This window comes from Vibrio sp. 10N.247.310.24, assembly GCF_041467175.1.
Taxonomy (GTDB): domain Bacteria; phylum Pseudomonadota; class Gammaproteobacteria; order Enterobacterales; family Vibrionaceae; genus Vibrio; species Vibrio tasmaniensis_A.
Genome location: NZ_JBFSUD010000036.1, coordinates 1 through 50,552, shown reverse-complemented (window position 1 = coordinate 50,552; position 50,552 = coordinate 1). Strand labels below are relative to the sequence as shown.

Sequence of the window (50,552 nt, the reverse complement as noted above, 5' to 3'; positions counted from 1 at the left end):
ATGTTTGTTGAGCGCTGTTTGCACTGTTTAGGTAACGTTGTGCTGTCATTGCTGAAACGTTGGTATTTACATTCACTGCCATGGTGATTTCTCCAATTGATTTTCCGGTATAGCGGTTTCCGACGTCTCGGAAAACCAAGTAGTTATCTCTAAGTTACTTTTAATAACGGCTCAAAATTCAGAAGCTTTAGAAAAACTTTCAAAAAACCACAAATTAAATATTAAAATCAAATTTATCAGACACTTAAAATCTCACATTTTTTATAACAGTGGCAGCCTTCAATTGAGAATGCATTTAAAAGTGTTCAAAAAACACACTAATCACTATTTGAGTTATCCTATATAGAGAAATGAATAGTCGCCAAAGAGCTCAGATTGGTATGCTTCTTATACAAAGAGTTGAGTTGTTTGTCGTGAAACAGATAAGTGAGATCGAGGTTTTGCGGATTTGAAAGGTAAACTAGACGATCTAAAAGAAAATAAAAGTGTAGAAATAGAAAGGAAAAAGCCCCTTTTCCTGTTAAGGAAACGGGGCTAGTTGGCGTGTCAGAGCCTGTGCGGAGATCATCGAGAAATGAACACATTTCCGACGCGCCGTTGCATTCTTACCGTAAAAATGGATAGCAGGTGAGAGATGAGAGAGCTAAACACCCGATAGTAAGTATGCTTGCCAGTTTCCCTTGCTACGCAGTTCACGTCTGAACACGAGTAGCAAGTTCAACCAATAACTATTGCAATAGTGATATTGCAGAGTTAGGCAACTGTTTTGCTTGAGCAAGTATTGATGTACCTGCCTGTTGCAGAATTTGAGCTTTGGTCATTTGCGTTGTCTCTTTCGCAAAGTCTGTATCTTTGATTCGGCTGTTTGAAGCGTCTACGTTCTCTTGAACATTTGCCAAGTTATTAATACTGTGGCTTAAACGGTTCTGCTTCGCACCCAAATCAGCACGCTGTGAATCGACATACTGCATCGCAGAATCAATTACACCGATTGCGTTTTGTGAACCAGCAACGGTATTCAAGTCGATATCCTGAACCAATGAAGTTCGACCTTCACTTTTAAGGCCTAGCTCAGAGGCTAAACTGCCCGAGATCGACATCGCGCCTTCTAAATCAGGTTCCGCAACAAATATTTGCATGCGACCTTCATCCGTCACAGACGCATTCACTAGATCAGATTGGCCGTTAATGTAAGTTGCTAGTTCTTCGATATCTTCACCCACTTTGGCGCTTATATCGAGAACAATGGCTTCACCCGCTTTAGTTTTAAATTCAAACTTAAGGTCTTTTGCTGTTGGTGGAACTTCCCAACTATTGTCTTTAGCGTGTTCAGAGTCGAACGTCGTTCCTCCCATGCGGAAGTCATCAGCACGAATACTGGTTAACGCCATGATCATAGCTTCACCAGAGTTTGAACCAATCTGGAATGAAGCTTCACCGAATGAACCATTCAATAGACGACGGCCACCGAAAGCAGTGGTCTCTGCGATACGGTTAAGCTCATCTTGAAGTGCCATTGTCTCTTCGTTTAGCGCTTGACGCTCTGCCGGAGAGTTGGTGCCGTTTGATGATTGAATCGCCAAGTCACGCATGCGTTGTAATACGTTCGTTGATTCATTCATCGCACCTTCTGCTGTCTGAGCAATCGAAATACCATCATTAGCATTACGCATTGCTACATCCAGACCACGTGATTGCGCGGTTAAGCGGTTCGAGATTTGCAGGCCTGCCGCATCATCTTTTGCGCTATTGATTTTATGACCTGATGACAAACGCTCCATAGAAGTCGCTAAGTCATTAGACGATTTATTCAAGTATCGCTGTGCTGTCATAGCAGATACGTTAGTGCTTACATTAATAGCCATATTGCTCTCCTTATGAGTTCGCAAAGTCACTGCGAAGCGGCCAGCTTTACTCTCATATGGATAAGCACTGACCGTGTATTACGCGATAAACCCTAGATAAGGTTTAAGATCTGTATTAATCATTTATGCAAATTATAAAAGCATGTTGTGTGCCAACTTTTATTTTAATTCCAGTAAACTTAAAATAAACATAAAAAACAAACACTTAAACCATAACCCCCATAGGAGCTAATTATATCAAGTCGAGAAAATAAGATATTGATATCTCTCGTTGCCGTTTTTTGCCGCTATTTTTCAAACATGCCACACTGAACAAAAAAGTGGCAATCCATAGAATTATTCGCACATATGGCATAGCACATACGGCAGAGAATTAACCCCAGATTAACGGCTGTTCATAGCTAAATATAATTAAACAAGGTCAGGTCTTTCGTCTTGCCAAACGCTTGTTGTGAAGCTTGTAGCGCTCGAGAGTTTTCATTGAATTCAATGATGGCTTTCGAATAGTCCAAGTCTTCAAAATTGCTTTTTGCTTTCGCTAAAGACAACTTAAAATCTTCATGTTGCTGCTCTTGAATATCCAATGTACTCAAACGAGCACCGACATCCGTTCTCGCTTTAGTCAAATGAATAAATGCGGCATGAAACTCTTCGGTCATTTGGTGCAGCTTTGCCGTTGCCGATGCATCTGATACAGGGTTTTCTGCCTGTTCGGCGGTCTCTTTGAACGTATCAAAGATAGAGAATGTCTCTCTCGGCTCTAAAATGATCGAGTCACCTTTCGTGATTTGTCCTTTAAATTGAATATTCAGACCTTCATAGACAACCCCCGTCGAAGGGTCATAATCTTCTGCAGCAACCACTGCACCATCTTTTTCAAGCTGATAAGCGAACTTACCCGTCTGCATATCAACAAAAGTGACTTTATAAGTTGCACTATCGTCAGCTGTATTGGTTGCACGCCCTAGTAATAACTCAGAGGCAGGTTCAAGGTCATATTGAGGCTCGTAATCACCGAACGGATTATCTATTTCCATAAATAACTTACTGCCCGGATCATTCATTGCCATTTCAAAGCTAGTTGCGACTCGCATCTTTCGTTGGTAGTCATCACCTTGATACGAGACATTCCCTTCGTTATCTCGAAAGAACGGTTGGCTCTTAGGCTTGGTTCCTGAAAATGTATAATTACCCGACTCATCTTGAGCGTTAGCTAAATGCAGGAGGTTGCTCGATAATTCTTGAATTTCTCGTTTCTTAGCTAAACGGTCTTCCGGAGAAAGTGCACCGTTAATCATTTCCATCACGGTTCGTTTTGCTTCATCCGCGAACCCTTCCGAGTTGGCGACCATGACTTCATGATGTTCAAGGCGGTTTCTAATTAGAGTGATCGCATCGACATACTGTTTAAGTTGCTCAGATTGCTGGCCGATGTTTTGTAAATAATGCGTCGCCAAAGGATCATCACTCGCCGACTGTAATTTCTTACCGGAAGCCAGTTGTGCTTGATTATGATGCACCTTGTTTTCTTGGCGGCGAAAGTCATTTTGTACTGACTGATAATTATGAAAGCTAGAAATACGAGTCAACATTTATATCTCCTACCTCAAAGCCAAAATAGTATTAAACGTATCATTGGCGGCTTGCATGATGCGTGAAGAAGCCATGTACGCTTGCTGAAATTTCATCATATTTGCCGCTTCTTCATCTAGGTTCACCCCAGAGACTGAAGCAATACGTTCTTGAGCTGACTCTTTTTCTAGCCTAGCAATATCACTCAAGCGATTTGCCGTTGAAGATTTCAAGCCCGTATTGGTATTCAAGTTGTGGTAAAGATCTAAAATAGTAGACTCACCATCATCCAAGACTTTGCCTGTTTGGAGATCTTGCAATTTACGCAAGTTGCCATTGTCACCTTCTGATGGGACAAGGTTTGCCGTAAATTTATCGTTTGCCACCGCGCCCGGTGTAAGTTCAAACGTTGTGCCATTAATTGTCACAGGGCCTTGTGGTGGATACGGTTGAGGCTGCATAAGTATGTTGCCCTTAGGATCGGTAACCGCAAACTGTTCGCCCTTTGGTGACACGATCACTTCAAACTCTCGTAATTGACCTGCCGCCAAAATTTTGAAACCAGCAGTACCTTTGGCAAAGGTAGTTGATGCCTCATAGCTTTGCGCCGCAATATCTTTAGGGTCTTTGGTTTCCATCTGAATCTGCGCGGCAAAGTTGCGGGTTGGGCGTAGTAAAAGCTTCTCACCCAGTTCAGGCGGATTTCGAACTTCCACTCGCATGCCATCTAAATAAAAGGCATTGCCGGTTGAATTAGTGCTAACTTTTACCGTTTCACCATCTGGCTTAATCACCACATAATCGCTGCCATCGTATTTCAGACCATACTCGCCGCCTTTCAGAGCAGAAGTATCATCAATATAAACCGCGACATCCGCTTTTGACTGTCCGTGAGCAGTAACACGAGACTTAGCCACTAACTCAGAGTTCACATCGGTAAACAGGTTTTTGCCTACATTGCCATTGAGATCCAAACCTTGCGATTGCAGTGCATTGACCTCGTATGAAAACGCGGTCGCCAAACGACCAAGCTCATCCATAACTGCAGGAATATGTTCATCACGCATGTCTAACATCGCGCCGATTTGTCCATCAATATCGCGGTTAGTAATCGCCTTTAATGACTTTCCTTCAACGATAGCAAGACGACGCTGATGTGCATCTGGTACGCCATCGATCATTTTCAGTTGGCTCGCTTCTGTACCAGAAACTAAGGTATGACCATTACCGATATGGACATTAAACCCTTCATTATTAGCTCGTGGTGTCACCGTCACTTTAGTGTAACCAGAAAGCTCATTAACTAGCTGTTCGTGTTGATCTTGTAGATCATTATGAGGTCCGGGAGTTCGTACCATTAGTCGCTGAAGATCACGGATCTCGTATGCAATTTGGTTAACTCTCTCGATACCCATGTCTAATTTCTTATTCGCAGAATCAGACTGTTGACGAACTGTTTCATGAAATTCATTTAACGTTTTACTTAATAACCCAGCTTTTTCTATGACGACTTTTCGTGTACCCACATCATTCGGGGTATCAGCGAGCGTCTTAACAGAATCAAACCACTCATTAAGGTTCTCTGGGATCTTCTTCGAAACAACCGATGACAACATGCTTGACAGCATATCCAGGTTAGCTTCGGTATCCGCTTTGTTAGCGGCATTGGTTGTTGATAAGTTAAGTTCCTTGACGGCAAACTGGTCCCACGAGCGGCGAACATTTTCCACATGCACGCCCATACCGTAGGTTTGACCACCGTACTGGCGCGGGTCATTCACACCTTGAACCACAGACTGACGGCTATAGCCTTCTGTGTTGGCGTTAGAAATGTTATGACCTGTGGTGTTTAGCTGTCTCTGAGCAGTAAGAACACTTTGTGCTCCTACATTCAGAAGATCCGACGCCATAATGCCCCCAAAAAACTTAACAAAATCAGCATGAACTGATTAACTACTACAGCTTATTATTAAGATATTTAGCAATATATGTGCCAATAGAAATAACGGAGAGTTAAAAGACAATAATTCATTGAAGTGTAAGGAGAAAACCATGGATGGCGCGTAAGACTGAAGGAGCGGATAAGAAAAGAGCCTGCCGGTGGCAAGCTCTCGAGTGCATTCAATAACGCTATTTCATCTCATCAATCTTAGCTTTAACTCGTAAAACTTTGTCGGCATAGTTAGGGTCGGTTGCGTAACCCGCCTGGTGAATGCCTTTGATGAAATTCTCAGAGTTACCTTGATGCTGCAATGCCGTTTCGTATCTTGGGTTTTCGTTCAAGAACTTCACGTAATCATTAAAGCTATCTTCGAAATTAGAGTAAGAACGGAAAGAAGCAGACTCTTTAACGGCTGTTTTACCATGGAACTCAAGTGTCTGCGTAGCAACCTTATCGCCCTTCCAACTTCTATCGGCTTTGATGTTGAATAGGTTGTTGCTGTTGCCCAAAGAGTTCTTAATCATCTTAGAGCCCCAACCTGTTTCAAGTGCCGCTTGTGCCAATAGCAGTGACGAATCGACACCGAGTGCGCTCGCCGCTTTTTCAGCGTAAGGCTTCATTGAGGCAACAAACGATTCTGGAGAGTCGAAGGAAACGGGTTGTTTTGCTGCTGACACGTCTGTTGCTGACATAGCTTGCGCAGATTGAACATCCGACACTCTATCTTCTGAACGCCCCGAGTATTGCGGTCTTCGCAGTGAAGTATCAAAGCCTTCATTGCGAACCTTATCTTCAGTTGCATCATTTGCTTGGCCAGCGCTTAACTGAGCTACGATCATGTCCGCAAGACCGAGCGAACCTGACGCACTGAGTTCACTCGCCATTTGGTCATCTTGCATCTGACGATAAAACTGTTCATTCTGGCTGTTCAACATATCTGACTTAAAGCTCGAGTTCGCATCACGCATCGACTTAAACAACATCGAGGTAAAAATAGATTCAAACTGTTTTGCAGCAGCGGTTAGCGCTTCTTTTTCACTGCCTTCTTCACCGCTTACCGCTTGTTGACGAAGACGGTCTAGGCTACCAATATCGTGAATAAAGCCGATGTCATTGTTATTTTTAATCATGCTTTATCCCTTAAATAATGATCAACTGACCTTCAATTGCACCCGCTTGTTTCAGTGCTTGAAGGATTGCCATTAAATCAGAAGGTGCGGCGCCGACTTCATTGACAGCGCGTACCAAATCATCGAGCGTTAAACCGGGTTCGAACTTAAACATTTTACCATCGGCTTCGGTTACTTCGATGTCCGAATCAGGAACGACTACCGTTTGACCACCAGAGAATGCGTTAGGTTGGCTTACGTTTAGATTTTCTTTGATTGCGACTGTCATGCCGCCGTGGGTTACTGCTGCTGCTTTTAAGCGCACATGCTTACCAACAACAATAGTACCGGTACGAGAGTTAACAATGATTTTTGCAGAGCCCTCTGCAGGGTCAAATTCGATGTTTTCGATGGCAGACAAGAAAGCCACACGTTGGCTGATTTCACGTGGAGCACGAACTTTTACAGAAGTCGCATCGACCGCAGACGCCATTTGAGGGCCTAGGAAATTATTAACCGCATCAGCTAAACGTTGAGCCGTAGTAAAATCAGATTGGATTAAGTTGAAAGTGATGTAGTCACCACGACCAAATGGGGTTGGGATTTCTTGCTCTACCGTCGCACCGCTAGAGATGATACCAACGTTAGGGTTGTTACCAACGAGCTTAGAACCATCGTTGCCTTGAGCACTAAAACCACTCACCACCAAATTACCTTGTGCCACAGCGTACACTTGACCGTCCAGACCTTTAAGAAAAGTCTGCAGCAAAGTACCACCACGAAGGCTTTTTGCTGAACCAATAGACGACACCGTTACGTCTACTTCCTGACCTTGCTTAGAGAATGCCGGAAGTTCAGCGGTAACGATTACCGCCGCAACGTTTTTGGTTTTTGGCTTGGTGCCAGGCGGCAATTGAATGCCAAAATTTTGCAGCATTGCGTTAAACGTTTGATCGGTAAAGGGAGTTGTTTCACCAGTACCCGGCAAACCTGTGACCAAACCATAGCCGACAAGTTGGTTACTACGAACACCCGCTACTTTTGCCACGTCTTTTATACGCGCGGCATGAGCACTGGAGGCAAGAAATAGCATGCCGAAGAGTACGAGTGTCAGTTTTTTCATTGAGTAACCTGTCTGTATTGCTTTAATTTATAATGAGTTAGCTTGAAATTAGATAATTCTTAAAGTGCCAGTATGTCGACACAGTCTCAAGCTCTACAAAGATACATTAAAGAATCGTGCCAAGAACCCAGGTTCTTGCATATCTTTCTGCACACCCGTACCTGAGTACTGAATTCGTGCATTCGAAACACGGTTCGAAGCAATGGTATTCTCAAAGTCGATATCGTCAGGGCGGATGGTGCCACTTAAGCGAATGTACTCATCACCCGTATTCAACGTCATCCACTTTTCACCGCGAACCACTAGGTTGCCATTAGCTAATACTTCAATAACTTCAACGGTAATGTAACCGCTAATGCTGTTACTTTGGTTAGCTGATGCATCTCCAGCAAAGGTGTTGGTGTTACTCAGATCGTAAGAAAAGTTGTATTTACCAAGTTCTAGATTTTCACCACCTACAGCTAACGGTTCCATCGATGCATCGTTCGATTTAGACATATCTGCATTAGCTTTTTTAGTCGCTCGCGTATTCTCATCTAACGCAACTGTAATAATGTCACCAATACCGCGAGGTTTTGAGTCGTCATACATGCTACCAATGTGGTTAGCATTGAACAGTGAGCCTGTTGCTGCCGCATAATGCTCTTGTTTTTTCTTCGGGTTAATTGGCGCCCATGCAGGATCACCAGCAATAGGGTCCGTTCTATCTCGAAGTGTGTCGATAATACCAGAGCTTTCCTGGGCAGCCTTGTCGCCTTCTACAGCATCAACCACAGTCGTTGCGTTCTCTTGCGCCGGAGTTTCAATTGGCTCCAGTGTGGTACAACCCGTCATAGATAAAAACAGAGCTAAACAAACAATACGTTTCATGGCGATGTACTCTCAGCAGACAATAGTAAACAGAACGATTAAAAGAAATAAGTAAACAGCGAATTAACCAGCTACAGCTGTTGGTTAACGAAGCTCATCATCTTATCTACCGCCGAGATAACTTTTGAGTTCATTTCGTATACACGTTGAGCTTCGATCATGTTAACCAACTCTTCAGTTACGTTTACATTAGATGCTTCAAGCATAGACTGACGAACATTACCTAAGCCATTCAACCCCGGAACGCCCTCTTGCGGGTCACCACTTGCACCTGTAGGCAAGTAAAGGTTTTGGCCAATGGGCTCTAAACCACCTGGGTTTACGAAATCAGTAATGGTGATTTGACCAACCACGACGTTGTCTTGCTGACCACGTAGACGAACCGACACCTCACCATCGTTACCAACCGTTACCGAGATCGCGTCTTCAGGAATAACGATTTCGGGTTGTAGGGCATAACCTTGACCCGATGTTACGATCGCACCGTCACCGTTCAATGTGAACTGACCATTACGGCTGTAACCTGTTTCACCGTCTGGCATCTCAACTTGGAAGAAACCGTCGCCTTCAATCATCATATCTAGACTATTCGACGTTGTTTGTGCGTTACCGTGAGTGTGCACCTTTTGAGTTGCAACTACCTTAGAACCAGCACCCAACATCAAACCACTTGGCAACTCAGTATTCTGAGACGATTGGCCACCTGGTTGGTTAATATTCTGATAGAACAAATCTTCAAACACCGCACGGCTCTTTTTAAAACCAATGGTTGAGGCGTTGGCAAGGTTGTTTGAAATTGTTGAAATATTGGTTTGTTGGGCGTCTAAACCGGTTTTACTTACCCATAATGCTGGATGCATAGCAATTTCCTTAAAATTCTATTAGCTCATACGAAGCAGTGAATCAGACGACTTGTCCATTTCCTCTGCTGTGCTCATCATCTTGACCTGCATTTCAAACTGACGTTGTAAGTCAATTAAGCTGGTCATTTCACCTACGGCATTTACGTTACTGCCTTCGATAGCACCTTTAAGCAACGTTACCGCTGCATCTGCTTCGTATGCCTGATCTGGGTTTTTCGAACGGAAGAGGCCATTCGTATCTTTAAACAAGCTTTGGTTATCTGGACGCACAAGCTTGATACGATCAACTACGGCTAATTCTTCAGCTGGAGCGCCTTGAGGAATCACCGAAATCGTACCATCTGTACCAATTTCTACTTTACTGATTGGGATTGGGAGCGTGATTGGTGCGTCGTTTTCACCAAGCACTAAATGGCCACTTGCGTTGGTAAGCAAACCGTTTTGGTCAACCCTTAGGTTACCGTTACGGGTTAAACCTTCACGGCCAGTATTGTCCATTACTGAAATCCAACCATCACCTTGAATGGTGACATCGAGATCTCGGCCAGTAGTAACCACACTACCCTGAGCGAAATTATGACCCGGACGCTCTGTCATGCTGAAAACACGAGTAGGCATGCCTTCGCCATACGCTTGCATTGAACGTGCCTGTGCTAAATCAGCACGGAAACCCGTTGTACTTACGTTGGCGAGGTTGTTTGAACGCAGCTGCAAAGCCTGCATATTTTGCTTAGCGCCATTCATGGCAAGAAACAGTGCGCGATCCATAATTTTGCTCCAAAAAATCATTTTCTGGAACTAATAAAGCAAACACTATGCCAACATTTTTAACTGTTATTTATCAAAAACTTAAATGAAAAAACAACAAAAAAGACTGATCGCAAAGGATCATTGAGGAAGAATTGTTGCCAGAGGCATTACCGGGCGGCAATAGGGGCGGCAAATAGACAAGCAAGCAGCCATACGTAATTCACCAACAATACCCAATTCAATAACATTGAATTGGGTATTCGCAGATGATTCAAACGCTCGAAACGATTAACGAATCTGAAGAATATTCTGTTGTAGTTGGTTGTGTACTTCTAGAGAACGAGAGTTCGCTTGGAAGTTACGTTGAGCAGAAATCAAATCAACCAATTCTTGAGTCATATCGATATTCGACTGCTCTAGTGAGCCATTGTTGATACTACCAAATGAACCTTTATTTGATTCACCCCAGATTTTATCACCTGAAGCCTTAGTAGAATCCCATTGAGTGCCGCCTTTCTTATCTAGACCATGTTCATTAGGTACACGAACTAAACCTACGCGGCCTAGTATCACATTTTCACCGTTTGAGTAACTGCCTAGAACACTGCCGTACTCATCGAAATCGATTTTGGTTAAGAAACCAGTTGTCGCGCCATCTTCATCAAACCTAGACAGTTCGAATGGAGCGGCAAACTGAGTTGAAGAATCCAGACCAAAGTTAAGTACCTGTGTCGGATCTGCGCCGTTCAAATCAACTGCGTTCTCACCAGCGCCGATTGGATCAGATAGAATTGGCTGACCACTGTTAAGGCTTGCTAAGGTACCGTCATTGTTGAATTTCATGGTGTGACCAACATGACCTGCTGAATTCGTCGCGTCGCCACCAGTAATGTTTACCGGCTTCTCGCCCGTTTCATCTGACATGGTGTAGTACGTTTGCCAAGTATTCGGTTGAGTCTGATCTTTTAGGTAGTAAGTCGTTAACTTGTAAGACTGTCCCATAGAATCGTAGACCGTCGAAGACGTTGCACGGTTATAGGTATCTGGATCTTTGAAATCAAATGTTGCCGGGTCTTTAAGATCACCGTTCGCAGGAAGGTTAACCCCTACTTCAATGTTTTCTGTCTGTTTAGGCTTACCAAACTCAGCTGGAATGTCGAGAGGCTTTGGTGCATAAGAAAGAACTTCACCCGAGTTTGGATCGACATCATAACCTAAAAGAAACTCATCATTGGCCGTAACCATGTAGTTGTCTTTGTTTAGGTGAAATGCACCATTACGCGTTAGTTCATTGATCTCTGGCACCATACGGTCTTTCGATACTGCAAAGAAACCTGTACCACTTACACGCAAGTCCATTGGGTTATTCGTATAGATACTTGAACCTTCATGGAACTGTTGTGCCACTTGGCTAGCTTGCGCACCGCCTCCTGGCGTCGTTTTTGCGTTAGTGAACAACGAGCTTGAGTAAACATCCCCGAACTCCGCACGAGACTCTTTAAAGCCAAATGTGTTTGCGTTCGCAATGTTGTTACTGGTTGTATTCAGGTCTAACTGTGCAGCGGATAGACCGCTTAAAGATACATATGACATTCCAATATTCTCCTAATCTAGCTAGCATAATCACTCTAAAAAGAGCTACGCTTTACCAACTTCTAGTACTTCAGCAAGTCGTACTGGCGATGTAAAACCAGCCAGATTGAGTAGTACGTTGCCATCGCCTTTACCAAGAAGCACACTGTTCACGTTCGCATAACTCGACACTTGGAACTCTGTGTTCTCACCTTCCAATAAACCCGACGCTTTCACGTTGTATTTACCGGCCGGCAATGGATTACCGTCTTCGTCTTTTCCGTCCCACTCAACACGCGTGTCACCAGATGGTTTTGAGCCGATATCAAAAGTGCGAACCAATTGGCCAACTTCATTCTCAACACGGACCATTACATTGTCCATTGCCTGAGGAAGCTTAACCATTGACGCCATACCGCCATCACCTTGTTTCACACCTGCCGCTCCAGGAACCAATACATCGCGGCCAACCAAAGAGGATGCCTGCAGTGCTTGGTTAGAAGTCATTGATGAATTCAAGCTTTCAAACTGTGTATTCATTTTGCCAATGCCATCTACGGTCGCAAATGAAGCCATTTGCGCAATCATCTGGTCATTGCTAACCGGCTTAAAAGGGTCTTGTTGTGCAAGTTGCTTAGTCAACAACGATAAGAAGTCATCTTGTTTAAGATCTTGCTTACCTGTTGTTTCATCGGGCTTCTTAGCACCGTCTTGAAGACTCTTCAGCTGGTCAACATAGGACAAGCCGCTTTGACCAACATTGTTGATTCCAGCCATTTGCTACCTCCTTATCCTTATTGACCCATCTGCAGCGTACGCAGCAGCATTTGTTTACTCGAGTCAGCAACCTGTACGTTTGTTTGATACGCACGTGATGCTGAAATCATGTTAGCCATTTCTTCCATAACGTTAACGTTAGGCTTATAGATGTAGCCTTCGTTGTTCGCTAACGGGTGATCTGGGTTGTACTCCGCATTCAGCGGTTTATCGCTTTCTACGATACCTAATACTTTTACTGGCACAGTGTGACCACTATTACGTGCCTGATTTAACTCAGCGCCAAACACTGCGTGGCGAGCCTTGTAAGTGTCTTTAGCAGAGCTACTTACACTGTCTGCGTTAGCAAGGTTACTTGAGGTAGTATTTAGACGAACAGATTCAGCACTCATCGCAGAACCAGTCACATTGAATACATTAAATAAGCTCATCTAGTTATTCCCCTTTTATCGCTTTAGTTAAATTCTTGAACTTACTTCCTAAGAAGTCGAGAGAGGCTTGATGCCTAATTTGGTTTTGCATGAAAAGATTTCGTTCCAAATCCAAATCAACCGTATTGCCATCTCCAGTATCAGGTTGCGTAGGAATTCGATACTTCGTTTCCCCATTCACCGTTGTTGAGGCAGAAATATGCCGACCGTCTGTTCGGCTAAGACCAATGCTTGCCCCAGAACTTGCCGCCTGCAGTGATTTATTAAAGTCTAATCCCTTTGCTTTATACCCAGGCGTGTTAGCTTGCGCGATATTGGTGGAAAGCACCTCAGCGTTACGCTCACGTACACCAACTGTGTGCTGGTGAATGCCTAAAGCATTGTCAAAAGAAATAGCCATGTAAACCTCAACTCAAGAACTGACTGTTATGAAATAACCTAAGCAATATATATACCAACTTTAAAAACAAAGTGGCCGACCATTACTTTTACAGGTTACTCGTGGGTAAACTTGCAATATACAAGCCAACAAATAGAGTAAATTGGAATGTCACTCTGACTTAAAGATATAGATTAAATTAGAAAAAGAAAACCCAGCACTTGGCTGGGTTTTAAATTTGGACAGCAATATTGCACCTTAAAGTGGTGACACTAATTACTTTAATTTGTAGATGATGCCTGGATTACAGCGAACCATTTCAAAACGATCCGTTAAGCCGGTTAACGATTCAGACGCACCCAATAACAAGTAACCACCAGGATTCAGGCTATTTGCCATCTGGTTAAGTACTTTTGACTTCATATCTGGAGAGAAATAAATCAACACGTTACGACAAAAGATAATGTCGAATTTGCCTAACAGTGCATAGCTCTCCATCAAGTTCTGAGGACGGAAGTTTACCATTCGCTTAACGTTGTCTTTCACTTTCATACGACCATCGCCAGCATCTTCAAAGAAAGTGCGACGGCGCTCAGGAGAAAGTCCTCGGCCCAAGGCAAGGTTGTCATAAGCGCCGGTGCGGCACATATCCAACATACTTGCTGAAATATCAGTAGCGGTAATCGATACATTTGGCAACATACCCGGCTTACGTGCTTGGGTCTCAAGTATCGTCATAGCCATTGAGTATGGTTCTTGGCCTGAAGAGCTTGCCGCAGACCAAATCTTGATAGGACGTTTATTTGCCGCTATTTCCGGTAGAAGTTTATCCGCTAGTACAGCAAACGGATAAGTATCTCGGAACCAAAGTGTCTCGTTAGTCGTCATAGCATCCACTGCCGCCACTCTCAACTCACGGTTTCGACCTGTCACTACATCTCTTAGCAAATCAGACAATGAAGCAACATTAAACTTCGTTACTAATGGGCTTAGACGACTGCGCACTAAATACTGCTTACTGTCACCTAATACAATGCCACATTGAGATTCTAAGAAACGGCTGAAATCGCGATACTCTTGATCACTTATTGTTATAGCAGTCATTAATGTCTCTTTTAGTTAGTTAACGCAGCTTTAACCGCGCCACCAAGCTCATCAGGATTGAATTTCGCGATGAAGGAGTTAGCCCCTACACGCTCAACCATGGCTTGGTTAAATACACCACTCAATGATGAGTGCAAAATTACGTATAAATCTTTTAGTTCTGCGTGACGACGAATCTCAGCAGTCAGCGTGTATCCATCCATTTCAGGCATTTCGATATCTGAAATCACCAATGAAATTTGATCGTAAATACTGCCTTCCGATGCCATTTTCATCAGAGTCTCATAGGCTTCTTTACCATCTTTAACAGCAATGACCTCAAAACCAATAGATTCTATAGCACGTTGAACCTGCTTACGAGCAACCGTCGAGTCATCAGCAATCAAGATTCGGCGAACCAATTCTTTCTCTTGTTCAACTTCTGCAATTTCCTCTGCGATTCTGCTATCCATGGTTTCATCAACAGGCGAGATCTCAGCAAGAATCTTTTCAACATCCAGAATTTCAACCAATTCATTATCGATGTTGGTTACCGCTGTTAGGTAATTATCTTTACCTGAACCATCTGGTGGTGGAAGAATAGCTTCCCAGTGCATATTAACAATTCTATCTACAGAGCTTACGAGGAATGCTTGGATAGTACGGTTAAATTCAGCAATCACCACAAAGCACTTATCGATATCAGATGTAGGACGTCCGCCTACCGCTAGGCTCAAATCAATGACAGAAACTGTCTGACCACGAATATGAGCCACACCTTTTACGAGATGATGTAAATTTGGCATTAAAGTCAGACGAGGGCATTGTAAAACCTCTTTCACTTTAAATACATTAATACCGTAACGCTGACGCCCCATTAGGCGAAAGGTTAGTAATTCTAATCGGTTTTGACCGACGAGTTGCGTACGCTGATTCACTGAATCAAGAATACCCGTCATGAGCTCATCTCCATATCAAACTTTTTGGATAGAAAGTGTTAGTCTACTGCAGGCTACGAACCACTAGAGAAATAAAATGACATATCATAAAGCAAACATATATCTTTTTCCCATAGCTATGTGTAGAACTATTTTTAAAACTGTCGCTAAGTTTATCGGCATTCTAACAATATTGTTTAGTTTTTTTACACACGCGGCAACGCCGGAACAAATTGACATGATCCAATCAGCGGCTGAGCAACACATCCTTGACTCGGTGGAGCAACCGCGAGGCGGTGAACTTTTTGTTAATTCCGCTAATGTAGACTCTAGAATCAAAGCTACAAATTGTCCTATCCCCCTCGAGACAAGTGCCTCGACAACAACCAACACTCGCAGCAGCATTACTGTTTTAGTTCGTTGTGTTCCTGATGAATGGCGTGTTTACGTGCCAGTGCGCCTTTCAATGTCAGTACCACTTGTCACAACGACTCGCTCACTGGCGAGAGGCGAAATTGTCGGTCAATACGACGTCACGACTGCGATGATTTCTCTCAACAAATTTCGTCGCCAAGGCTTTACCACTCCACAACAAGTCATCGGTGCTAAGGTAAAAAAGAACCTAAGACCCGGTGATGTTGTCGAAAGAGGCGATATTTGTGTCGTATGCCGAAATGAGAAGGTTATCATACAGGCAGTAAAAGGTGGCATGACCATTACCACCAGAGGTACTGCACTTACCGATGGCTCAATGGGTGATCAAGTTAGGGTGAAAAATGACAAATCACAGCGTATAATCGAAGGTATTGTTACCAGCATGTCTGAAGTCACGGTTTACTTTTAACACTTCACTTTAAAGTGTCGGTATCGTTAGCGCTTTTATTCTCAACTCTAACATCCAATTATAACGGTTGAGGTGTTTGGTTCGTTTTCGACTATTGAGCTTAAAATTGCTAAAGTATTCTCACCCATGGTCGATATTGACTGTACAGGTTCCCATTTTGAAGAAAAAGGCTTAACTATGGCAGGTATTGATAATATTCGTTCAGGGCAAACCCTAGCGAGCACTAACCGCTCAGCAGTACGCTCTGATTCTAAGTCTGAGGCATCAAGATCTGATGCATCATCTAAATCACCAGCAAGCAAAGATGCGGTTTCACTAAGCCAACAAGGCAAGGCGATTGGTCAACTCCATCAAGAGATGGCAGCACAACCAAGTTTCGATTCAGTGAAAGTCGCGGCAATAAAAGAAGCGATCGCAAATGGTTCATACACTGTTGATCCAGAAAAGTTGGCCGACAACATGATGAAATTTGAAAACGAATTAAAAGGTCTTTAAGCAAACATTAGCTTTAAAATAAAGTTATTATCTTAAAGTACACGAGGTTATTAGTAGGTTACATTATGGCGGCACTAGCAGATTTAGTTAATTTCCAACTTCAAAATGCCAAAGCCTTATCTGAATTATTGAGTTCAGAGAAAATCGCTATTACAAGCCGACAATCAAGCGATATTGAGCGAATAGCCAAAGAGAAAGTGGTTCTTGTTGAACAACTAAGATCAACCGATCAACGAATCGCTGCCCATACTAATATATCTGAACTGACCGAGAACCCTGAACTTGCTCAGTTAGTCACAACCATCAAATCCATAGTGCACGACTGCCATCAAGCGAACTTGGTAAATGGCGAAGCCTTGAATCGAGCACACCTTAGCTTCAAAAAACTCAGCAATATGATGCAGCAAAGTCACGGCAAAATTGGCATGACCTACAATGCCGGAGGCCAAACGCATACAATTTCTACGCTAGGAACCAACGTTAAAGCCTAGTTAGGTAAACCACCTCCTTCTCATATCTGTATCTGTATCTGTATCTGTATCTGTATCTGTATCTGTATCTCAGCCTACCCTTCTCGTTACACCAGTCAAATCTCCCACTAAACCTGTGAATGTACTCCCCAAGCCGATAAACAAAAAAGCGGCAAGTACTTTAATACTTACCGCTTTCTTATTCATAACCGTTACTGGTTGCCGTTACGCCATCTGGAAAGCGAATAGCAGCCAATATAAAAGGAGAAACCTATAACTAGACGATCCTTAAACTAGAACAACGTTTGTTGTCTCTTCTCAGGCACTGGCTGAACTTCGCCATAATTACGCAGTTGTTCCATTTTTTGGATATCTAACCGCAGTTCAGTCACATAGCTGTCGCCAACAGGGTAACTGCGCACCACTTCGGCACCACGGATAACACCATCAACCGCGCCTGAAGTTCTCTCAGTACCAAGACGCTGATCTTCAAGCTCAGCTCGACCACTCACGCGCATACCATACACTTGCTCGGCAAGTTCACGATACGCATCAATTTTAGAGGCTCTCATTGCTCGAATACGTTTCTCTTCGTCATTACGACCTTTCTGCTCGCTGACACTCGCGTAGCCAACCGCAACCAAAAAGTCATTAGGTCTCATGCTTTGTAATGGTTGGCAGCCGACAAGCAATAAAGCGGCAACAACAAATATTAACTTCTTCATCACGAACTCCTAAGGGCGAAGAATAACAGTATGAGGCTGACTGATCGTTGGATCAGAACGAATAATAACCCCATCTTGAGTTCGAATACTGTTCAGAGTATCTAAGTCACGACCAATACGGTCTGCAGGTAAAAAGCCTTGTGCGGAAGCAACAACGATGCGAGTTTGCATTCCGACCACACGAGCATTCACTAGAACACCGCCTTCTTGACGAAGCATAGTTCCAGTCAAAACATACTGGACGTCTTGCTCTTGGGCTAAGTCTTTCCAATCGCGGCTAATAGCAAAATCCCCCTGGTGGGTCACTTGGATAGAGCCTGTGGTTTTAAAATCAACCACTTTAAAACCTCGACGCTGAAACTGATGAATGAAACCTTCTGATACCGAGTTTCCTAACCAACTGGTTGTGTCCATGTGTTGCAGATCGACAAACGAGGTAATGGCAATGGGTGTTCTGGCTGAAATACTCGTATTCGACAAGATCAAATCTTCGGTCATGCTTTCCACGAAAAAATCCATGGTATGACGCGGGCTGTCCATCAACATAAACGGACTGCCTGAATACTCAGATTTACCGTTATAGATTGGCGAATAAGCGCATGATGTCATTAACATGACACTCATTACTACGAGCCATTTTTTCATTCTCTTATCTCCAGATATATTTAGTGCTTGCTGTTCCAATATGTTCTCGCCATGACTCTTTTCAATGGATTACAATGTTGGAACAATCTTTGCTTTTCATTAATGGTTCAGATTATGAAAAACGCACTTGAGTCAGCTTTAAGCTTATAGATATTTGTTAAGCAATATTTATACCCAACTGGTAACGAATAGATGAAAAAAATAATTTATTACTTATTTTCAATAAGTTTACTGACAACCATCAGCTTCAGTACTCATGCCTCTTGGTATGAAGTTACCGGTACTGCAACCATCGTATCGTCAGAGGATGCGGCAAGGGTTCATGCCCTAGAGGATGCCGTTTACAAAGCCATACAGTTCTCTGGCGCTGACATCGGCAGTATTGCAAACCTCACCCCCTACTTAGATGCAAAAAAGAAAGAATTTCAATTTACCAATCATGAAGTGCGCTACATCTTAGTAGAAAAAGAGAAGAAACGCGGTGGCAATATAATGGTCACTGCAAGGATAGACATCTACCCTTCGGCAAGTGCTTGCCATGAAAGCCAATATAAGAAGACGTTTTTGGTCGGTAATATTGATGTAAGCTCTCCACAACAAGCTGTGATGGGCCGAATCTATAACATTGGTGATGATTTTGGCCATGTCGTTAACCGACAACTGGCGCAAGAATCTCGCAGTTTTGTCTCTGTTGGTACAACAAATTACGACATAGACAAGCGTCGACCGGAAGTGATCAAAATGATCGCACAAGATACGGGGGCACAGTACATCATAGGTGGTGACATCACCGACTTAACCGCAACCATTGAATCGAAGCTTTTGAAAGACGACATTATCAATCGCCAATTTGCGTTAGAAATGCAGGTATTCGATGGTAAAACAGGTCATCAGGTTTACAACCGAAGCTATCGTGAAGTAGCAAAATGGCCATTTGCGAAGACCAGTGAAATCGACACACGCAGTGCTCGTTTCTGGGCATCAACCTATGGCAGCATGATGCTTCGTGTCAGTCGTAATATTATGTTGGATTTAGAATCGGAAGTATCTTGTAAAATCACGCTTCCTGAAGTTGCTGCTGTGTTTGGGAATATGGTGACCATTGATTTAGGCCGAATACACGGTGTAGAACAAGGTGACAAACTTCAGCTTTGGCACACAGGTTCATTTATCGACCAAAGAGGCTTGCCACGCAATAAGGTCTCTCAAAGCGATATCACCCTGACGGTTTCTCGCGTTTATGAAAACGAAGCTGAACTCACCATTGATCAACCAAGCCTTGCGGGAAGCATTCAAATTGGTGATGTAATGCAGAAAATCATGTAGTTAGCAGCACCATCAACTCATGTTTTCTAATAAAGCCTTAGCAAAAGTACTAAGGCTTTATTTTTTTCATGAGGATTAGTTTCGGTTTCGCGGTATTTGTCGTAACCTTATTAATAACATAATCATCATTTAGCAAACTATGAGCCAGAATAATCTAATTGGTGCTACCGGTTACCGCTTTATCTCGAAAGGTAAGACCGCTTTTAAGATCCACATTCATACACCCGACGATACGGTATTACATCGTTCAGTTGGCTTTGTTCGTATGGGGGAAGACAAAGCACTCAAGAAAACCATCAAATTAAGAGATGAGCTGGGTAGACAGCTTTGGGGCAAGTTTTGGCCAAAGGTCCTCAAAGAACCCTATCTCATGACACGTCTGCCTCATAGTTTAGAGCCTAAAATTGTATTTAAGCCTAATCCAACGCAGAGTGACCCTGAACATCGCGACGAGTGCTACATAGCGAAATGGCGTGTTTTCTCTGAGAATGGTGATTACAAATACAGAACGAAAGTATGTTCTATACGGAAACACGGTCGACTCGCAGCCTACAGCCAAACCAAACGAGCACTGCTTGAAGCTCACAAAGATGTGATTGAGCTGCTTATCTTTATGGGACGATTGAACAGCATTGATCTGAAGTAGTATCAACCTCGATAACTTCGTTAGAAACTTTGGATTCTGACGTACTGGAGTTGGTACTCGAGCTGAGAGGCTGATTATCAGATACAAAAACAGCCGCGCATTGCGGCTGTTTTGATTTATGGCTAACCATAGTGACCATTTAGCATGCTGTTATACCAATCACAGTAAGTAAGTGATCATAAATAGCGCAGGAAAAAGGCTTAAGAACAAGGCAGAAATTTTCGATAAGTAGTTATTCTACAATCAAAATTTCTAACGTAGTTATTGAGCGTTTTAACCAGCTAGGATGACCAGTTATTTACTACGATTGGTATTACATACTAAATAGACCATCTAGCTTCGGCATATCTCTGCCAGCGTCTTCAATCGACGTTTTGACTCGTTTACATAGGGGTTGCTTTGATCCCATGCGTAGCCCGCCAAAATCGAACATACCATTTGCTTTATCTTCGGGTTTGGTTCTTGATAGAAAATCACATCCTGAAGAGCCCCCGAGTACCACCCTTCAACATACGTTCTAAAAGTATTTACCCCAATCATCAATGGTTCAGCGTATTCACGATCCCAGTCGACTTTCTCGCCATTGAGTTGTTTTTCCACACACTCAACCACAAACTGAGCCGACTTCATCGCAATAGTCACTCCCGATGAAAATACAGGGTCAAGAAATTCCCCTGCATTACCCAGTAATGCATACTTATCGGTTGCAAGATGTTTAACGTTGACAGAATAGCCACCAATTTCGCCTGCGGGATTTGGATACTCCGCATTTGCCAAAATCTCGGCCAAGCCCGACTCTTCTGTTGCCAGCTGCTTAATCGCCGAAATCTTGTCTTCTGGGTATGATTCAAAGAATTTAGGTTCCCCTACCACACCGAATGAAGAGACTCCGTTACTGAAGGGAATCAACCAATACCAAACATCAGGATTGGTTGGATGTACCGAGACCAAAATTTTACTGCGATCGTATTCAAGATCAGTATCCGTTGCTGAGATATGATCATTAACATGTGTGAAGATAGCTTTGCGCGGAGGAAGTCGTGATGGCTCTTCTAAATCGAGCATCTTGGGTAACACTCGACCAAAACCACTACCATCCAGGACGTATTGAGCCTCTAACTGATAACGCTCTCCACCCTGTATTTGTCCATCTAGTATAGTATGGTCTTCAGCGAAATTAATGCCTATCAGTTCATGTTGGTAATCAATGGTAACACCCTGCGCTTCAGCACAGTCTGCCATTACCTTATCAAAAGTACCTCGTTGAACCTGAAACGTCGTTCCCGGCCCAGAAGAGAACTTATCTTCAAAATTAAACGCCGTATAAACACCATTTTTACGAAAAGCCGCGCCATCTTTAAATTGGAAGTTAGCATTAGCCACAGCTTCGCTCATGCCCGCTTGTTCGATCACTTCCATGCACGCTGGTAACAGGCTTTCACCAATAGAAAAACGGGGGAAAAGGCTTTTTTCAATCACTCGAACATCGATGCCTTTTTTATGAAGCAAAGACGCCGCAATAGACCCTGATGGGCCAGCTCCGATGATCACTACTTGAGTTGACAGTTTTTTCATTAATTTAAGCCATGTTTACCATGATTATTTCGCGCTAGCTTTCAGCTCCAGAAGCGTATGCCCAAGACCGATATCGTCGGTACGAGTCACCACATCAAAGCCAGCCTCTTCCACTATCTCTAGGAAATCTTCACTGCGGTAAAAGCGGCTGTTGCCGTTGGCCAAGCAAGTGAAGTAGAGAGACGTCGCATTTAAGCTATAAGAAGCCGCATCGTATTTCTGTGCATCCCAAAACAGTTCAAGAATATAAACAGTCGCGTCTTCTGACATATGAGAGCGAACACGCTTTAATATGCTAAGAATTTCCATTGGCGAGAAGCAATCAAGGAACTGACTCATCCACCACACATCCGTACCTGTCGGCAGCGCTTGCTGTTTATCAAGCATGTTAGCGGGGAATGGAGTCACTCGGTCTTGATGACCGTGCTGTGTTGCGTTTGCCATTGCCATTTCTAATTGCTGCGGCAAATCGACAATCGTCACCTCGACATCAGAGTCGTAGTTACAACATTGCATTGCCCACTTACCTGTATTACCGCCAATATCCACCAGCGATTTAGGCTTCTTACTGAAAACTTTCTCAAGTAACACAGGGAACGAACGATCTGAGTAGAAATGATCAAACTTAAACCAACTCTCTTTTGCTTTTTCTGGCAATTGAGACAAACCTTGGTAAATCGTTTCCCAGTCACCCAGCTCTTTCAAGCCCGCGGGTGTACCTTCTTCAATCGCTTCAGTTAAATGCATCATCGCGGCGTAACAGACATCAGCCGTGAAATCCATATTTGCGTTGGTCATGCCATCGTGCAATAGATAAAAACCTAGGTTAGCCATTTTATAATGAGGCTTATCCCAAGTAACGATGTGAGCACTCAACGCCATATCAAGCAGAACTTTGACACCGTATTCGGATACACCCGTTGCTTGAGAAATAGTTTCAGCGGGTAAACCATCATTGCCCGCGTCATCTAACGCTTTCAAAATACCTAAATCACGAAGTGTACGAGCTGTATGAAAAACAATAGGAGCAAAAGACAATTTTTGCGCTTCTGTTTTTGCTTCTAATGCGTTAAATGGATCTAATTTATATTCCGACACGAAAAACCTAACTTTAAAATAATAGAGAGCTACATAGCAGCCATTTGTGCAAGCTTGCGTTTAATATCAACGTTCAAGTTATTAACCCAACGGTTGTAATTACGGTGAATTTCACCATCGTCGTACTTCAAATTCTCTGATTCGACGTAAAGAATAGAGTAAAACTTATCATTATATGGAATATCAACCACAGCATGATGTGAACGGACATACAGTTCAGCACGGATTAGGCCTGGCTTAATTTCTGAAACCAACCAACCTCGGTTCTCAGCAGACTCATAAATCGCTGATTTCACCTGTTTACTTTGAAGATTCAAAGCAACTGGAGTATCCTCAACATTCATTACAGGTTGGACACGTCCACAGCCTGCAAGAACGAGTATAAATAACATTGAAACGGCTATTTTTAGTAATTTCATTTAAACTCCTTACCCGTGTTTATTTATAAGCATGCATAGTATTAGTTAGACCCAAAGTAAATCAATACTCTATGTCAAATCAATCCCAATTAATGTCGTTTAATATTGAAAAATGGTCAGCAAATTCGCCAGGCCTCTATTCCGTTGCCGAGTGGCAAACGTGGAGCACTCATTTAGATTGGCCACAAAATGGCTCAACTGAATTTAAAGCCATCCCTCCTATGATGCGCCGCCGAATGAGCCTGCAAAGCAAACTGGCCGTCCAAACCGCATTAACCCTATTAAAAGATACCTCGATTGATTATCTGGTTTTTGCCAGTCGACATGGTGAGCTCCACCGAACTGTTGCTTTGATTCAATCAATATTAGAAGGTGACGATGCCTCTCCAATGGCGTTTTCCCAATCAGTACACAACACCGCAGCAGGCCTAACAACGATTGCTGCAAAAGCACCGATTCCACTGACCTCTATCGCTTCTGGGCAAGATACCTTTCACAACGCCCTGATTGAAGCTTATCTTTACCTACATCAGTATCCGTCACATCGTGTACTCGTCATTGACTTCGACCAACCTCTGCCTGATGTATATCGAGAATACGAAAATCAGCACTATGCTGACTACGCTCTAGGTTTAGTAGTCACTGCAGGCAGTGACTACTCAGTTTCGAGAGCAGTAACAAGTAAACCAATCGCTAGCCCCCCCAAAGTTAGAGACAGCTCAGCAGCTGATTTACCACAAGGCCTACAAACGCTACAACATATCCTATTGGGAACACAGCATTGGACTATTGCTGGTAAGCACCAAAACTGGTCCTGGGTCAATAACGCCCAAGCAGGTGCACAGAAATGAGCAAAGTAGGCCAATGTTGGCGAGTATTCGCGACGGGGCTCTGCTTTACCATCTTTGGTTTGGGAGGCTTAGTCTTAAGCTTCTTAATCTTACCTTCGATCGCCCTAACGACTCGCAACGTCATAGAAAGAGAGCTCAAAGCACAACGATTAATCCGTTTCTCATTCAATGCATTCTGCCAAATAATGAAGTTCACAGGCGCGATTGATTACCAAATTGATGGCGCCGAACTGCTCCGCGAAGATCGCAACTGCATCATTGTCGCCAATCACCCTAGCTTGATTGACTATGTACTGATCGCCTCTCAACTTCCTCAATGTGATTGTCTTGTTAAAGCGGCAATATGGGAAAACCCGTTTATGAAGAGGATTGTCAAAGCAGCGGGATACATACCCAACCAAACCCCTGACGATCTTTTAGAACGCTGTGAAGAACGCTTTTCGCGTGGCAATGTATTGTTAGTTTTCCCTGAAGGAACTCGCACAACGCCAGGAATTGAACCATCCTTACAACGTGGTGCGGCACAAATTGCCACTCGAACACAAACCGACTTACGCGTGATTCATATTACAGTTTCTCCGACATTCTTAACAAAAGAGAAAAAATGGTATCAAGTTCCTGCCACTAAACCCTTTTTTCATATCGCAGTGAAAGGTAAAATAGACGTCGCACCCTTTATTGAGAATTCAAACAACTTAACTTCGGCAGCAAGGCGCCTCAATCAACACCTTGCACAGACTATTTTTCCTTCCGAAGAGAATATTTAGCTCATCAATAAAACAACTGGTGATATCAGCGTTTCGAAAATACATCACATAATGTAGAATCGCCCCCCTTGAAGTAGCATTTAGATAAAGTACTAAGTAGGCCTAAGTGGAAACATTACACAACGAACTAAAACAACTGATTATCGACGCACTGAATCTTGAAGATATGAGCATTGATGAAATTGAAACGGAAGCACCACTGTTTGGTGATGGACTTGGATTAGATTCTATCGATGCCCTTGAGCTCGGCCTTGCTATCAAGAAAAAGTACAACATTGTTATCGATGCCGACGATTCAAACACTCGCCAGCATTTTGCATCGGTTGAAAACCTAGCTAACTACATTTCATCTAAAACAAACAACTAGACAGATCTTTATGACACAAGCTAACCAACAAGAAGTATTCAACCAGGTTAAAGATGCGCTTATCGAGCTGTTTGAGCTTGATGCTGAAGATATCACTCCAGAAGCACACCTTTATCTCGACCTCGATCTCGACAGCATTGATGCCGTTGATTTGGTCGTTCACTTACAGAACGTTACAGGTAAGAAGATCAAGCCTGAAGAGTTCAAAGCAGTACGCACCGTTAATGACGTTGTCGAGTCTGTGGTTGAACTATTGAAGGACGCATAATGCGTCCTCTGCTGACTTTACTGTCGGCAATCATACTTTTCACTTATCCAATAGCGGTTTACTTTGGACTCAACAAGTTTGGCCTACAAACCGTTGGTATCGTCTTAGCCGCTATTTTTGCTGTCCGCATTTTCACCGGTGGTCAGGCTAAAATCAAAGAGCTAAAACACCTAGCTTGGATCAGCGGAAGTGCCGGAATTGTTCTGCTGGCATTAGGGTTAACCTTCAAACAGCACGGCTGGCTAACTTATTACCCCGTCATCGTTAATGTTTGTATGCTGGTTGTGTTCGCCTCGAGCCTATGGCAACCGCAAACGATTATCGAGCGGCTTGCTCGCCTCCAAGAGCCAGAGCTTCCACAAAGTGGCGTTGATTACACACGAACAGTCACCAAAGTTTGGTGTCTGTTCTTTGTTATCAATGGCTCTATTGCCCTTTACACCTGCTTCCAACCTCTTGAAATATGGACCCTATACAATGGCTTACTCAGCTATCTGTTTGCAGGGTTGCTCTTTGCAGGAGAGTGGGTAGTAAGACAGCGCATTCGTCAGAGTTAAATTGTTATGACCCAAACCGTCTCTTACACTTCCTTGTCTGAACTTCTCAGTCAGAACAGATCGCCTGATTCTATTGTCTGCTTTGACGACAATAGCGAGATTTCGTGGCAAACATTTAACGACGACTTATCTCAACTCGTACAGCTTTTATCTTCATCCCCTTTTCAACGAGTTGCGATTTGCACCCAAGACAGCTACCTATTTTCAGTGGCCTTTTTAGCGTGCGCAGCCAGCAACAAACACATCATTTTACCGGGCAATTATCAACCGTGTGCGCTTTCTGAGCTGAGTGAGCATTTTGACTATCTGTTGGTCGATGATGCGATTGGTGCAGTGGAAATAAATGAAGTTCGCAATATCCAAACCTTATTAGACACCGAAATACGAGAACCTCTAACCGATAATCTTCCCGCCATTGAGTTAGCAGCAATCCAATTGACCTTGTTTACTTCAGGCTCAAGCGGTACACCAAAAGCAATCCATAAGACCTTAGAACACCTAGATATTGAAATCGCTCAGCTAGATAAAAACTGGGGCGCCTTGCTTAAAGACAACCAAGTCCACAGCACCGTCTCACACCAACATATCTATGGTCTGTTGTTTCGAATCTTATGGCCGCTTTGTTCTGGAGTTCCATTTTCTCGAAACAATCTTGAGTACCCGGAACAGATCCTGTCTCACGCTAACAAGCAGAGCGTGCTGATCAGCAGCCCTGCGCTACTCAAACGATTAAAACACGAGACAAAGTCTACGCATCTAGCGGGGGTGTTCTCTTCTGGTGGCCCTTTACCTACCGAGTCGGCTCATCAATCACGAGATCTGCTTGGGCATTTACCTATCGAGGTGTTTGGCAGCACAGAAACCGGCGGCATCGCGTTTCGTCAGCAACAGAGCGTTCAAACACCTTGGCAGCTTTTTGACTGTATTAAGGCCAGTCTCAATAGTGAGAATTGCATTAAGTTATTGTCGCCGTACATCGACAAAAACAACTGGTATCAAACCGCAGACGAGTGCGAAATGGTCTCAGAGAATCAATTTATATTGAAAGGCCGAACCGACCGAGTGATCAAGATAGAAGAAAAACGAGTATCACTGGTTGAAGTTGAAAAGCGACTGGAGCAACTACCTTGGATAAGCGAGTGTGTGGTCATTCCCTTTGAAGAGCCTGAACGCTTAATTTTAGCATCGGTTTTGGTATTATCAGAGGAAGGCCAAGCGACTCTCGCAACCATGAGTAAAGGTAAATTCTGGTTAATGTTACGTTCAGAACTCAGAAAATGGTTAGAGCCAATCGCTATTCCAAGAAAGTATCGTGTTGTTGATGAGATCCCCCTCAACAGCCAAGGCAAGCGACTAACCTCTCACATAGAGCAGCTCGTAAAATCATAAAAATCACTGGTCGAATTTTATACTGAGATTATCTTTTATATTTTTGTCACAACACCCATTTTAGCCCAAGGATTCTAAGCACACGCTATGGATAAGAGAAAACCAAACGTCATTGCTGTTGACACTGTAGAGAAAGAATCGACCCTGACACTCCATGTTACCGGAGACATCACCGATTTTAAGGGGCACTTTAAGAGCTTCCCTATTCTTCCCGGTGTGACACAAATTGACTGGGCACTTCACTATGCTGTCCAAGAGTTAAATGTCCCTGGTTACTTTAAAGGTATGGAGGTCATCAAATTCCAAGAGCCTATCCTTCCTAACGCCACAATCCAGCTATCACTCAAATGGGATGCTGACAAAGACAAGCTGAGCTTCAGTTACACCTCGAATAACGGCGAACAGACCCACTCTTCAGGAAAAATGAAGCTGGGAGAGAAAAGTGAATAGCGCTCCTGCTGAGGCTGCTTCTCAACACGTAACAAAAGAAAGCGACTACAAAGCTTGCTTCCTAATTCCGTGCTTTAACCACGGCGAAACCATGCCTGCAGTGGTGTCGTCACTCCATCATTTTGAGTTGCCGATCATCATCGTTGACGATGGCAGTGAACTCACCACGAAACAGTTTCTGGCTCCCTTAGTAGAGAATTCAAACGTAACCTTGGTGACGCTTGAGCAGAACCAAGGCAAAGGCGGTGCCGTAAAGACTGGCATCAAGCGAGCACAGCAGCTCGGCTTTAGTCATGCCATTCAGATTGATGCTGACGGTCAACATGACCTAGACGCCCTACCCGCCTTAATCGAAGCGTCACAAGCTAAGCCCCAGCGCCTGATCTCAGGTCAGCCTGTCTATGACGATAGCGTACCGAAGGCAAGGCTCTACGGGCGCTACGCGACACATATTTGGGTGTGGATAGAAACTCTATCTCTCTCGATTAAAGACAGCATGTGTGGCTTTAGAGCGTATCCAATCGATAAGACACAAACAGTACTGAATAAATACGATGTCGGTTCGAGAATGGACTTCGATATCGAGATTCTGGTTCGCTTATACTGGGAAGGTTGCGACATTGACTTCATTGAGACGCGAGTCATCTACCCTGAAAATGGTGTCTCTCATTTCGATGCGCTGTGGGACAACGTAAAAATCAGTTGGATGCATACTCGACTGTTCTTCGGCATGCTGCCAAGAGCCCCTAAGCTGATTGCTCGTCACTTCAAATCAGATTCTGAAGATCACCTAACAAGTTCGACACAATTTTCAGAAAGCAATCAGGCGCAGCAGACACCAAATAGCACTGAACAGCCTCATTGGTCCAGAACTCAAGAGCGCGGCACAGTTCTCGGTATCAAACTGTTGTTAGCTGTGTACTCACTATTAGGCCGAGGTGTATTCAACCTAATTTTGCGCGGTGTGATGCGTTACTACCATTTGACAGGCAAGCGCGCGCGAAACGCTTCTGAGCAATACCTATTCCAGCTTAAGACATACGCAGAGCAACAGAATATTGAGTTACCCGCTGAATTAACCAGTTATAACCACCTGCTTTCATTTGGCCATACCATGCTAGACAAATTAGCCGCATGGAAAGGTGATTTTTCAGTCGATAACCTGACCATTCATGGTCAAGAGCAATTCGAAAGTATGGTGGAAAACCAGCAAGGTGTGCTAATCCTGGGTTCTCACCTTGGTAATATCGAGTTGTGCCGTGCTTTGGGACGTCGACACTCACACATCAAAATCAATGCGCTGGTCTTCACGGAACACGCCGAACGCTTTAATTCGGTGATGAAAGCAGTAAACCCACAATCTGATTTAAACCTGATTCAGGTGACATCGATGGGCCCTGATACCGCCATCTTGTTGCAACAAAAATTGGAGCAAGGTGAATGGATTGTGATCGTTGGCGATAGAACCTCCACCAGCAAAGAGAGTCGCTCAGTATGGGCAGAGTTCTTGGGTAAAGAAGCTCCCTTCCCTCAAGGGCCATTTATGTTAGCCTCTGTTCTCAAAGCGCCAGTATTCTTATTGTTTGGCCTACGAGATGACTCACAAACCAAACCGCATTTTAATGTCTATTTTGAGCATTTCAGCGACAAGATAGAGCTACCAAGGAAGACTCGCGAACAATCTTTACAGCAAGTCGTGCAGAAATACGCAGACCGACTTCAGCACTACACACTGAAAGCACCGCTTCAGTGGTACAACTTTTTTAACTTTTGGACATTGAGCAAGCACCATGACGAAAACAAATCCAAATAGCATCACCTTTGGTGCCGAACGCCTCACTATTGAGGATGTTGTCGCTATTTCACAAGGCGCAAAAGCCTCGATGAACTCAAGCAATGAGTTCACATCAAAGATCGACCGCGGTGTCGCTTTTTTAGAACGCCTATTGAAAGAAGAAGGCGTGATCTATGGTGTGACAACGGGCTACGGTGACTCATGTACCGTTGCAATTCCGCCAAACCTTGTTGATGAATTACCACTGCATCTAACGCGCTTTCATGGCTGTGGTTTAGGCGAAATACTGTCTCACGAACAATCTCGTGCAGTATTAGCAACGCGCCTTTGTTCATTGTCACAAGGTGTCTCTGGTGTGACTCACGATTTGCTCAACCAGATCGTTACTCTGATCAACCAAGATATCTCACCGCGTATTCCTCAAGAAGGATCGGTTGGTGCCAGTGGCGATTTAACGCCTCTCTCTTACTTGGCTGCAGCATTGATTGGTGAGCGCGATGTTATCTACAAAGGTGAAGTTCGCCCTACTAGTGACGTTTACAAAGAGCTAGGCATTAGCCCTATCAAGCTTAAGCCAAAAGAAGGCTTAGCATTGATGAATGGCACGTCAGTCATGACGGCTTTGGCTTGTATCGCCTACAAACGTGCAGAATACCTAGCTCAGCTGTCGACTAAGATCACCGCAATGGTGTCTGTAGGTATGCAAGGCAACGATTTCCATTTCGATGAAGCGCTATTTGCTGTTAAACCACACCCAGGCCAGCAGCAAGTTGCAGCATGGCTGCGTGATGACTTACAAGCAGATCGCCCGCCACGCAACAGTGATCGCCTACAAGATCGTTACTCTCTGCGTTGTGCACCGCATGTGATTGGTGTGGTTCAAGACTCTCTGCCTTGGCTACGCCAAATGATTGAGAACGAACTAAACAGCGCTAACGATAACCCAATTATCGATGGCGATAATGAGCGCGTACTGCACGGTGGACACTTCTACGGTGGCCATATCGCAATGGCAATGGATACACTAAAAACAGCGGTAGCCAACCTTGCGGACCTACTTGATCGACAAATGGCGCAGTTGATGGATTACAAGTTCAACAACGGCTTGCCATTTAACCTAACCGGTGCTGAAGGCGAGCGTAAACCAATCAACCACGGTTTCAAAGCGGTACAGATTGGCGTTTCAGCTTGGACAGCAGAAGCATTAAAACACACCATGCCAGCAAGCGTGTTCTCTCGTTCAACTGAGTGTCACAACCAAGACAAAGTCAGCATGGGCACTATTGCGGCTCGTGACTGCTTACGCGTTCTTGAACTGACTGAACAAGTAGCGGCAGCATCACTTCTGGCGGGGACACAAGCGCTTGAACTTCGTAAACGCCATAATGAGCTTGATGAGCACCACATGAGTGAAAACCTAAAGCACATTCGCGACGAAGTGCTTAAAGAGTTTGAATTTATCGTAGAAGATCGACCACTTGAAGGCGATCTACGCCACTTCATTGCTCGTATTCAAAGTCAACACTGGTCACTTTACTCCTAGAGTAGCTAACCCTTTATGCAATATTGTTGAGAGCGATTTATGTCTGAAATCCTTCATCCATTAAAATCAGAGGTTACTTTAGTAACCTCATTCCAAGATGCCGACCCAATGGGCGTGATCTACCATGGCAACTACTTCCGATTTTTTGAAGAAGTTAGGCGCATCATGATGGATAAGATTGAGTACAACTACCATGAGATGAAGGATTCGGGCTACATGTGGCCGATCATCGACACGCGCGTAAAGTACATCAAAGCAATACCGTTTAATCATCAGATCACGGTATCCGCTAAGTTAACTGAATGGGAAAACCGCTTGCGTGTTGACTACGAAATTCACGATGCCAACACCGGTGCTCGTATGACACGCGCTCACACCATGCAGGTTGCAGTAACCATTGAAGAACAAGATATGTGTTTTGCTTCTCCGAAGGTGTTTACCGATAAAGTCGAACGCTGGCATCAATTTGGCTGCTTACCCCAATCAGCTGAGCAGCAATCAAACGATCACCAATCAGAGCAACCGCAAGTACCTAACACACAGCAGCAGGTGAAACATGAGTCTGTTTAAACACGGGCGTAAGCAAATCAGTATCGCACTGCTAGGACTTGCCTCAATGATGGCGAGTCACTTGGCTGGCGCTAGCGAGAACACGAATGCTGTCGGTTCTATTACAGAACTACAAACCGTGTTAAGCGAAAATAGTATCGTTCGTGGTCAATTTACTCAAACACGTAACATGGAAATGTTCGCCCAACCTCTAACATCACAAGGTACTTTCCTGTTAGACAAGTCGAATGGTTTGCTTTGGACACAAGCGACTCCCTTTCCTGTGAGCTTGGTGCTCACGGATAACAAACTGAGCCAAAGGTTTGCCGATCAACCCGCTAAGATCATTACCGATAAAGAAAACCCAATGGCATTTTATTTCAGCCATATATTCCTGTCGGTGTTTCACGGGGACACGCAAAAACTTCAAGAGCAATTCTCACTGTCATTTGAACCAGCGACTGCGAAAAATTCTGATGAAAGTGCAAACTCAAGTTCACAAGACACACGATGGACACTCACTCTAAAGCCAAAGAATGCGCCAATGAACGCGGTGTTTGAAGCCATCACACTGCAAGGACAAGGTGACATTGAACGTATCGAACTTAGAGAAGTTCGTGGGGACAGCACAGTGATCGAATTTAGCCAGTTAAGCCATCTACCGGAAGTATTATCAGATGCTGAAGCGCAACAATTCCAATTCTAGCCTAGCCCTTGCTTGGCTTGTTGTCGTAATACTGTTTAGCGGATTGTTGATCAAACAATTCGCTTTTTCTTCGTCGGTACCCATTGAAAGCAACATCATGAAATTGCTGCCAGAAAACCAGCAAGATCCCATGGTAGAGCAAGCCTTTCAGCAAATATCCAGCTCGATGAGCGAGCAAGTGGTGTTTATCATAAGTGCCTCCGACGTCGAACAAGCCATGACAGCGACTGACGCTTTTGAAAAAGCCCTCAACCGAAGATCTTTCTCAAATAAGCCAACGCTGTTTAAGCAAGTTCAAGGCAAGATCAACGCCAGCACGCAAAGCCAATGGAGCGATTTCTATTTTCGTCATCGAGCTCAACTTCTAACTCAACAACAAAAAGAGACGCTGACACACTCGCCGGATTCGCGAGCTCAATATGTCATTCAGTCTTTGTACAATCCGTTCTCAGGCGTCACTGCAGCAGAGCTATCTCTAGACCCATTCTTGTTATTTCGTGACTACATTAGTGCTGTTGGCGTTCAATCAAGTAACTTTGTTCTGAAAGAAGGCTACCTCACAGCCCAGTCTAATGAGCCAGCTCATATTTTGGTGACAGCTACTCTGGCAGGTTCGCCTTATAGTTTAGCGATTCAAGAGCAGCTTCCAGATCTTGATTCAATTGAGCGCGAGATCGAAAAGCAGTTTGGTGTCAAAGTGCAGCATACCGGTGTGGTGTTCTACGCCAATTACGGTACCGAAAGCGCGAAATCAGAAATCAGTACCATTGGTTTGGGCTCATTGGCAGGTGTGATTTTATTGGTGTGGCTGACGTTTCGTAGTGCCTTACCTCTTGCCTTGTCTTTGCTTTCAATCAGTACCGGATTATTGGTCGCACTGGCAAGCACCGTCGCTATCTTCGGTAAAGTTCACCTGTTTAGTTTGGTGTTCGGTGCCAGCTTAATTGGCGTATCCATCGATTACTCCTTTCACTACCTGACTGACCGCTTAGCTGCTGGGAGTAAATGGCAAAGTGACAAAGGCCTAAAGCACATTCTCGTTGCGATCACCTTGGGTCTTATCACCAGCTTGATTGGCTACCTAGGTCTGTTGGTGGCACCTTTCCCTGGCTTGCAGCAACTTGCTCTGTTCTCGTCAATTGGACTTATTGCCGCTTACGCCAGCGTGGTGTGTTGGTACCCCGTTTTAGCGGCAAAACCAAGCCAAGAGCGTCCACTTCCTCTGTCGAAGCTTTGGCATACTTGGTTAAGCCTGTGGAACAACCAAAAATTTAAAATTGGCTTACCGTTGGCTGTGACTGTCTTGAGCCTGATATCACTCAGTCAAATTCGTTACGACGACGATATTCGCCAACTTCAGGCGATGCCAGAGCAACTCAAACAGCAAGAGCAAGCCATTACTGAAATCTCAGGATTAGGTAGTGGTCAAAATATGCTGCTGGTGACCGCCAACAGCGATCAAAAACTGCTAAAAAAACTGGCAGATATCACCACGAGCTTAAATTCTTTGGTCGATAGCCAAGGTATCTCCGGATATCGCAGCATCAATCAACAGTTGCTAAGCGAACAAGACCAGCATGATAACTATCAGTTAGTTGAACAGCTCTATGGCCAGCAAAGCCATATATTACAAAGCACGCTAGGTTGGTCTACTTTTCCACAACTACCAAAATTCGAACCAATCACGGTATCTGGATTTTTAGAATCACCGGTGTCAGAACCTGTTCGACCACTTTGGTTAAAACCGATCGATGGGCAAGCCGCGTCAGTCATTTTGATCAAAGACGTCACGAATTCAGAATTGTTCTCTCAATGGCTCGATTCAAGCTTTGCTCAGCAACAAGGCGTTAAATACCTTAATAAAGCCGATGAAATCTCTGCTCTCTTTGCGGAATATAGAGTCAAGATCACCGAGTTGTTATTGATAGCATTAGCGGTTATTGGCATGGTGTTGGGTTGGCGTTATGGTGTGAAGCAAAGCCTATTAATGCTATTGCCATCGTTAATTGCCGGTGTCGCTGGTTTAGCGGTCACGGGTATTTTAGGCTCGACACTGAATCTGTTTAACCTGCTTGGACTGATTCTGATTCTAGGGATTGGTATCGACTACACCCTGTTCTTTGCTGAGCAGAAGAAATCACTAAGCACCTTGTTAGCGATTACTTTGTCAGGCCTCACGACGCTACTCTCATTTGGCTTATTGTCACTGAGTCAGACTCATGCCATTCATAGCTTCGGTGTTACCGTCCTAACTGGTATTTTCGTCGCGTGGTTGCTTTCGCCACTTGCAATCAACCACCAACAAGCAGCGGAAAAATCAAACTCTCGAGAGGCTTTTAGATGAACAAAACAATCAAGATAGCGCTCGCCGTTGGATTGGGCTTACTACTCAGCGCTTGTTCGATGGTGCCTCAACAGCCTACAGGCGCAAGTGTCGCAATCGATAAAGACACCGAGCTAGCCTTGCCGCTGCCTGCTGAACTGGGATACTCATTTACAGCAAGCCAGCTGATCAGCGCAACATGGCAAGATGATACGCAGCAACTTCCTGTTCAAGTCGAAGTCACATCAGACAAAGTCGTGTTGGCGGGTTTCTCCTCTTGGGGTACTCGCATTCTATCGCTGCAATACCAAAACCAAACGATTGATACTCAAGTTCTATCTGGTCTTGGCGCTACCCTGCCGCTACCCGAGCAAGTACTATTTAATTTGATGCTGACTCTATGGCCAGTTGAAGCATGGGCTCAACCTTTACAAGACATCGGTTGGTATTTGGTCGATACCGAAAACAGACGCACCGTATTTGATGAAAACCAACAGCCAATCATTAAAATTGATTACCAAGCAGAGCCCGGAACACACAAAACCGCAGGCAACATTGTTTTCAAGCATTTGATTCAAGGCTACACCATCACGATACAAACGTTGAACTCAACGATTGTCGATAACCCAAGTAAGAGCTAAACATCATGCCTATTTATATCCAAGACTGTGGTTTCCACTCCGCATTAGGCTCAAGCGTTGCTGACATTCATGGCTGCCTCAAAGGCGAGCATGAATCAAACATGGTTGAAGTGAGCGACATGCTAAACGACGGTAAGCCGACGGTCGTTGGTAAGGTCGCAGGTGATTTACCGGAAATTCCATCAGTTCAAGCGGAATACGCCACTCGCAACAATCAACTGGCGTTATCGGCTGTTAATCAAATCAAAGACTCTATCGAGCAAGCAAAATCACAATTTGGTACCGATAGAATTGCTGTAGTTATCGGCACAAGCACCTCGGGAATTTCTGATGGTGAAACGGCGTTTAAACACAAACTAGAACATGGCTCTTTCCCCGAAGATTTCCACTATTCAAAACAAGAGCTAAGCAACACCTCAGAGTTTGTTAGTCAATATTGCTCGTTGACAGGGCCAAGCTACGCAATCTCGACCGCCTGCTCATCAAGCGGCCGTGTTTTTCTTACCGCTCAACGCTTGTTAGATTCTGGAATGGCGGATGCAGTGTTGGTTGGAGGTGTCGACACCTTATGTAAGCTGACGCTCAATGGTTTTCATGGTCTTGAAGCACTTTCAACCACACATTGTAAGCCGTTTAGTGCCTCTCGAAATGGCATCAACATCGGAGAAGCAGCAGCATTTATGTTGCTCAGCAAAACAAAACTGAATGTTGCTAATACAAACCAGAATATACCTAGCATTGCCTTGTTAGGCTGTGGCGATAGCTCTGACGCACATCATATTTCAGCGCCCCATCCTGAAGGAAATGGCGCAGAACAAGCTATGAGAAAAGCGTTAGATTCTGCTCAGTTACAAGCTGAAGACATCGGTTATATCAATGCTCATGGCACCGCAACTCCACTCAATGATTCAATGGAAAGCAAAGCCATTCATCGTATTTTTGCAAACAAGGTTCCCGTCAGTTCCACCAAGCCTCTCACCGGGCATACTCTTGGGGCCGCAAGTGCAATAGAGGCTGCAATAGCATGGCATATTTTAAAATATGACTTACCGCTTCCCTTACAAAAATGTCAGGATAAAGCTGAAGATATTGAGATTGATTTGGTAAACTGTTCCCAGAAACTTAAAGTAAAGAACATCTTAAGCAACTCGTTCGCTTTTGGTGGCAACAACATTAGCCTGATCTTTGGTGTAGTAAATGACTGATATCCCTTCTGTAGACCAACTTCTCCCACACGATGATCCGATGATATTAATCGATCGTGCTATCAACGTAGAGGCGTTGTCGATTCACTGTCAGGTCGATATTGGTGCTCATAACCTGTTCTTTAATGCCGAATCTCAAACCGTACCCGCTTATGTGGGTATCGAGTTTATGGCGCAGTCTGTAGCGGCATGGTCTGGATACCATGCGCTGAAAAACGGCACGACTCCTCCAATCGGCTTCTTACTCGGCTCTCGTCGTTACAAGTCACTGTGTGATGAGTTCACTCAAGGTCAGACCCTTGATATCTACGCCGAGCAACTGATGGAAGACAGTGGCATGGCCGTGTTTACCGCCCGAGTCGAAGACCAAGGTGAGTTAGTGGCTCAATGCCAACTCAACGTCTACGTGCCGACCGAACAAAAATTACAAGAAATGAAAACTAGGAGCCCATCATGACCCGTCAGGTTTTAGTCACAGGTGCTAGCAAAGGCATCGGTAAAGCGATCGCTATTCAACTCGCGAAAGACGGATTTGAAATTGCCGTTCATTACATGGGTGACAAGCAAGGTGCTGAAGAGACGTTAAAGTCGATCACCGAACTGGGTGGCGCGGGGCGTCTTACCCAATTTGATATCAGCAATCGCAGCGAGTGTCGCGAAAAACTTGAGTCAGATATTGCCGAGCATGGCGCTTACTATGGTGTGGTGAACAATGCGGGTATTACTCGTGACACAGCATTCCCAGCCATGACGGAAGAAGAGTGGGATGGCGTGATCCATACCAACCTCGACAGCTTCTACAACGTACTTCACCCGTGCGTGATGCCAATGGTTCAAAAACGCAAAGGCGGTCGAATCGTTACTCTGGCGTCGGTATCCGGCATCATGGGTAACCGCGGCCAAACCAACTATGCCGCAGCAAAAGCGGGCGTGATTGGCGCAACTAAATCTCTGGCTTTAGAGCTCGCGAAACGTAAAATCACAGTAAACTGCGTGGCTCCTGGCTTAATCGATACCGGTATGGTGGATGAGCACGTGAAAGATCATGCGCTTCCTCAAGTGCCACTGCGCCGCATGGGCGAGCCAGAAGAAGTCGCCGGCCTAGTGAGCTATCTCATGTCTGATATTGCAGGCTACGTTACTCGCCAAGTAATTTCAGTTAATGGAGGCTTAGTATGACCCGCCGCGTTGTTGTAACTGGCATGTCTGGTGTTACTGCCTTTGGTAATGATTGGCAGCACATCGAGCCAAAACTGAAAGCGTGTGAAAATGCCACTCAATATATGCCAAGCTTTGAGCAGTATGATGGCCTCAACACTAAGCTAGCTGCGCCTATTGATGACTTCCAGTTGCCAAAACACTACAAACGCAAACAGGTTCGAGGCATGGGTCGGGTTTCTCGCTTAGCCACTGTCGCGACTGAAGATGCTTTAACACAAGCCAGGTTGATTGGACATGATGTTCTGACTAACGGAGAAACTGGCATTGCCTACGGGTCTTCAACCGGCAGTACCGATGCAGTTGGCGCATTCGGCGTAATGCTTAACGAGAAGTCGACACGTGCGATCACCGCAACGACTTACGTTCAGATGATGCCACACACCGCAGCGGTCAACGTCGGGCTATTCTTTGGCCTACGCGGCCGCGTGATCCCCACCAGCAGTGCCTGCACTTCAGGAAGCCAAGCGATTGGTTACGCCTATGAAGCGATCAAACACGGCTACCAAACCGTAATGGTTGCCGGCGGCGGTGAAGAGCTATGCCCAACTGAGTCTGCCGTTTTCGATACCCTTTTTGCTACCAGTTTAAAAAACGACACGCCAGAAAAATCCCCTAGCCCTTACGACAGTGAGCGCGATGGCCTGGTTATCGGTGAAGGCGCAGGTACACTTGTTCTTGAAGAGTATGAACATGCTGTGGCTCGTGGCGCAAAGATCTACGCTGAGATCATCGGTTTTGCCAGCAACTGCGATGCAGCTCATGTGACTCAACCTCAGATGGAAACCATGCAAATCTGTATGGAGAAAGCGCTGAAAGATGCACAGCTTCCTGCTGAAAAAATTGGTTATGTTTCGGCGCACGGAACGGCAACAGATAAAGGCGATATTGCAGAAAGTAATGCGACCGCGAACATTTTTGGTGAAGTGCCAATCAGCTCATTAAAAAGCTACTTTGGTCATACGCTTGGCGCATGTGGTGCCATTGAGGCTTGGTTGAGCCTAGAAATGATGCATTCCGGCTGGTTCAGCCCAACATTGAACCTTGAAAACATCGACGAACGCTGCGGTAAACTCGATTACATTACAGGTTCTGGTCGCGAATTGGATGTTGAGTATGTAATGAGTAATAACTTTGCCTTTGGCGGAATCAACACTTCCATCATCTTCAAAAAGATTTAAGCTTATTTATTAGCTAAAACTCGAGACAAATAAAAAGGGTCAGTAACCAAGTTACTGACCCTTTTTTGAATCTAGCAAAAGCTCAATTAAGCATTAGCTTCACGCTCAGCGATGAACTCAAGAGCCATCTTGATACGAGCGATTACGCGCTCTTTACCAACAAGCTCCATCACTGCATCAACAGAAGGAGACTGGCCGCCACCTGTTACTGCTACGCGAAGTGGCATACCGATTTTACCCATGCCGACCTCTAGCTCTTCACATACTGCTGCAATCACACCATCTTTGATGTTTGCAGTAGTGAAATCTTCAAGCGCTTCAACCTTAGCAAGAGCAAGCTCTAGTGGGCCTTTAGCAACACCACGTAGGTGCTTCTTCGCTGCGCCAGCTTCAAACTCAGAGAAATCTTCGTAGAAGTAACGAGACTGTTCAGCAAGTTCGATAAGCGTATTACAACGCTCGCCAACTAGCGTTATCACTTCAGTGATAGCCGGGCCATTTGTTGTATCGATCTTTTGTGCGTCTAGGTGCCATTGCAGGTATTTAGCAACGTACTCAGGCTCAGAAGTCTTGATGTAGTGGTTGTTCAACCAAAGTAGCTTATCAGTGTTGAATGCAGAAGCAGACTTGCTGATAGCGTTCAGGCTGAAGAATTCAATCATCTCTTCTTGAGAGAAGATCTCTTGGTCACCGTGAGACCAACCTAAACGAACTAGGTAGTTGTTTAGTGCATTTGGTAGGTAACCTTCGTCGCGGTATTGCATTACAGAGACAGCACCATGACGCTTAGAAAGTTTCGCACCGTCATCACCAAGAATCATTGCACAGTGAGCGAAAGTTGGAACTGGCGCGCCTAGTGCTTCATAGATGTTGATTTGACGAGGAGTGTTGTTGATGTGGTCTTCACCACGTACAACGTGTGTAATACCCATGTCCCAGTCATCCACGACAACCACGAAATTGTATGTTGGTGCACCGTCGGTACGACGAATTATTAGGTCATCAAGTTGGCTATTAGAGATTTCGATGCGACCACGGATTTGGTCATCAAAGACTACGCTGCCTTCTTTAGGGTTACGGAAACGGATAACGCATGCATCACCTTCTTTTGCAGCTTCGTTTGCTGCAACAATTTTAGGGTGGTTCGCATCGTAACGAGCCATCTCTTTGTTTTCTTCTTGCTCTGCACGAATTTCGTCAAGCAGCTCTTTAGACGCATAGCATTTGAAAGCTTTGTCTTCAGCAAGTAGCTTATCAACCATTTCGTTGTAACGGTCAAAACGCTTAGATTGGTAGTAAGGACCTTCATCCCATTCCATACCCATCCATTGCATGCCTTCTAGAATTGCATCAACCGCTTCTTGAGAGTTACGCTCAAGGTCCGTGTCTTCGATACGCAGAACGAATTCACCACCTTGGTTCTTAGCGAATAGCCAAGAGTAAAGTGCAGTACGTGCACCACCAACGTGAAGATAGCCAGTTGGGCTAGGAGCAAAACGAGTTTTAACCGTCATTTAAATACCTTGATTATGTAGGTGATTCTTTTAGTGATTGCCATTACAAAGCCTGCAACAGAAAAATATCACTAAATTTTGGGCGCTATTTTATCACCACCGCTTAAATCTACAATCAGTAGAGGCGGATAAATGCTCCGATTCTGCAATTTGTATTTGACCTTCCCCTTACGGGAAGGTTTATGTTAGGCCTAGATGAGAATTGGAGTATCGATATGAACCATTACACAACAGCGCTCAACGGCCTAAATTGCATGGGTTGTGCGAAGAAAGTCTGCACACTGTTCGATGATCTCGAGAATACGACGATCAATGACATATCGCCGACCTACATCGATATTTCGACTCCTCTTAGTTATGTTGAGCTCAACGAACAATTGGCGACCCTAGGTTATAGCATGGGCAATAAACTGCACCTTTCGTTATCCGGTCTTAGCTGCAGTAAGTGCGTGAACAAGCTGACTCAAGCGCTTGAGCAGACCGAGCAAATCTCAGACCTAGAAGTCAGCAAACATGAATTGTCCTTGGTTACTCTGCTTTCAGAATCCGAGCTTATTGAGCTAATCGAAAGTGTGGGTTATCACGCGGCTTCCTACTCTGAAGTTAATGAGCCTTTATCTAATTCAGATTCAGATTCAGAAGACGATAAAAAAACAGTGCCCGTGGAACCGACACAAGATAAACCTGCTGCTAGCCAATATACCTATCACCTTGTTCTTGAGGGAATGACGTGTGCGAGTTGTGTTTCTTCGGTAGAGAAAGCGCTGAAAAAGAATGAGTTCGTCGACCAAGCTCAGATCAACCTCGCTGAACAGACAGCCTTGGTCTTCACATCTGAAACACGTGACGTCATCGAGAGCGCGCTAATAGAATCGGTGAAAAACGCAGGTTACGGTGCCGAGTTCGTTGATGACGCGGCAACTCAACAACAAAAACAGCAAGAGCAACAACTTCGTACCCAAAAAGCTTTCCTAAAGAATTCAGTAAGCGCGCTACTTATCGGTGCTCCGCTGATGGCGTGGGGTCTGTTTGGTGGCAGCATGACTATTGCTACATTTAACGACCAATTGGCTTGGGGCTTAATAGGTGTCGTCTGTTTGGTACTGCTTGCGACCTCAGGACGCAGCTTCTTTACTAACGCTTGGCAATCACTGATGCACAAGCGTGCAACCATGGATACCTTGGTCGCTCTAGGTACAGGCGCGGCATGGTTCTATTCAATGCTGGTTGTGCTGATTCCATCATGGTTCCCAGAACCATCACGCCATGTCTATTTTGAAGCGAGTGCAATGATTGTTGGCCTTATTTCTTTGGGTCACTACATTGAAGCTAAAGCCAAGGCACGCACCACCAAATCTTTGCAGGCACTGATTAATTTACAACCTCAAAAGGCTGTGGTTATCGTCGATGGTAAAGAGCAAACCATCGCTGTAGAAGCCATTCAAGTCGATATGCAAGTTCGAGTGAAACCGGGAGAAAAAGTCCCTGTCGATGGTGTCGTGATATCTGGCGAATCTTATATCGATGAATCGATGCTGACTGGCGAACCACTTCCCAACGTTAAATCAATTAATGATGGCGTTTCTGCTGGTACCATCAATGGTGATGGTAGCTTAGTTATTGAAGCGACAGGAATTGGTTCAAGCACCATGTTGGCTCGAATCATTCAGATGGTTCGCCAAGCACAAAGCAGCAAGCCTGCGATTGCGAAGCTTGCCGACTCTATCTCTGCCGTTTTCGTACCAGTTGTGGTCGCAATCGCAGCCATTGCCGCCCTAGTTTGGTTTTTTGTTGGACCACAACCGAGTGCAAGTTACATGCTCGTGGTATCAACCACTGTACTGATCATCGCCTGTCCATGTGCCTTGGGCTTAGCGACACCGCTCTCTATTACTGTCGGCGTGGGCAAAGCCGCTGAGTTTGGTGTTCTGATCAAGGATGCCGATGTGTTGCAATCTGCAAGCAAAATCGATGCTGTCGTATTTGATAAAACAGGCACCCTAACCCAAGGTAAGCCAACCGTTCAGCAGGCCTTTTATGGCGACTTATCAGAACAAGAACTGCTGGCTTACGCCTATTCGGTAGAGGTAGGCTCAGAACACCCATTAGCGAAAGCCGTTTGCCAATATGCTGAGAGCTTACAAGTTTCAGCGCTACCCCAAAGCGAATTCGAAAACCAAAGAGGGCTTGGAGTACAGGCAATAATTAGCGGCAAAAACGTTCAAGTAGGCTCACTTAAGTACCTCACCCAACTCGGCATCAATACAGACATTGGCGCAGACTTTATCGAGCTTTGCCGTTCACAAGCATGGACACCCATCTTCGTTGTAATCGACCAAAAACTGGAAGGAATATTTGGCATTTCAGATGCATTAAAAATAGATAGCAAACAAGCCATTGCTCAACTAAAATCCGCTGGAATTCACACCGTACTATTAACAGGCGACAATGACTCTGTGGCTCAAGCAATAGGTAAAAACGTCGGTATCGACGAGGTTATCTCGGAAGTACTACCAGAGCAGAAAGCTCAACATATTGTTCAGCTGCAACAGCAATATAAGAGTGTTGCCATGGTCGGAGACGGTATTAACGATGCACCCGCTCTTGCTCAAGCGGATATAGGAATCGCAATGGGCAGTGGCAGTGATGTCGCGATTGAAAGTGCGCAAATGACGCTACTCAACTCATCGCCATTATCAGTAAGCAACGCGATCGAGTTATCTCAAGCGACCGTGAGAAATATGAAGCAAAACCTATTTGGTGCCTTCATCTACAACTCGCTTGGTATTCCTATCGCAGCCGGTGTGCTCTACCCATTTTTCGGATTTCTGCTTAGTCCTGTCGTTGCAGGCGCTGCGATGGCGATGTCGTCAATTACTGTAGTCAGCAATGCCAACAGATTAAGACTGTTTAAACCCACACATTCTAATATCAACAAAAACCATATTCATGAGGTTCACCATGATTCGTAAAATTATGACTCTTACTGCACTCGCTGCAATTTCAGGACAAGCTCTCGCTACTAATGTACTAAACCATAAGTCTCCATACTGTGGCTGCTGCACAGAGTGGACAGAACACATGCAAGACGCAGGTTTCGATGTCACAGAGAAACTCCATGATGACATGAACCCAATCAAGCAGAAGTTAGGAGTAACGCCAGAGCTGGCTTCTTGCCATACGGCAGAGATCGACGGTTACGTATTTGAAGGACACATTCCAGCAGAGGATGTGAAAGCCTTTTTAGAAAACCCACCACGCAATGCGATTGGCTTGGCGGTTCCAGGCATGCCAATGGGCTCTCCGGGCATGGAGTATGGCGATAAGAAAGACGAGTATTCTGTGTATGCGTTTAACGAGAAAGGTCAGGTGTTTGAATACCGTCATTACAACGGAAAATAGAGCGTAAATAGACCTACGAACAGCAATAAAAATAGAGCCTAGCATTAAGTAAACCCAAGACTGTGGTTTACTTACTAGGCTCTTTGCTTTTGGACAGTAAAGCAAATCTTGTCGCGGCACCAACCGGGCTGTTAGTACCGCTATGTTTTCGTCGCTAGTTAGCAAAAACTCTATTTAACAAAAAAGCTAATTAGCGAAGAAACTCACTTGGCTAATAATCTAATCGATTAAGCAGCCAAGTGAGTCAGCTTAGAAGCCGTAAGATGCACCGAATACGAATGCGTTGTTTGTTTTAGACGCGCCGTTCGCGAAATCAACTCCGTTAGCTTGGCTACGGAATTCGAAGTAAGGTTGAACACCTTGACGAGTCCATGTTGCACGAAGCTCGTGATCCATAGCTTCAGCATCAATCATGTATACGTTGTTGTAGCTAAGCGCTAGGTCTTCGTTTACAGAGTAAGCAATGCGGTTATCCATGCGGTAATCAGTGTCAGCATCTGCAGAAGTGTCATCTATGTGTGCACGAGTACGGTTACTAATAGAGATACCGTTGTCGAAGTTGTAACCAATTTTAACCAGTGGACGGAACTGAATGCTCTCGCCAGCAGAGAAGACATGTTGGTAACCCGCTGCAACCCATAGGTTGTCAGTGATATTGAAAGCTTGCTCACCACCAACAGTGATGAATGCATTTGCTTGACCAGTTGTTGCGTCGCCACCAGTTTCAGCAGCAGTTAGACCTTCAAGGTCGCCAAGTTGGATGCCATCAAACTCAGTGTAAACAGTTAAACCGCCTAGAGAGTTGTCAAACGTGTGGCCAGCTTCTAGAGTCGAAGTCATATCAGAACCGTGGATACGGCCATCGTCGTGAAATTGGATATTACCTGTAACGTAAGAAGAACCAGCGAAAGCACTAGAAGCGAAAGCAAGAGAAAGTGCACTTAGAGCGATAATTTTTTTCATAGTAAACTGCCTTAGTTTAAATTTTTCAGCGACATATCTTCGGTATATCATTCACCTTCGCCGCTTGAGTAATTGGTAGCCTCCCTGGCATGAAATCTATCTTGCTCGATTTAATTTACGTTTCAAAATAAAAGGGCAAGCAGAGTGATCTCTCTCACCATCAAAAAAGGGAAAGTTATTTAACTTAAATAAATCAATAACTTAAAAACATAAAAATAGATAAAAAAAGAAACCCAATAATCAAAACGGATCAAGATCACGTTATTTCACGGCATAAAATTAGATTCAGTTGTTTCAATCACACCTGATTTATAGTTTTTTATGGCGGACTTATTTTTTGAAGAGAAGAATGAGAAGTGCGTCACTTTTGCGATGAAGCTCACCTTATGTACATTGTTGACGTTATAAACAAAGGTTATTTCTATATGTTTCAGTTTAAGGAATGTACCGAACTTAGTTTGGACGAAAAAAAAGCTCCCACTTTTATCTGAGTAAGATAATAGTTAGGGAGCTCATCTATTAATGTTGCTTATCGATTATTTCACCGAAGTCACTCGACTTACTTTCTCGCCACTTTCAGAGATAGAGCGGATGTAAGTTTCGCCTGAAACCGAAGGACGTTGTTGCTCATCATACGTTAGCCAGTTTTCACCATCCGCTGAGTATTGAAGCTCTACGCCAGGGAATTGAACGTTCATCGCTAGCTTGCCATCAACAACTTTTGCCCCCGGAACTGGTAGTCGGTAATCAATACCCGCTTTCTCAAGTTTAGCCAGTTCACGTTGACCAACAATATTCGCGAAGCGATTAAAGTCGTTGTTTAAAGACTGCTTATTTACTAAGTCAGTATCTTGAGAGTACTCAACGCCCACTTTGTAGTCGTTTTCCCAATCCGCTCTGTGCCATGCGCGCTCTGCTGCTGCAAGAACTCGTGGGAATACCATGTATTCATACTGCTCGTCAGTACGTACGGTTTCAGACCAAAGTTGCGCCGACAAACCGTAGAAAGGTTTTGCTTCAATCTCGCCTTTACCAGTGAAGCCATTGCCGTCACGGTCTAATGAGGTTTCCGCATTTTGTGGCATGTTTTCTGGTGCGAAACCGAACATCTTACGAGTATCCGTTGCACGCGTTGCCCAGTAGTAACCGCGCTCTGCTGCGTCTACTTCGTATGGCATATCCATGTATACGTAATCTGGGTTAGAGACAATCACGTCATAACCTTTCGCTGACCAATCGTACACTGATGAAGTTCCGCCCCAGTAAAGAACGTCCCAGAAGTTAACGCGAGTCGTTTCAGTCGCAAAACCAGCTTCACCCTCTTCCACATACTTCAAGCCATCTTGCCAAGCTTGGAAGTGAGGAATGCCTTTGTCTGCAACAATTTTTGATACTTCTTTTGCAAAGTAGCCAGGCAGGTGACCAAAATCACTCACTGAACCATCAGCAATCAAAGACTGACATTGTGGAGACTGTTGGAATGGCTTGTCTTGCTTGTCTAGCTCAATGTTACCTTTCCATACCACTTTGTCTTGAGCATCAACATCTTGAAAGCCTGCGCCTAGCTTGATGTTTTTCGCTTCATCACCACCAAAGTGCCAAGTCGTTAGCGGCATACCCGCTTCATTGTGCATTGCTGCAATTTCAGTAATCACTTTATCAACAAAGCGAGTCGATGATTCCATACATGGGTTGATGAAGCTGTGCTTATCGTAGAACTGAATAGTCGTCACGTTTGAAGTATCTTGTGGATCCATCAAGCGATATTCACTTGCTTCAGCTTCTTTGCCTTCCGCCATTAGGCGAGTGTAACGCGCTTCCATTGATACCACAGCAGAACGAGCGTGTGCTGGCATATCAATTTCTGGAATTACTTCGATGCTGCGCGCTTTTGCGTAGCTTAAGATCTCGACGTAATCCGCTTTACTAAAGAAACCAGAGCCAAAGTTGTCTGTTGTTGGACCTGAACCTAGCTGAGGCAGTAAACAGCTTTGCTCTTCCAAATCAAAACAACGATTAGACCCTACATCCGTTAGCTCTGGTAAACCTGGGATTTCTAAACGCCAACCTTCATCATCAGTTAAGTGAAGGTGAAGTTTATTCATCTTGTATGCAGCCATTTGATCTAGCGTCGCTAGGATGGCATCTTTTGAGTGAAAGTTTCGAGCAACATCCACCATCACACCACGGTAATCAAAGCGTGGTGCATCTTTGATCGACAGTTGTGGTAGTGATTCAGCGTTCTGACTGTCTATTAGGCCAAAAATAGACTGAACTGCGTAGAAAGCACCTGTTTTATCAAACGCTTTAATCGCAATCCCCTCTTCCGAGATGCTTAGTTCATAAGCGCCAGATTTTGCTAAATCACCCGTAAACTGAGTAGGAACAACGGCAACACTAACAGGTAGGTCGCCACTCACATCTACGTTTACCACATCTGCACGTTCTTCAATTGCAGCGAACTGCTCAGCATCGAATGCCTCTTTAGGTAGGGCGATACCACCAGCAATACTCACTGAACCTTCCCCCGCTTCTACCGACATTGGGGTTGGTAAAAGCGTTGTTGAAACGTCTTGCGTTGCTAGATCCGCATTCTTTTCGAAACGCGTAACCGCAGTCGCCATGACATTGTTGTCATCAGGTGTACGCTTAAGGTGGTTTCCTTCCAAACCTGTTACGAACGACGCGACATCTTCAGTATTCAATGAAGCAATCATCTTAGGTTCTGCGTTTGGCGCAGTTACGAATGCACCCGGCATAAAGTCAGTTTCAAACAGTTGCCAGTACTCAGTCGTTAACGGAAGAATCACTTCTTCACCAGCGGCAAAACCATCGAACTTATCTGTTGGTTCTAGTTTGTGTAGGTCACCTGTTACACGAGTGATTTTAAATTGTTCGTTATCAACATCTAAAATAAGGCGAATACTATGGAAGTAGATAGTCCAATCTTTCGAATCAATCGCTTCACCGTCATTGGTCAGAGTCATGTTCACTTTATTACATGACGCCCACTCAGCACCTAGGTCCTGACAAGCCATGCCTTCATTCGCACCGTGATTGGTTAGAATTTCATATTGCACATCAAGGTTATCAGCCAGTGCATTAACCACCTGTTGCTCAGGTGCTTGCGTTACAGCACAACCCGTCAAACCAGCCAGTACCGCTACAGATAGTAAGTTTCTCTTCAACATCGTATTCACCCATAAATTTAAAATTGAGTCAGAAGCAAAGTGGAGCGCTTCGAAAGTTAGATAAACTATATGGGCTTATTTTTTGCCGTGAATTAAATCAGGTTAATAAAGTGATCAGCTTCAAATCTCAAAAACACTGATAAAATTAATTATATTAAAATCATAAAGTTACAACCTACGGCACTTCCGTCATTTTTATTTTGACGTAAAAACTGAGAATTGAATCACAATCTTTTTAAAGGATTTCATAAAATCGTGTTGTTGGTAGGGAGAAAGGTTTAAGAGTTTATTCGTGTTGTTATACTTTTCGTACAAACAACGTGACATCGTTCTCAAAAAAAACCGTTAAAAAACGCCGTCAAAATCAATTTTAACGAGTTCATATCTTTTAATAGGAGCTTTCCTTGCGCACATTTTTGTACGTAACTTTATTCGTTCTCGCATTTTCAGCCAAACAAGCTGCGGCCGAGCCTCTTTATTGGCAAGCCAAAAAGGATGATCTGACGCTTACTATCTTAGGTTCTGTGCACGTTGGGGATAAAAGTATGTACCCACTTCCTTCGGCAATCACCGACGCGCTAAAAAACAGTGATGGCTTAGTTATCGAAACGGATATAAGAAAGACAGAGGGTGTCGTTTATCCGACGACCAAAGTGACCACCGCTGATGTATTAAACAAACAACAAAAACAATTATTAACCGACATATCAAAATCATTGGGTATGCCAACGCAACAACTGCTTAACTCACCGCCTTGGGCAACCTCTCTATCGATACAGATGCAGCAGTTAAAAAAACTTGGTTATGGCTCCGCCGGCGGCGTTGATGCGACGCTAGCTTACAAAGCGACTATCCAAGATGTTCCAGTTGTCAGCTTAGAACCGCTTCAATTCCAAATAGACCTGATGACAAAACAAAAGGACGACGGTAAGGAGTGGTTAGTCAGTAGCCTTGAAGAGTTTGACCAAACTGATCGTGTGGTTAATTGCTTAATCGAAAGCTGGAAAGCGGGTGATTTAGCGAAGCTGGAAGCTTTCGCAGAGCTGTCTGAGATGTCACCTGAACTAGAGAAAGCATTTTTAACCGATCGCAATATAGACTGGGCAAACAAACTATCCGCCAATGATTGGAAACTTGACTCGAAAGAGAGCTACTTAATTGTGGTTGGCGCCTTGCACCTAATAGGAGAAGGTAACTTATTGCAGTTGTTAGAAGAGAAAGGTTTCAATGTCACTCAACAATCACAAAGCCAACAGGCCCGGTGTCAATTTGAGACTAGTGACGACAACTAACTAAATTCGATACCATGACCTTCTCATAATATAACCATTACTTAATAACTGAATCATTACACTTAATCGCACCATAACGGTGTTATTATCTTTCGCTCTTTTTATATACGGTGTTGTTCTCATGAAACCAGTACTCTTTGCTTTACCTTTAGCCCTAGCGATCCTCACGCCTACGGTAGTGACGGCTAAAGAAACTTGTACCATCGAACAGTTTCAGGCGATAGACATTCAACCGGATACAAAAGGCGGTGTGTTAGATAAAGAAAGCGGCCAGTTTCTGATCACTGAGAAGCCACCGATGCGCTGTGCCAATATTACGTTCATTACATCGACGACACGCAACCGTATCGCGAGCCAAATGAATAGAAAATTTGAAGCGAGCTTTTACGATGGCCAAACGAGTAACTCTCACTCGGTGACGTTTAACGAAGATGAAATACAGGCGGGTTACATTCGAATTGGTCGAAATAACCCTGTTGAAGCGTATGTTTGCTTTGTTACTTCAGAGACGCCAATCAAGAACATCACGTGTGATGTGAAGTAAACAGATTTTCGGCTGGCTTATTGAGTCAATCCTTTCTCTATGCGGGATGTTTAGAACAACAAGAGATTTCCGACTCGCTCCTTCGTCGCTCTAGGGAATGACACATATACCAAAATGCAAAAAAGCCGTAGCCCCCTCCATTACGAGAGTGCTACGGCTTTCTTCAATGTGGCAGTGAAGATCTTATTTTGAACATCAGGCGAACCCCACCTTGGTTCTGATCCTATTTCCTATGCTCTAAAACGACGAAAGCCTGCTCATTGAGCCAACACCTATCATTTAAGGTGTTTAGATCGCACAGTGTAGCGAGTCTTACTAA

The 50,552-nt window shown here is 44.3% G+C and carries 48 protein-coding genes and 1 pseudogene; 26 read left to right on the top strand and 23 right to left on the bottom strand.

Annotation, left to right across the window (positions count from 1 at the left end):
- The 15 genes and pseudogenes from AB6E08_RS13015 to AB6E08_RS12945 all read right to left on the bottom strand — a co-directional run.
- Nucleotides 1-139 (bottom strand): annotated as a pseudogene (locus AB6E08_RS13015) (flagellin); the annotation flags it as partial.
- A 589-nt stretch (nt 140-728) separates the two neighbouring features.
- The gene (locus AB6E08_RS13010; protein ID WP_017100665.1) at nt 729-1,865 is read right to left on the bottom strand and encodes a flagellin; all 1,137 of its coding nucleotides are present in this window, start codon (nt 1,863-1,865) and stop codon (nt 729-731) included.
- A 401-nt stretch (nt 1,866-2,266) separates the two neighbouring features.
- Entirely contained in the window at nt 2,267-3,457 is a 1,191-nt protein-coding gene (flgL, locus tag AB6E08_RS13005; protein ID WP_372064306.1) for a flagellar hook-associated protein FlgL, read from the bottom strand.
- Between the two features lie 9 nt (nt 3,458-3,466).
- Entirely contained in the window at nt 3,467-5,347 is a 1,881-nt protein-coding gene (gene flgK, locus AB6E08_RS13000) for a flagellar hook-associated protein FlgK (protein ID WP_009848566.1), read from the bottom strand.
- Between the two features lie 220 nt (nt 5,348-5,567).
- Nucleotides 5,568-6,509 carry a flagellar assembly peptidoglycan hydrolase FlgJ gene (flgJ, locus tag AB6E08_RS12995; RefSeq protein ID WP_012603428.1) on the bottom strand — a complete coding sequence of 314 codons (942 nt, stop codon included), beginning with the start codon at nt 6,507-6,509 and terminating at the stop codon, nt 5,568-5,570.
- 10 nt (nt 6,510-6,519) lie between these two features.
- On the bottom strand, nt 6,520-7,611 hold the full coding sequence (locus AB6E08_RS12990; RefSeq protein WP_009848568.1) for a flagellar basal body P-ring protein FlgI: 1,092 nt from the start codon (nt 7,609-7,611) through the stop codon (nt 6,520-6,522).
- Nucleotides 7,612-7,704: 93 nt separating this feature from the next.
- On the bottom strand, nt 7,705-8,481 hold the full coding sequence (gene flgH, locus AB6E08_RS12985) for a flagellar basal body L-ring protein FlgH (RefSeq protein WP_012603427.1): 777 nt from the start codon (nt 8,479-8,481) through the stop codon (nt 7,705-7,707).
- 71 nt (nt 8,482-8,552) lie between these two features.
- Nucleotides 8,553-9,341: a flagellar basal-body rod protein FlgG gene (gene flgG / locus AB6E08_RS12980; protein WP_009848570.1), complete on the bottom strand. Its 789-nt coding sequence runs from the start codon at nt 9,339-9,341 to the stop codon at nt 8,553-8,555.
- Nucleotides 9,342-9,362: 21 nt separating this feature from the next.
- Entirely contained in the window at nt 9,363-10,112 is a 750-nt protein-coding gene (locus AB6E08_RS12975) for a flagellar basal body rod protein FlgF (RefSeq protein ID WP_372064310.1), read from the bottom strand.
- Nucleotides 10,113-10,382: 270 nt separating this feature from the next.
- Nucleotides 10,383-11,687, bottom strand: a complete 1,305-nt coding sequence (gene flgE / locus AB6E08_RS12970; RefSeq protein WP_017100669.1) for a flagellar hook protein FlgE — start codon at nt 11,685-11,687, stop codon at nt 10,383-10,385.
- Between the two features lie 45 nt (nt 11,688-11,732).
- Nucleotides 11,733-12,443 carry a flagellar hook assembly protein FlgD gene (flgD, locus tag AB6E08_RS12965; protein ID WP_009848573.1) on the bottom strand — a complete coding sequence of 237 codons (711 nt, stop codon included), beginning with the start codon at nt 12,441-12,443 and terminating at the stop codon, nt 11,733-11,735.
- Between the two features lie 17 nt (nt 12,444-12,460).
- On the bottom strand, nt 12,461-12,874 hold the full coding sequence (gene flgC, locus AB6E08_RS12960) for a flagellar basal body rod protein FlgC (protein WP_009848574.1): 414 nt from the start codon (nt 12,872-12,874) through the stop codon (nt 12,461-12,463).
- 4 nt (nt 12,875-12,878) lie between these two features.
- Nucleotides 12,879-13,274 (bottom strand): flagellar basal body rod protein FlgB, encoded by a 396-nt coding sequence (gene flgB, locus AB6E08_RS12955; RefSeq protein WP_009848575.1) that lies wholly within the window; start codon nt 13,272-13,274, stop codon nt 12,879-12,881.
- A gap of 255 nt (nt 13,275-13,529) precedes the next feature.
- Nucleotides 13,530-14,357 (bottom strand): protein-glutamate O-methyltransferase, encoded by an 828-nt coding sequence (locus AB6E08_RS12950; protein WP_009848576.1) that lies wholly within the window; start codon nt 14,355-14,357, stop codon nt 13,530-13,532.
- Nucleotides 14,358-14,368: 11 nt separating this feature from the next.
- Nucleotides 14,369-15,295 carry a chemotaxis protein CheV gene (locus AB6E08_RS12945; protein WP_009848577.1) on the bottom strand — a complete coding sequence of 309 codons (927 nt, stop codon included), beginning with the start codon at nt 15,293-15,295 and terminating at the stop codon, nt 14,369-14,371.
- A 76-nt stretch (nt 15,296-15,371) separates the two neighbouring features.
- Between AB6E08_RS12945 and flgA the strand changes: the two genes are divergently transcribed.
- The 3 genes from flgA (at nt 15,372) to AB6E08_RS12930 (ending at nt 17,104) form a co-directional block, all read left to right on the top strand.
- The gene (gene flgA / locus AB6E08_RS12940) at nt 15,372-16,118 is read left to right on the top strand and encodes a flagellar basal body P-ring formation chaperone FlgA (protein WP_371707868.1); all 747 of its coding nucleotides are present in this window, start codon (nt 15,372-15,374) and stop codon (nt 16,116-16,118) included.
- Between the two features lie 177 nt (nt 16,119-16,295).
- Nucleotides 16,296-16,613, top strand: a complete 318-nt coding sequence (gene flgM, locus AB6E08_RS12935) for a flagellar biosynthesis anti-sigma factor FlgM (protein ID WP_029223115.1) — start codon at nt 16,296-16,298, stop codon at nt 16,611-16,613.
- Between the two features lie 65 nt (nt 16,614-16,678).
- Nucleotides 16,679-17,104, top strand: a complete 426-nt coding sequence (locus AB6E08_RS12930; RefSeq protein WP_086048932.1) for a flagella synthesis protein FlgN — start codon at nt 16,679-16,681, stop codon at nt 17,102-17,104.
- 272 nt (nt 17,105-17,376) lie between these two features.
- On the opposite strand, the gene flgP is transcribed toward AB6E08_RS12930, so the two are convergent.
- Nucleotides 17,377-17,808, bottom strand: coding sequence for a flagellar assembly lipoprotein FlgP (gene flgP, locus AB6E08_RS12925; protein WP_012603423.1), 432 nt, complete (start codon nt 17,806-17,808; stop codon nt 17,377-17,379).
- A gap of 9 nt (nt 17,809-17,817) precedes the next feature.
- Complete coding sequence (locus tag AB6E08_RS12920; protein ID WP_012603422.1) at nt 17,818-18,453, bottom strand: FlgO family outer membrane protein; 636 nt, start codon at nt 18,451-18,453, stop codon at nt 17,818-17,820.
- 192 nt (nt 18,454-18,645) lie between these two features.
- Between AB6E08_RS12920 and AB6E08_RS12915 the strand changes: the two genes are divergently transcribed.
- Both AB6E08_RS12915 and AB6E08_RS12910 read left to right on the top strand, forming a co-directional pair.
- Nucleotides 18,646-19,779, top strand: a complete 1,134-nt coding sequence (locus AB6E08_RS12915) for a flagellar assembly protein FlgT (RefSeq protein ID WP_017099160.1) — start codon at nt 18,646-18,648, stop codon at nt 19,777-19,779.
- A 139-nt stretch (nt 19,780-19,918) separates the two neighbouring features.
- Entirely contained in the window at nt 19,919-20,425 is a 507-nt protein-coding gene (locus tag AB6E08_RS12910) for a hypothetical protein (RefSeq protein ID WP_009848584.1), read from the top strand.
- 333 nt (nt 20,426-20,758) lie between these two features.
- Here the strand turns inward: AB6E08_RS12910 and AB6E08_RS12905 are convergent, their stop codons facing one another.
- From AB6E08_RS12905 to AB6E08_RS12895, 3 genes are read right to left on the bottom strand one after another with little or no spacing between them, the layout of a single operon-like run.
- Nucleotides 20,759-22,000, bottom strand: a complete 1,242-nt coding sequence (locus tag AB6E08_RS12905) for an NAD(P)/FAD-dependent oxidoreductase (protein ID WP_371707867.1) — start codon at nt 21,998-22,000, stop codon at nt 20,759-20,761.
- Nucleotides 22,001-22,024: 24 nt separating this feature from the next.
- On the bottom strand, nt 22,025-23,098 hold the full coding sequence (locus AB6E08_RS12900; RefSeq protein ID WP_009848586.1) for a methyltransferase: 1,074 nt from the start codon (nt 23,096-23,098) through the stop codon (nt 22,025-22,027).
- 29 nt (nt 23,099-23,127) lie between these two features.
- Nucleotides 23,128-23,517 carry a hypothetical protein gene (locus tag AB6E08_RS12895; protein ID WP_017103990.1) on the bottom strand — a complete coding sequence of 130 codons (390 nt, stop codon included), beginning with the start codon at nt 23,515-23,517 and terminating at the stop codon, nt 23,128-23,130.
- Between the two features lie 71 nt (nt 23,518-23,588).
- On the opposite strand from AB6E08_RS12895, the gene AB6E08_RS12890 reads away from it, so the two are divergent.
- From AB6E08_RS12890 to AB6E08_RS12810, 17 genes are all read left to right on the top strand, one after another.
- Nucleotides 23,589-24,368 (top strand): beta-ketoacyl synthase chain length factor, encoded by a 780-nt coding sequence (locus AB6E08_RS12890; protein WP_371707866.1) that lies wholly within the window; start codon nt 23,589-23,591, stop codon nt 24,366-24,368.
- Entirely contained in the window at nt 24,365-25,135 is a 771-nt protein-coding gene (locus AB6E08_RS12885) for a 1-acyl-sn-glycerol-3-phosphate acyltransferase (protein WP_012603417.1), read from the top strand. Before AB6E08_RS12890 ends, AB6E08_RS12885 begins: the two co-directional genes overlap by 4 nt.
- A 106-nt stretch (nt 25,136-25,241) precedes the next feature.
- The gene (locus tag AB6E08_RS12880; RefSeq protein ID WP_009848590.1) at nt 25,242-25,502 is read left to right on the top strand and encodes a phosphopantetheine-binding protein; all 261 of its coding nucleotides are present in this window, start codon (nt 25,242-25,244) and stop codon (nt 25,500-25,502) included.
- Nucleotides 25,503-25,512: 10 nt separating this feature from the next.
- Nucleotides 25,513-25,770 carry an acyl carrier protein gene (locus AB6E08_RS12875; protein WP_009848591.1) on the top strand — a complete coding sequence of 86 codons (258 nt, stop codon included), beginning with the start codon at nt 25,513-25,515 and terminating at the stop codon, nt 25,768-25,770.
- A complete protein-coding gene (locus AB6E08_RS12870; RefSeq protein WP_017103988.1) occupies nt 25,770-26,327 on the top strand; it encodes a septation protein IspZ in 558 nt (185 codons plus the stop codon). The genes AB6E08_RS12875 and AB6E08_RS12870 overlap by 1 nt, the downstream gene beginning before the upstream one ends.
- 6 nt (nt 26,328-26,333) lie before the next feature.
- Nucleotides 26,334-27,716 carry an AMP-binding protein gene (locus AB6E08_RS12865; protein ID WP_371996748.1) on the top strand — a complete coding sequence of 461 codons (1,383 nt, stop codon included), beginning with the start codon at nt 26,334-26,336 and terminating at the stop codon, nt 27,714-27,716.
- A gap of 87 nt (nt 27,717-27,803) precedes the next feature.
- On the top strand, nt 27,804-28,166 hold the full coding sequence (locus AB6E08_RS12860; RefSeq protein WP_012603414.1) for a 3-hydroxyacyl-ACP dehydratase: 363 nt from the start codon (nt 27,804-27,806) through the stop codon (nt 28,164-28,166).
- Nucleotides 28,159-29,979: a glycosyltransferase gene (locus tag AB6E08_RS12855; RefSeq protein WP_371996746.1), complete on the top strand. Its 1,821-nt coding sequence runs from the start codon at nt 28,159-28,161 to the stop codon at nt 29,977-29,979. The genes AB6E08_RS12860 and AB6E08_RS12855 overlap by 8 nt, the downstream gene beginning before the upstream one ends.
- A complete protein-coding gene (gene hutH, locus AB6E08_RS12850) occupies nt 29,957-31,504 on the top strand; it encodes a histidine ammonia-lyase (protein WP_372064317.1) in 1,548 nt (515 codons plus the stop codon). Before AB6E08_RS12855 ends, hutH begins: the two co-directional genes overlap by 23 nt.
- Nucleotides 31,505-31,543: 39 nt before the next feature.
- Complete coding sequence (locus AB6E08_RS12845) at nt 31,544-32,074, top strand: acyl-CoA thioesterase (RefSeq protein ID WP_372064319.1); 531 nt, start codon at nt 31,544-31,546, stop codon at nt 32,072-32,074.
- Nucleotides 32,061-32,759: an outer membrane lipoprotein carrier protein LolA gene (locus AB6E08_RS12840; RefSeq protein ID WP_135382686.1), complete on the top strand. Its 699-nt coding sequence runs from the start codon at nt 32,061-32,063 to the stop codon at nt 32,757-32,759. The genes AB6E08_RS12845 and AB6E08_RS12840 overlap by 14 nt, the downstream gene beginning before the upstream one ends.
- Nucleotides 32,731-35,103, top strand: a complete 2,373-nt coding sequence (locus tag AB6E08_RS12835) for an MMPL family transporter (protein WP_372064321.1) — start codon at nt 32,731-32,733, stop codon at nt 35,101-35,103. Before AB6E08_RS12840 ends, AB6E08_RS12835 begins: the two co-directional genes overlap by 29 nt.
- Nucleotides 35,100-35,723: a DUF3261 domain-containing protein gene (locus tag AB6E08_RS12830; RefSeq protein ID WP_372064323.1), complete on the top strand. Its 624-nt coding sequence runs from the start codon at nt 35,100-35,102 to the stop codon at nt 35,721-35,723. The genes AB6E08_RS12835 and AB6E08_RS12830 overlap by 4 nt, the downstream gene beginning before the upstream one ends.
- A gap of 5 nt (nt 35,724-35,728) precedes the next feature.
- Complete coding sequence (locus AB6E08_RS12825; RefSeq protein ID WP_372064325.1) at nt 35,729-36,928, top strand: beta-ketoacyl-[acyl-carrier-protein] synthase family protein; 1,200 nt, start codon at nt 35,729-35,731, stop codon at nt 36,926-36,928.
- Nucleotides 36,921-37,385, top strand: a complete 465-nt coding sequence (locus AB6E08_RS12820) for a hotdog family protein (RefSeq protein ID WP_017106323.1) — start codon at nt 36,921-36,923, stop codon at nt 37,383-37,385. The genes AB6E08_RS12825 and AB6E08_RS12820 overlap by 8 nt, the downstream gene beginning before the upstream one ends.
- Entirely contained in the window at nt 37,382-38,107 is a 726-nt protein-coding gene (locus AB6E08_RS12815) for a 3-ketoacyl-ACP reductase FabG2 (RefSeq protein ID WP_372064327.1), read from the top strand. The genes AB6E08_RS12820 and AB6E08_RS12815 overlap by 4 nt, the downstream gene beginning before the upstream one ends.
- Nucleotides 38,104-39,327, top strand: coding sequence for a beta-ketoacyl-ACP synthase (locus AB6E08_RS12810; protein ID WP_372064329.1), 1,224 nt, complete (start codon nt 38,104-38,106; stop codon nt 39,325-39,327). The genes AB6E08_RS12815 and AB6E08_RS12810 overlap by 4 nt, the downstream gene beginning before the upstream one ends.
- Nucleotides 39,328-39,413: 86 nt before the next feature.
- Here AB6E08_RS12810 and gltX read toward each other — a convergent pair whose 3' ends face one another.
- Nucleotides 39,414-40,841, bottom strand: coding sequence for a glutamate--tRNA ligase (gltX, locus tag AB6E08_RS12805; protein WP_009848605.1), 1,428 nt, complete (start codon nt 40,839-40,841; stop codon nt 39,414-39,416).
- 182 nt (nt 40,842-41,023) lie between these two features.
- Here gltX and AB6E08_RS12800 point away from each other — a divergent pair, with 182 nt between their 5' ends.
- Both AB6E08_RS12800 and AB6E08_RS12795 read left to right on the top strand, forming a co-directional pair.
- On the top strand, nt 41,024-43,813 hold the full coding sequence (locus AB6E08_RS12800) for a copper-translocating P-type ATPase (protein WP_372064331.1): 2,790 nt from the start codon (nt 41,024-41,026) through the stop codon (nt 43,811-43,813).
- Complete coding sequence (locus AB6E08_RS12795) at nt 43,803-44,243, top strand: DUF411 domain-containing protein (protein ID WP_372064333.1); 441 nt, start codon at nt 43,803-43,805, stop codon at nt 44,241-44,243. The genes AB6E08_RS12800 and AB6E08_RS12795 overlap by 11 nt, the downstream gene beginning before the upstream one ends.
- Before the next feature lie 249 nt (nt 44,244-44,492).
- Here the strand turns inward: AB6E08_RS12795 and AB6E08_RS12790 are convergent, their stop codons facing one another.
- Complete coding sequence (locus tag AB6E08_RS12790; protein WP_009848608.1) at nt 44,493-45,206, bottom strand: oligogalacturonate-specific porin KdgM family protein; 714 nt, start codon at nt 45,204-45,206, stop codon at nt 44,493-44,495.
- Nucleotides 45,207-45,742: 536 nt separating this feature from the next.
- Entirely contained in the window at nt 45,743-48,397 is a 2,655-nt protein-coding gene (locus AB6E08_RS12785) for a beta-N-acetylhexosaminidase (protein ID WP_372064335.1), read from the bottom strand.
- A gap of 404 nt (nt 48,398-48,801) precedes the next feature.
- Between AB6E08_RS12785 and AB6E08_RS12780 the strand changes: the two genes are divergently transcribed.
- A complete protein-coding gene (locus AB6E08_RS12780; protein WP_371996731.1) occupies nt 48,802-49,689 on the top strand; it encodes a TraB/GumN family protein in 888 nt (295 codons plus the stop codon).
- A gap of 121 nt (nt 49,690-49,810) precedes the next feature.
- Nucleotides 49,811-50,233, top strand: a complete 423-nt coding sequence (locus AB6E08_RS12775; protein WP_371707855.1) for a hypothetical protein — start codon at nt 49,811-49,813, stop codon at nt 50,231-50,233.
- The last annotated feature ends 319 nt before the right edge of the window (nt 50,234-50,552 follow it).

Coding starts and splice junctions, on each gene's coding strand:
- AB6E08_RS13010 (WP_017100665.1), bottom strand. CDS start 1,865: ATGGCTATTAATGTAAGCACTAACGTATCTGCTATGACAGCACAGCGA.
- flgL (WP_372064306.1), bottom strand. CDS start 3,457: ATGTTGACTCGTATTTCTAGCTTTCATAATTATCAGTCAGTACAAAAT.
- flgK (WP_009848566.1), bottom strand. CDS start 5,347: ATGGCGTCGGATCTTCTGAATGTAGGAGCACAAAGTGTTCTTACTGCT.
- flgJ (WP_012603428.1), bottom strand. CDS start 6,509: ATGATTAAAAATAACAATGACATCGGCTTTATTCACGATATTGGTAGC.
- AB6E08_RS12990 (WP_009848568.1), bottom strand. CDS start 7,611: ATGAAAAAACTGACACTCGTACTCTTCGGCATGCTATTTCTTGCCTCC.
- flgH (WP_012603427.1), bottom strand. CDS start 8,481: ATGAAACGTATTGTTTGTTTAGCTCTGTTTTTATCTATGACGGGTTGT.
- flgG (WP_009848570.1), bottom strand. CDS start 9,341: ATGCATCCAGCATTATGGGTAAGTAAAACCGGTTTAGACGCCCAACAA.
- AB6E08_RS12975 (WP_372064310.1), bottom strand. CDS start 10,112: ATGGATCGCGCACTGTTTCTTGCCATGAATGGCGCTAAGCAAAATATG.
- flgE (WP_017100669.1), bottom strand. CDS start 11,687: ATGTCATATGTATCTTTAAGCGGTCTATCCGCTGCACAGTTAGACCTG.
- flgD (WP_009848573.1), bottom strand. CDS start 12,443: ATGGCTGGAATCAACAATGTTGGTCAAAGCGGCTTGTCCTATGTTGAC.
- flgC (WP_009848574.1), bottom strand. CDS start 12,874: ATGAGCTTATTTAATGTATTCAATGTGACTGGTTCTGCGATGAGTGCT.
- flgB (WP_009848575.1), bottom strand. CDS start 13,274: ATGGCTATTTCTTTTGACAATGCTTTAGGCATTCACCAGCACACAGTT.
- AB6E08_RS12950 (WP_009848576.1), bottom strand. CDS start 14,357: ATGACTGCTATAACAATAAGTGATCAAGAGTATCGCGATTTCAGCCGT.
- AB6E08_RS12945 (WP_009848577.1), bottom strand. CDS start 15,295: ATGACGGGTATTCTTGATTCAGTGAATCAGCGTACGCAACTCGTCGGT.
- flgA (WP_371707868.1), top strand. CDS start 15,372: ATGACATATCATAAAGCAAACATATATCTTTTTCCCATAGCTATGTGT.
- flgM (WP_029223115.1), top strand. CDS start 16,296: ATGGCAGGTATTGATAATATTCGTTCAGGGCAAACCCTAGCGAGCACT.
- AB6E08_RS12930 (WP_086048932.1), top strand. CDS start 16,679: ATGGCGGCACTAGCAGATTTAGTTAATTTCCAACTTCAAAATGCCAAA.
- flgP (WP_012603423.1), bottom strand. CDS start 17,808: ATGAAGAAGTTAATATTTGTTGTTGCCGCTTTATTGCTTGTCGGCTGC.
- AB6E08_RS12920 (WP_012603422.1), bottom strand. CDS start 18,453: ATGAAAAAATGGCTCGTAGTAATGAGTGTCATGTTAATGACATCATGC.
- AB6E08_RS12915 (WP_017099160.1), top strand. CDS start 18,646: ATGAAAAAAATAATTTATTACTTATTTTCAATAAGTTTACTGACAACC.
- AB6E08_RS12910 (WP_009848584.1), top strand. CDS start 19,919: ATGAGCCAGAATAATCTAATTGGTGCTACCGGTTACCGCTTTATCTCG.
- AB6E08_RS12905 (WP_371707867.1), bottom strand. CDS start 22,000: ATGAAAAAACTGTCAACTCAAGTAGTGATCATCGGAGCTGGCCCATCA.
- AB6E08_RS12895 (WP_017103990.1), bottom strand. CDS start 23,517: ATGAAATTACTAAAAATAGCCGTTTCAATGTTATTTATACTCGTTCTT.
- AB6E08_RS12890 (WP_371707866.1), top strand. CDS start 23,589: ATGTCAAATCAATCCCAATTAATGTCGTTTAATATTGAAAAATGGTCA.
- AB6E08_RS12885 (WP_012603417.1), top strand. CDS start 24,365: ATGAGCAAAGTAGGCCAATGTTGGCGAGTATTCGCGACGGGGCTCTGC.
- AB6E08_RS12875 (WP_009848591.1), top strand. CDS start 25,513: ATGACACAAGCTAACCAACAAGAAGTATTCAACCAGGTTAAAGATGCG.
- AB6E08_RS12870 (WP_017103988.1), top strand. CDS start 25,770: ATGCGTCCTCTGCTGACTTTACTGTCGGCAATCATACTTTTCACTTAT.
- AB6E08_RS12865 (WP_371996748.1), top strand. CDS start 26,334: ATGACCCAAACCGTCTCTTACACTTCCTTGTCTGAACTTCTCAGTCAG.
- AB6E08_RS12860 (WP_012603414.1), top strand. CDS start 27,804: ATGGATAAGAGAAAACCAAACGTCATTGCTGTTGACACTGTAGAGAAA.
- hutH (WP_372064317.1), top strand. CDS start 29,957: ATGACGAAAACAAATCCAAATAGCATCACCTTTGGTGCCGAACGCCTC.
- AB6E08_RS12845 (WP_372064319.1), top strand. CDS start 31,544: ATGTCTGAAATCCTTCATCCATTAAAATCAGAGGTTACTTTAGTAACC.
- AB6E08_RS12840 (WP_135382686.1), top strand. CDS start 32,061: ATGAGTCTGTTTAAACACGGGCGTAAGCAAATCAGTATCGCACTGCTA.
- AB6E08_RS12835 (WP_372064321.1), top strand. CDS start 32,731: ATGCTGAAGCGCAACAATTCCAATTCTAGCCTAGCCCTTGCTTGGCTT.
- AB6E08_RS12830 (WP_372064323.1), top strand. CDS start 35,100: ATGAACAAAACAATCAAGATAGCGCTCGCCGTTGGATTGGGCTTACTA.
- AB6E08_RS12825 (WP_372064325.1), top strand. CDS start 35,729: ATGCCTATTTATATCCAAGACTGTGGTTTCCACTCCGCATTAGGCTCA.
- AB6E08_RS12820 (WP_017106323.1), top strand. CDS start 36,921: ATGACTGATATCCCTTCTGTAGACCAACTTCTCCCACACGATGATCCG.
- AB6E08_RS12815 (WP_372064327.1), top strand. CDS start 37,382: ATGACCCGTCAGGTTTTAGTCACAGGTGCTAGCAAAGGCATCGGTAAA.
- AB6E08_RS12810 (WP_372064329.1), top strand. CDS start 38,104: ATGACCCGCCGCGTTGTTGTAACTGGCATGTCTGGTGTTACTGCCTTT.
- gltX (WP_009848605.1), bottom strand. CDS start 40,841: ATGACGGTTAAAACTCGTTTTGCTCCTAGCCCAACTGGCTATCTTCAC.
- AB6E08_RS12800 (WP_372064331.1), top strand. CDS start 41,024: ATGTTAGGCCTAGATGAGAATTGGAGTATCGATATGAACCATTACACA.
- AB6E08_RS12795 (WP_372064333.1), top strand. CDS start 43,803: ATGATTCGTAAAATTATGACTCTTACTGCACTCGCTGCAATTTCAGGA.
- AB6E08_RS12790 (WP_009848608.1), bottom strand. CDS start 45,206: ATGAAAAAAATTATCGCTCTAAGTGCACTTTCTCTTGCTTTCGCTTCT.
- AB6E08_RS12785 (WP_372064335.1), bottom strand. CDS start 48,397: ATGTTGAAGAGAAACTTACTATCTGTAGCGGTACTGGCTGGTTTGACG.
- AB6E08_RS12775 (WP_371707855.1), top strand. CDS start 49,811: ATGAAACCAGTACTCTTTGCTTTACCTTTAGCCCTAGCGATCCTCACG.